We start from the raw sequence: 57,671 nt of genomic DNA on the forward strand, positions 1-57,671 counted from the left end.
TGTTCGCTCATCAAACAAATGTACTAATCTTTTTTACTTATGACCCCGAGGCAGAGCCTCGAGGAATTCTTTTGATTAAATTTAAGTTATTTACGAATTAATTAATTATAATGCAAAGATGAGTGGGATTATTAGATAGTAACTTACAGAATATTTCGTAAAAGTTATATAATTGCCACATATATTCAATAAGTAATTATAAAACTAAATTTACATTTTTTCAATTCTAGTCGAATCCAAAATTGTGACTTAAAAAATATTATACTATTGCATTTTATAGACTTTGGATCTTTGAACTCCTTTTTTTGTAAAAAAGACAAAAACATCATTTTTTTTACTAATTTGCAATAAATTAATAAATTTAAAAATGACCAAAATCACCAGATTATTTGATTTTCCGTATTTCCAATTAGAGCATTACAACATTCCTGATGCGTTGGTTACCAAGTATAACGGTGTTTGGGTAAAAACTTCGACCGAAGAATATATTGCAAAAGCTAATGCTATTTCGAGAGCTTTATTGCGATTGGGAATTCAAAAAGACGATAAAATTGCCGTTATTTCTACCAATAATAGAACCGAATGGAATATTATGGACATTGGAATTTTACAAGTTGGTGCACAAAATGTTCCAATATATCCCACAATTTCCGAAACAGATTATGAATACATATTAAATCATTCTGAATCTATCTACTGTTTTGTATCCGATGTCGAAGTCTTGAGAAAAGTAAATTTAATAAAACAAAATCTTCCTAATTTAAAGGAAATATTTTCTTTTGATACTATCGAAGGTTGCAAAAATTGGGAAGAATTGCTTGTTCTTGGTCAAGACCAAAACAATCAAGACGTAGTCGAAGTCCGAAAAAACAATGTCAAACCCGAAGATTTAGCTACTATAATATATACTTCTGGAACTACAGGAAAACCAAAAGGCGTAATGCTTTCACACAAAAATATCGTGTCAAATGTCTTGGATAGCGCTCCGAGAATCCCTTTCGAAAAGGGAAAAAGTCGCGCTATGAGCTTTTTGCCTATTTGTCACATTTTCGAACGAATGATTTTGTATTTGTATCAATATTATGGAGTTTCGGTATATTTTGGTGAATCGATTGAAAAAATAAGTGACAATATTAAAGAAGTTAGACCCACTGTAATGACAGCCGTTCCTAGGCTTATAGAAAAAGTATATGACAAAATATATTCAAAAGGACTAGAATTAAAAGGAATCAAAAGAAAATTATTCTTTTGGGCAGTAGATTTAGGATTAAAATACGAACCCTATGGTGCCAATGGATTTTGGTATGAATTGCAATTAAAAATTGCAAGAAAACTCATTTTTAGCAAATGGAAAGAAGGTTTGGGAGGTAATCTAGATTTATTGGTTTCAGGAAGTGCTGCTTTACAACCAAGACTTGCCAGAGTTTTCGCTGCAGCAGAAATGCCGGTTGTTGAAGGATATGGATTGACCGAAACTTCTCCTGTAATTGCGGTAAACGATATGCGGAATTTTGGTTTCAAAGTTGGAACAGTTGGAAAATTAATCGATAATGTAGAAGTTAAAATTGCCGAAGACGGCGAAATCCTTTGCAAAGGTCCCAATGTAATGATGGGCTATTTTAGAGATGAAGCCTTGACAAAAGAGGTTTTGGCAAATGGTTATTTTCACACAGGCGATATTGGCGATATTGATAAAGAAGGGTTTCTTAAAATTACCGATCGAAAGAAAGAAATGTTTAAAACCTCAGGAGGAAAATATATTTCACCACAATTACTTGAAAATGCCATGAAACAATCCCGTTTTATAGAGCAAATTATGGTTATTGGAGACGGTCAAAAAATGCCTGCAGCTTTCATTCAACCTAACTTTGAATTCGTAAAAACTTGGGAAAAATTACACGGAATTCAAGTGGGAACAACCAACAAAGAAATTATTTCGAACCCTAAAGTAATTGAACGCATTCAGGAAGAAATAGATATTCTAAACGAGAAATTTGGGAATTGGGAAAAAATCAAACGATTCGAATTAACTCCTGATATTTGGTCTATTAATGAGGGTCACCTCACTCCAACATTGAAACTCAGACGAAAAATTGTTATGGAAAAATACATTGATTTATTCCATAAAATTTATAATTAAACAGCCGATACATTTAAATTGCACATAAAGAATAATTTTTCTTATTTTACATAAATAAATTTAATCTATAAACTCTTCAAGTAATTGAAGAGTTTTTTATACAATATTAACAAATTTAAAATTATTTATCTATTTATTATGCGTGCATAGTATTTTTTTATTATCTTTGAAAAACCATAAAATAAATATGAAAGACAAAACTATAGATTTTATCCTCCGGGCAACCTGGCAAGCAGTGTCCAGAATGTACAACGAAGAAGCAACAAAATATGGCGCCACAATGGCTACGGGTTTCACTTTATTAAGTATCGATAAAGAAGAAGGCACGCCTTCGACCGCATTAGGGCCAAAGATGGGAATGGAAGCTTCAAGTTTGACAAGGACCTTAAAAAATATGGAAGAAAAAGGGCTAATTTACAAAAAACCAAACCCAGTAGATGGTCGTGGTGTTTTAATATACTTAACCGATTTTGGAAAAGAAAAAAGAGCACTTTCAAAAGAAACTGTCATAAAATTTAATGAAGTCATAAGACAAAATGTATCAGCCGAAAAATTAGAACATTTTATGGAGGTTTCTGAAATCATTAACGAGTTGATTGCAGAAAAGAAAATATTTTGATTCAAAAATTGTCTCTTACAAAAAGATATTACAAATCAAGTAAAGCTATAAACAAAAAAAACATAAACCGTTTAAAATGAAACGATCAATTAAAAAAGTTGCCGTTGTAGGATCTGGAATTATGGGTTCGGGAATTGCTTGTCATTTTGCCAATATTGGAGTTGAAGTTTTGCTTTTGGATATTATTCCAAAAGAACTTACTGAAGTCGAATCCAAAAAAGGACTGACTATTGACAGCAAAATTGTTCGCAACCGTATAGTAAACGAACATTTCCAAAATGCTTTAAAATCAAAGCCATCCCCTATTTACCATTCAAAATTTGCTAGCCGAATCACGACCGGAAATACAACCGATGATATGGCAAAAATCGCTAATGTCGATTGGATTATCGAGGTGGTCGTGGAGCGTTTGGATATCAAAAAAATGGTGTTTGAACAAATAGAAAAATACCGAAAACCGGGAACTTTGGTCACATCAAACACCTCTGGAATTCCAATTCATTTTATGAGCGAAGGACGAAGTGAAGATTTTCAGAAACATTTTTGTGGCACGCACTTTTTCAATCCAGCGCGTTACTTAAAATTATTCGAAATTATTCCTGGTCCACAAACTTCAACCGAGGTTTTAGAATTCCTAACTATATATGGAGAGAAATTCTTGGGTAAAACTTCGGTTGTAGCCAAAGATACTCCTGCATTTATTGGAAACAGAATTGGAATTTACGGAATCCAAAGTTTGTTTCATTTGGTTAAAGAACTGGGATTGACTATCGAAGAAGTTGATAAACTAACAGGACCTGTTATTGGAAGGCCAAAATCGGCTACTTTCAGAACAGTTGACGTGGTTGGATTGGATACTTTAGTACACGTAGCCAACGGAATTTACGAAAATTGTCCAAACGACGAACAACATGATTTGTTTAAACTTCCGGATTTTGTCAACAAAATGATGGAAAATAAATGGTTGGGAAGTAAAACAGGGCAAGGATTTTACAAAAAAGTAGAAAGAGATATTCTGTCTTTAGATTTGGACACTTTAGAATATCGTCCAGCCAAAAAAGCTTCGTTTGCTACTTTAGAATTAACCAAAACTATTGATAAACCTATTGATCGTTTCAAAGTTTTGATAAAAGGTAAAGATAAAGCCGGAGAATTCTACAGAAGAAGTTTTGCTGGAATGTTTGCTTACGTTTCCAGTAGAATTCCTGAAATCACAGACGAATTTTACAAAATTGACGATGCAATGAAAGCCGGTTTTGGTTGGGAAAATGGTCCTTTCGAAATTTGGGATGCCATAGGTGTGGCAAAAGGAATCGAAATGATTAAAGACGAAGGCTTAAGCTCACCAGCTTGGGTTAGTGATATGTTAGCTTCAGGAAGTTCCAGTTTTTATTCCATTAAAGAAGGAGCAACTTATTTCTATAATATACCGAATAAAACGCAGACCAAAGTTCCGGGGCAAGATGCTTTTATCATCCTGAACAACATTCGCGAAAGCAAAAAAGTATGGAGCAATAGCGGTGCTATTATCCAAGATTTAGGCGACGGGATTTTGAATTTAGAATTTCAATCCAAGATGAACACTATTGGTGGCGATGTTTTGCAGGCCATCAATAAAGCCATTGATTTATCCGAAAAGGAATACCAAGGGTTGGTTATTGGAAACCAAGGAGCAAATTTCTCAGTTGGTGCCAATATCGGAATGATCTTTATGATGGCGGTCGAGCAAGAATATGACGAATTGAATATGGCTATCAAAATGTTTCAAGATACGATGATGCGGGTTCGCTATTCTGGAATTCCAGTTGTGGTTGCTCCTCACGGAATGACGTTGGGTGGTGGCTGCGAAATGAGTATGCACGCTGATAAAGTAGTTGCTGCCGCAGAAACTTATATTGGTTTGGTCGAATTTGGAGTTGGAGTAATTCCTGGTGGTGGCGGATCGAAAGAAATGGCATTGCGAGCTTCGGATTTATTCCGTAAAAATGATGTGGAACTGAATGTATTACAAGAATATTTCTTGACTGTGGCTATGGCCAAAGTTTCGACTTCTGCTTATGAAGCCTTTGACTTGGGAATATTGCAACACGGAAAAGATGTTATAGTGGTCAACAGAGATCGTCAAATTGCCGAAGCCAAAAAACACGCTTTAATTATGGCGGAAGCTGGTTACACCCAACCTATTCGTAGAAACGACGTGAAAGTACTAGGAAAACAAGCTTTGGGAATGTTCTTAGTAGGAACTGACCAGATGGAAGCTGGAAAATACATCTCAGAACACGACAAGAAAATTGCCAACAAACTAGCCTATGTAATGGCTGGTGGCGATTTATCTGAACCAACATTAGTAAGTGAGCAATACTTATTGGATATTGAAAGAGAAGCATTTTTATCACTTTGCACGGAAAGAAAAACATTGGAACGTATCCAATTTATGTTAACCAAAGGGAAACCACTTCGTAATTAGAAAATAGATAAAAGACGGATAGATTATAGACAAAAACTGTAATCCGAAAAGTCTATCAATCTATTATCTATTCGTCTATCATCTTAAAAAATAAAAAATATGAAAACAGCCTATATAGTAAAAGCATACAGAACCGCCGTGGGAAAAGCACCAAAAGGTGTATTTCGTTTCAAACGTCCTGATGAATTGGCAGCTGAAACCATTCAATTTATGATGAATGAATTGCCTGATTTTGACAAAACCCGCATCGATGATGTGATGGTGGGAAATGCCATGCCCGAAGCCGAACAAGGACTTAATGTGGGACGATTAATTTCCTTGATGGGATTAAAAATCGAAGATGTTCCGGGTGTAACGGTCAATAGATATTGCGCTTCAGGATTAGAAACTATCGGGATGGCGACAGCCAAAATCCAGTCTGGAATGGCGGATTGCATCATTGCAGGTGGCGCCGAAAGTATGAGTTTTATTCCAATGGGAGGTTATAAACCAACACCGGATTATGCTGTTGCAGCAGCTGGACACGAAGATTATTATTGGGGAATGGGATTGACCGCCGAAGCCGTTGCCAAACAATACAACATTTCGAGAGCCGACCAAGATGAGTTTGCTTACCAATCGCATATGAAAGCTTTGAAAGCTCAAGCTGAAGGTAAATTTGACAAACAAATTGTTCCAATAACTATCGAACAAACGTTCATTAATGAAAATGGTAAAAAAGAAACCAAATCGTATATCGTCAATAAAGATGAAGGGCCAAGAGCGGGAACTTCGGTGGAAGCATTGGCAGGGTTAAGACCAGTTTTTGCTGCCGATGGAAGTGTAACAGCTGGAAATTCCTCCCAAATGAGTGATGGAGCCGCTTTCGTTTTGATTATGAGCGAAGAAATGGTCAAAGAGTTAAACCTCTCTCCTATTGCACGTTTAGTAAACTTTGCTTCAGCAGGAGTTGAACCAAGAATTATGGGAATTGGTCCCGTAAAAGCAATCCCAAAAGCATTGAAACAAGCTGGATTGCAGTTGAAAGATATTGATCTAATCGAATTGAACGAAGCTTTTGCATCACAATCATTAGCGGTAATTAGAGAATTGGGATTAAATCCAGATATTGTTAATGTCAATGGAGGAGCGATTGCATTAGGACATCCATTAGGTTGTACAGGTGCAAAATTATCGGTTCAACTATTCGACGAAATGAAACGCAGAGGTAACAAGTATGGAATTGTAAGTATGTGCGTGGGTACAGGACAAGGAAGTGCAGGAATTTATGAATTATTATAATCAGAAAAAAACATCAAAAAAAATAGCTATGTCAGATAAAACACGCGGTGGTCAATTCATCGTAAAAGAAACAAAATGCGAAGACGTCTTCACACCAGAAGATTTCAATGAAGAGCAATTAATGATGCGTGACTCGGTTAAAGAATTTGTAGACAAAGAAATTTGGCCCAACAAAGACCGTTTCGAAAAGAAAGATTATGCCTTAACCGAAGAAACGATGCGAAAAGCAGGAGACTTAGGCTTTCTAAGTGTAGCTGTTCCAGAAGCTTATGGCGGAATGGGAATGGGTTTCGTAAACACGGTTTTGGTATGCGATTATATTTCGGGAGCAACAGGATCTTTCTCTACAGCTTTTGGAGCGCATACTGGAATTGGAACAATGCCAATAACTTTGTATGGAACCGAAGAACAAAAGCAAAAATATGTACCCAAATTGGCTACTGGCGAATGGTTTGGTGCGTATTGTTTGACCGAGCCAGGCGCAGGGAGTGATGCCAATTCAGGAAAAACAAAAGCAATTTTATCTGAAGATGGAAAACAGTATTCCATAACTGGAGGAAAAATGTGGATTTCCAATGCTGGTTTTTGTTCCTTATTTATTGTTTTCGCACGTATTGGCGATGATAAAAATATTACAGGTTTCATTGTAGAAAATGACCCTAGTAATGGAATAACAATGGGCGAAGAAGAACACAAGTTAGGAATTCGGGCTTCGTCGACTCGTCAGGTTTTCTTTGCTGACACCAAAGTTCCTGTCGAAAATATGCTTTCTGAAAGAGGAAACGGTTTCAAAATTGCAATGAATGCCTTGAATGTTGGGCGGATAAAACTAGCTGCCGCTTGTCTTGACGCACAACGAAGAGTAACAACTGGAGCCGTTAAATATGCTAACGAAAGAGTGCAATTTAACACCCCAATTGCACAATTTGGGGCCATTCGATATAAATTGGCTGAAATGGCAACTTCTTGTTATGCTGGCGAAAGCGCAACATATAGAGCTGCAAAAGACATTGAAGATAGAATTTCTACTAGAGAATCTGAGGGAACTTTACACCAAGAAGCAGAATTGAAAGGGGTTGAAGAATTTGCAATTGAGTGTTCCATTTTGAAAGTAGCCGTGTCTGAAGACGTTCAAAACTGTGCTGATGAAGGAATCCAAATTTTTGGAGGTATGGGGTTTTCCGAAGATACTCCTATGGAAAGTGCTTGGCGTGATGCTAGAATTGCGCGTATTTATGAAGGTACCAACGAAATTAACAGAATGCTTTCGGTGGGAATGTTAATCAAAAAAGCATTCAAAGGTCATGTTGATTTATTAGGACCAGCCACAAAAGTTCAGGAAGAATTGATGGGAATTCCATCATTCGATACTCCAGATTATTCTGAATTGTTTGCAGAGGAAAAAGAAATGTTGGTTAAATTGAAAAAAGCATTCCTAATGGTTGCTGGTGGTGCGGTTCAAAAATACGGTCCCGATTTAGAAGGACACCAACAGTTATTAATTGCTGCCGCCGATATATTAATAGAAATCTATATGGCAGAATCAACCCTATTGAGAACCGAAAAATTAGCCAAAAAAATCGGCGAAGCACAAGTACAAGAGCAAATTGCAATGGCTAAATTATATTTATACAAAGCGGTTGATGTGGTTACCCAAAAAGGGAAAGAGAGTGTAATCTCTTTTGCCGAAGGAGATGAACAACGTATGATGTTGATGGGATTACGCCGTTTCACAAAATACACTAATATGCCAAATATCATTGGTTTAAGAGAATTGATTACCACTAAATTAGTCACAGAAAACGAGTATTGTTTCTAATTTTTGCAGCTAGTTTTAACTAGTTTAATTTGTTGTAAAAGAGAGGATAATTTAAAACTATCCTCTCTTTTTGTGTAAAATTATTGGCTGTTTTTAATCGTTAACTTCACTTTCACTTTGTTCTCCAGCAGCTGTATTTTGCTCGGGTCCTGTTACTGGAGTTGCGTTGGCTCTTATTTCTGTATGGCGAATTTCACCACCAGTAGTTCCTGTTTGTTGTGCTAAAAAGGTTGCGCCAATTGCCACGACAAGAACTATAAAAGAAACCAATTGTGCTTTAGCATGTTTCTTATAATTCAAGTACAATCCTGCAAGTGAAATAGCCCCCAAAACATATAAAATAATTGCTAATTTCTCGGCCATTTCCTCATGTTCGTGGATAATTTGTTTTCCTACCGAAGGCATGTCTTCAACCAATTCTTCTGCTCCTTCTCCTGTTCCCATGCTAAATACTGCAAAAATTGCTGCCACAATAAATAAAACATAAGCGGTGCTTTTTACCGAGTTGTTTTTTAAAATAATTCCTGTAATTAGAATTCCTAATCCAAGAATCGTCCCAATAATTGGAAAATGGTTTACTACCAAATGTAAATGTGCGTCGTTCATAATTTTGTTTTTAATGTTAAAATGTTAGTAATTAATTATCCAGCCAATGAAACTCCTATTAAAGTTCCTATTCCATAAGTAACTGCAGCTGCGACCAATCCAAAAGCAACTTGTCGCATTCCCGAAAATAGAATGCTTTTTCCTGTCAATAATGTGATGGCTGCGCCAATGCCAAAAAGCCCTACAACACTACTTCCAATACTCAATAAAATGGCATTTTTTCCATCCAAAATCATAAAAGGATACAACGGAATAATTGCTCCAATGGCAAACAAAATGAAGGATGCAATCGCAGCTTCCCAGGCAGAACCACCCAATTCTTCTTTGTCTATTCCCAATTCCTCTGTAATGATGGCATCTATCGCAGTTTCGGGGGTTTCAAAGGCTTTGTCGGCTAATTTTTGGGCTTCGACAGCATTCATACCTTTAGCTTGATACAGCAAAACCAATTCCTTCTTTTCTTCTTCTGGCGAAGCTTCTAGTTCTTCGGTTTCTAAATCGATTTGGCGTTGGTTTAATTCCCTGGAACTTTGTACCGAAAGCCATTCGCCCAAAGCCATCGAAATTGCTCCAGCCATTAAACCTGCAATTCCAGTCAATAAAATAGTGTCATTAGAAACTGCGGCTCCGGCAACACCCATCACCAAACTCATATTGGAAACTAGCCCATCATTCGAACCTAAAACAGCTGCACGCAACGCATTTCCGCCAACGGATTTGTGACGACTTTCGAATTTAGACAACAATCCGCCTGAAACATTCAAGGCTGAATTATTGTTTACGGCTTCAATGATATTAAGATGATTGTGTTCGAAACCATTAGGCTTCTCCCCTTTTTCAATTTTATTTTTAATGGAATTTAAAGCAAATTGTTTTTCAACATTCGACAAACTGCTGATTATCGAACTGTATCCAAAAAGTTTACCCAATTTCAATTGAAATTTGGCTCTCGAAGACGGTAAAGGCATCACCTGGTTGGGTTCAAACTCCCTAACTTTATCGAGCATATGTTTGGCGTGACCTTTTTCGATTTTGGACAAACTTTGCAAAACACGTGTTAGATTATCGTCAGATTGTACGGCAGCAATACTGTCATACAAAAATGCCGTGTCAACTTCGGTTTGTAATTGTCCTTTTAATTTGATTAAGTCCATAAGTGCATTTTTATTCTGCCAAATCAAAAACACCTTTTACCAGTATTTTTGAGGAAGCGTTAATTTGATTATTAGGAATAATTTCGACTTTTTTTCCGGACTTATCTCCTACAATGACAGCCACTTTTTTGAATGAAAAAATAGTATTCTTTTCGTTATCCAATAAAAGTACGAAATTTTTGTTGTTTTCAGAAATTAATGCATCGGCTGGAATCGCCAGTCCTTTTTTAGAATTGATTTTTATCTTAGCTTCCACAAACATTCCAGTGAGTAATTTTTGTTTGATATTGTCGTCTAAATGGCCGTGGACATTGATTGTTCTGTCGTTTCCTTCAATTGATTTTCCAACCAAATGCACTTCGGCATCGAAAACTTCTTTGGAAGCTTCCGGAACAATAAAATTTATTTTTTGACCCATTTTCACTTTCAAAATATCTTTTTCAAACACGGCTAATTCTAAGTGTAAATGATTGGTATCTACAATTTCTAAAATCACATCCGACGGAGCAACTGGCATTCCAACATTGGCATTCATAATAACAATATCACCCGTAATTGGAGCAAAAATGGCAACAACAGAGGTCAATTTCCCTTTTTCTACATTGCTTGGATTAATGTTTAACAATTGCAATTTAGCTCTTAAACTTTGATACATTCCCAATGTTTTTCGATAATCACTTTCTGCTTTTAGGTAATTTTTTTGGGAACTTATTTTCTCGTCGTAAAGCGTTTTCTGTCTTTCGAATTCCGATTTCAAATATTTAATCTGCTCGGCAACCTCGAGATAATCTTTTTGAATATCAAGGTATTCCGTGTTTTCCAATGTTAAAAGAGCTTGACCTTTAGTCACTTTATCACCAACCAAAAGTTTAGTCGATTTTACATATCCTCCAACAAACGAAGTCACTTGAGCCCGGTTTTGAGGTGGAACGTCAATTTTTCCGGAAGTATTTATGGTGACATCAAAATCCTGTTCTACAGGACTTGCGATTTCCATTCCCGAGGATTGAAATTGATCTTTGGTAACGGTAATTAATCCGTTATCTTTTTTATTCGATTCTTCGGTTTTAGCGTCTTTACAAGAAAGCAAAAGTGACGTTATAGCGAGGGTATATATGATTTTTTTCATTGATAACTTTTTAAAAATTAAGATATTGTAAGTCTAACTGGGTTTTGTTGAATTGCAAAACATTGTCTAAATAATCCACTTGAATGCCTGTAGCATTTTCTAAACTTTGAATATATTGAAAAAAGTCTATTTCTCCTTGTTTATAACTTCTATTTCCGACTTTGATGATTTCTTCCGACAATTTTTTTCCATATTGGTTGTAATAATTGATGGCTTCTTGGTATTTGGCCAATTCATTTATTTTTTGACTGATGTATTTGTCTATTTTTTGCTCTTCGTTTTGTTTTTGTTGTTCCCAAGATTGCAATTCCAATTGGGCTACTTTAGATTTTGCCTTGTTGCCAAAAAAGAATAACGGAATTCCCACTCCAACCTGAAAACCATATAAAGATTGTGATAATCCACTATTTTTTCCCTGGAAATAATCTACATTTATATCGGGCAACCAATGTTGTTTTTGCAATGTAATTTGGTTTTTATAATTTTTTGTAACACTTTCTAAATATTCAGCATACAACAACTTACTTATTTCATTAGCTATGTTACTAATAGGTTCGATTTGACTATTTATAATTACCAATTTTTCTTCGGATTGAACTAACGATTGCAAGATTTCATACTGTGCTTTTTTGTCGTTTTCAATCTGCGAAAGTGTGGTGCTTATCTTTCTGAATTTGGCTTGAGCCGTAATCTTTTCGAGATAATTGGTTTCTCCCAATTCAAATTTCCTATCACTGGCTTTAGAAAAATTTTGGTATAAACTGTCCAAATAGCGATATAATTTTTCTTGGTGTTGCAAATACACAATTTGATGGTAGGTATTGGAAACATTGAAAGTCAGCTTATTTTTTTGAATTTCAAAACTGGAATTTTCCTTCTCGTATTCAGCAGTATTGACGCTTTTTTGCGCACCATAAACCGTTGGGAACGCAAAACGTTGTTGTATACCGAAAACCTTCAAGGGTTCATTGTTTAAGGCCAAATTGTTTTGGTCATAGCTGTAATAAATATTGGTTTTATCAAAAGAATAGGCATTATTAATATTGGCTTTCATTTTATCGACTTGCAATTGAGCGGCTTTAATACTTTTACTATTTTCCAATGCCTTGTCAATCAACATATCCAGTTCATTTGTATTAGAAGCTGACTTTTGAGAAAAAATAACTGAGGTAAACAGCAACCCAAGAATAAGAAAGGTTTTATTTTTATGAATTTTGAATTTGGCTTTCTTGAATTCTTTTCCATCGAAAACTTTGTACAAAATAGGCAAAACCACCATTGTCAAAATCGTAGCTGTAAACAACCCGCCAATAACCACAGTTGCCAGCGGACGTTGCACTTCTGCCCCAGCCGATGAAGAAATCGCCATTGGCAAAAATCCCAATGCAGCTGCTGCAGCTGTCAATATCACAGGACGCAATCTATCGGTTGTTCCTTTTAAAATCAATTCATCCATATCTTCCATTCCGCTGTGTTTTAATTCTTTAAAATGTTCTATCAATACAATTCCGTTGAGTACTGCAATTCCAAAAAGGGCAATGAAACCAACACCTGCCGAGATACTAAAAGGCAAATCTCGCATCCATAAAAACAATACTCCTCCCACTGCCGAAAGCGGAATGGCCGAATACACCATCAAGGCTTCCTTAACACTGCTAAAAGCAAAATACAGCAAGATAAAAATCAAGAATAAAGCTATTGGAACCGCTATAGCCAAACGTGCTTTGGCACTTTGAAGGTTTTCAAATTGTCCTCCATAACTCACTGTGTAACCCACTGGCAATTTGATTTTATTTTCAACAATATTCTGAATATCTAGTACAACACTTTGCAAATCCCGATTTCTTACGTTGATTCCCACCACAATTCTGCGATTGGTATTGTCTCTAGAAATTTTTGCAGGACCTTCGGTATATTCAATATTTGCCAATTCACTTAACGGAATTTGTTCACCGTTTGAAACCGAAACATAAAAATTTCGCAAATCTTCAATGTCTCGACGATTGGTTTTGTCCAAACGAATGACCATATCAAATCGTTTTTCGCCTTCGAAAACATTTCCAACGGTTTTTCCGGCAAAACCAAGTGCGATGATTTCATTCAAATCGGCAATATTCAAGCCATAACGAGCAATTTTGGAACGGTCATAACTAACGGCCATTTGAGGTAGGCCTTCTGTTTTTTCGATAATTACATCCGATGCGCCTTCGACATTTTGAATGGCTTTTTTGATTTCAATGGCTTTTTTTGCCAATACTTCTAAATCCTCACCAAAAATCTTCACCGCCACATCCGAGCGAGTTCCCGAGATTAATTCGTTGAAGCGCATTTCGATAGGTTGCGTAAACTCGATATCCATATTGGGAATTTGTTTCTCGATGGCTGCTTTTATTTTGTCGGCCAATTCGTCTTTACTGGAAGCGGAAACCCATTCGGATTTTGGTTTCAACTTGACAATAACATCGCTTTCCTCCATACTCATTGGATCTGTTGGTACTTCCGCTGCACCAATTCTGCTCACCACTTGCACTACTTCGGGAAAGTTTTTGAGGATAATTTTTTCAATTTTAGTCGTTGTGGCAATCGTTTTTGAAAGCGAAGTTCCTGTTTTTAAAACGGGTTGAATGACAAAATCTCCTTCGTCCAATGTTGGAATAAACTCTCCTCCCATTGTTGCAAACAAACCCATAGCCATAAATAATAATCCAACCGCTCCATACATTACTTTTTTGGTATTGGCCAAAGCCCAAGTGATTACTGGCAAATACCAAGATTTCATCATTTGAATTAGTCGGTTGGAAATTGATTTTGGATTTTCTTCGGTTGGTTTTAAAAATAACGAGGAAACAACGGGAACATAAGTAAAACATAAAAGCATTGCACCTACCAAGGCAAAACTAAAAGTCATTCCCATTGGTTTAAACATTTTGCCTTCGATTCCTGTCAATGAAAGAATTGGAATAAAAACAATCAGGATAATCAATTGTCCAAAAATAGCCGAATTCATCATTTTCGACGCACTTTTATAAGTAATTTGGTCAATCTCTATTTGGCGATCTTCTTTGGATAAAAGTTCCAAACCTTTCGATTTATGTGCAATTTGGAACGCTATAAACTCGACAATAATTACGGCTCCGTCAATGATAATTCCAAAATCGATGGCACCCAAACTCATCAAGTTGGCATCGATTCCAAAAATATTCATCAGTGAAATGGCAAAAAGTAAACATAAGGGAATTACCGATGCGACCACCAATCCCGAACGCCAATTGCCTAGTAATAAAACCACCACAAAAATCACGATTAAACAGCCCAAAATCAAGTTTTCGGCAACGGTAAACGTGGTTTTTCCGACCAATTCGCTACGTTCCAAAAAGCCGTTGATGTAAACGCCTTTTGGCAATCGTTTTTGAATTTCGGCAACTCTGTCTTTAACATCCGAGATGACTTGTTTTGAGTTTCCGCCTTTGAGCATCATTACTTGCCCCAAGACTTTTTCGCCTTCGCCATTGCCAGTTATTGCTCCGAAACGATTGGCATTTCCGTAACGAACTTGGGCCACGTTTTTAACATAAATTGGCAATCCGTTTACATTTTTGACTACGATATTTTCAATGTCCTGAATGGATTTTACCTTTCCTTCGGCGCGAATAAAATAACTTTGATTTGTTTTTTCGATGTAAGCTCCACCAGCAATACTGTTGTTTTTTTCCAAGGCATTGAATACATCCAAAGTTGAGATGTTCATTGCTTTTAAACTAGCTGGAACAATAGCAATTTCATATTGTTTGAGATAGCCACCCCAAGTATTTATCTCGACAACACCTTTGATTCCAGACAATTGCCTTTTGACAACCCAATCCTGAATGGTTCTCAAATCGGTTACGGAGTATTGCGATTTAAATTCTGGTTTTACTTCTAAAGTGTATTGGTAAATTTCGCCCAAACCGGTGGTAATTGGTCCCATTTCCGGAGTTCCAAAGCCTTGCGGAATTTTCTCGGAAGCGGTTTTGATTTTCTCGGCAATGAGTTGGCGAGGAAGATAAGTTCCTAAATCATCATCAAAAACGATGGTTACCACTGATAATCCGAATTTTGATATGGAACGAATTTCTTGTACTCCAGGCAAATTTGCCATTTCAATTTCGACAGGATAGGTAATAAATTGCTCGATATCTTGGGTCGAAAGATTACGTGAAGTCGTAATCACCTGAACTTGATTGTTGGTTACATCTGGAACAGCACCAATGGAGATTTGGGTAATGGAAAAAAGTCCAAAACCAATCACCAAAAGGGTAAAAAGTAAAATAATTAGTTTGTTCCGTAAGCTAAATGCGATAATTTTCTCTAGCATATATTTTCATATTTGTATGGTACAAAAATATTAAGAACTATACAAAAAAGACTTAAGGACTTCTTAAGATATACTTACTGGAAACTTAAAAAAACGGTGGTTCCTATACTTTCTTTACTTGTAATTTTTATATCAATTTGAAGTAAAGTACATAGTCTTTTCACGATTGACAAACCGAGTCCGGTTCCTTTAATTCCAGAATGTTCGATAGATTTTGAACGATAAAATTGGTCGAATATTTTTTGCAAATCTTCAGCTGGAATCCCTACTCCCGAATCAATTATATGGCATTCAATTTTGTTGTTTTTATCGGTTATAACAATACTTAAATTTCCATTTTTATTGGAATATTTCAGGGCATTTGAAACTAAATTATTGATGATGATAGACAATAAATAGGCGTCGGAATGGACATAATATTCCTTTAAAAAGTGGGTTGAAATATGAATTTTATTCGTTTGAATTAAACTGGAATAGCGTGAAATGGCATCTAAAATTGTGGCATTCAAGCATACTTTTTCAATTTTTAAACTTTGATTGTGATTTTCAAATCGAGCCAACAAAAGCAGTTCATCAACCAAATGATTCAAGCGGTTGACTTCGGATACACAAAAATTGATTTTTTCGAGATATTCTTCTTGATTTCTTGGCTTTCTAATCAAAACTTCCAGTGTTCCTTTGATGACAGTTAAGGGAGTTCTCAATTCATGTGAAGCATCGGATGTGAATTGTTTTTCCCTTTCGATAGTGTTTTCAATTCTATCCAATAAATTATTTATAGTCTGAGAAAGCGTATAGAGTTCATCCTTGTTTTGAGGCAATGGAATTCGTGATTTCAAATTATCTTTGGTGATAATATTAGAAGTTTTTATTATGGAACTAATTGGTTTTATACTCCTTCCGGCGATTAATCTAGCAATAATAAAAAGTACTAATAGAATTAATGGATACGAAAAAAGTAAAATTTTCGCTAAATTTTGAAGCACCATTTTAGCGTCTTCCAATGACATTGCAACCAATAAATAGCCTTTTTTTATTGAATTTTGAAATATCGGAACTTGAATTTGCCGAATAGATTTGTTTACTAATTGGGTGTCAAAGAATTCATTGTCGTTAATATTTTGATTAAATATTAATGTATGTATTTTTAGATTTGGAGATTTTTCGGCAAGCTTTCCATTTTGATTATAGAATTGTATAAAAACAGGATTTACAGCGACCGAATTATGCTCGCGTTCTCTCCATTCGTCATTGTGAATTAGACCAATGTAACTGTCTTTAATTTCAATTTCAGTCAAATGTTTATTTACTTCACTCCTAATGTCATCATTAATATGGCTGTAAACACTGATTTTTACAATTGAATATATAGAAAAAAATACCACAAAAATCAATAATCCTGTAGTGATAATGTAGTTAAATGCAATTCTATTTTTGAATGAAAGTGGTTCCATATTTATATCTAATCATTGGCAATATAACCAACTCCTCTTATGGTTTTAATATAATCTTTGTCAATTTTTAAGTTGAGTTTTTTACGAATAGCATTCATAAAAACATCTATAACTCCAGTATCGTATTCGAAATGAATGTCCCAAACATCTTCTATTATTTGAGTTCGACTGCAAACTTTTCCTTTATTTCGAACCAAATAGCAAAGCAACTCAAATTCGCGTTGGGTCAAGTTTGCTTCATTCCCATCGACCATCACAACATGTTTGGCAAGATGAATTTCAATAGTTCCTAGTTTCAATATTTCTGGCTCAGTTTGATTTCTAAAATGTATTTTTATGCGTTCGACCAATTCGTCAAAACTGAATGGTTTTTTGATAAAATCATTGGCACCAGCCTTTAAACCTTCAATGGTTTCTTGAACGGTATCTTTGGCAGTTAAGAAAATTATGGGCGTACTTTTATCCATAATTCGTATGGATTTGCAAACGTCAATGCCGTTCATTTTAGGCAACATCCAATCCAAAAGAATCAAATCGAATCTTTCCTTTTGAGTCAATTCAAATGCCATTAGACCATCAGTAGCTGTCATAACTGCATAACCTTCTTCCTCCAATCCTTGCTGTAGAAATTGAACTATTCCTATTTCGTCTTCAACTATTAAAATTTTCATTTTTTATTGTTTTAAATGCTAAAACCAAGGCTTAGTTTAAAATAACTATCTCGAATATATCTAATAAAAAGCAAAAATATTACATAAATCACCTTTTTAAATGTCAACCAAAGTTATTTAAGTCAAAATTAAGTTTGATTTTTTATTTAGGGATTAAAAATTGAAAACATCCGATTATTAAGATTAATATTAAAGTTTAACCAAAAATAAAGTATTTTTACATAAGTTAAAGAAATAGATTCAGGCTCCGTTCACAACTTGAAACTGATAAATAAAAAACACTATGTTCCGCCACAAAGGTAAAAACAGGACTTTTGCTCACGATTTGAGATTGGCAATTTTGCTGTCATTTGTTGCGGGATTGGTCAATATTACTGGTGTTTTAGCTTTAAAAACTTTGACAACAAATGTAACAGGTCACTTTGCTTTTTTTGCTGAAGAGATAATGCGACACGATTATGCTACTGCAATAACCTTTTTCCTTTTTACTATTTTCTTTCTGTTAGGATCATTTCTATCCAGTTTATTGCAGGAATTAATATCATTAAAAAATCCAGATTGGTCACATATTTTTCCAATTACGCTAGAAATGGTAATTTTAATTGCCATAGGGTTTTTCGGAACTACCACTGGTTTATTTACTTTAGATGGAAAATTGACTGCTTTTTTTATGCTTCTTTCCATGGGAATCCAAAATTCTTTGGTAACCAATATTTCAAATGCTACTGTTAGAACTACCCATTTAACGGGGCTTTTCACAGATTTAGGAATCGAATTATCACAGCTGTTTTTTTACAAAAAACTCGAAGAAGTGAAAAAATTGAAGACCAGTATCTTTTTGCGATTATCCATCATTACCTTCTTTTTTCTGGGGTGTTTTTCTGGTGGAATTATCTATCAATTTCTCGAAATAAAAACACTTTTTGTCGCGGCATTTGTTCTTTTGATTGCACAATGGTATGATTTTTTGCGACTAAAATTTCATTTATTAAAAAGAAAAACGTTTCATAAATAGTCCTTACAACATCCCGTTATATTTCCTGACAAACCATTCCGAAGCTAGTGAGATGGCAATCAAAACTAGTAACCAAACCCAATCAATCAAAGGGTTTTTACTTACAATTTCTTTTTGAACGGCTTTGTAATTTTCGTTTTCCAAAAGTGATTGGATTAATGCTTCAACCTGATTTGGGTAATGTAATTTGCCTTGTGTTTGAACAGCCAATTGATTTAATTTTTCTACGTCAGGATTGACAAATTGTTTTTCGATGTCAAAATCTAGAATTTCAAAATGTCCAGAATGACTTGTTTTTGAATTCAATTCTTTAACTGAAAAATCATATCCTCCAGCCGAAAGTCCGTTAAGATTGACTTTGAAGGAATTATTCCCTTTCAATAAATCGTAGTTTTTAGTTTGCTTCGTTTTGGTATTAGTTACAGAAATGGTCAAACGTGCTTTCTCGTCAAATTCGTAGTTTTTATTGAAATACTGAGCCGAAATTTCAATAGATTCTCCCGAATTATAGAAACTTTCGTGGTTGACAACCAAAGATTTCTTGGAATCGTTGGAAGCCAAAAACTGAATGATTTTGTCCACAAAAACATCAAATTTATCGAAAGATTGTTGGTCAACGTGACTTTGCAAACGCCATTTCCAAAGGTTTTCTCCCAACAAAAAAGCAGATCGTTTGCCTTGATTTTCGGAAAAAGCCAATAAAGGAGCATTGGTATCAATATTCCTGATTTTGGAAGAAAGCAATTTCGAAACAGATACATTTGTAGTTACTGTTCCAAAAGGATTTTGCAAAGGAGGAAAATTTTCGAAACCAATATTTTCAATGGCAAAAAGATTGAATTGCGAATTGAATTCGGCTAAATAATCTTCTTTTTGACTGCTCATTTTAAAAACCAAATTGCTCTGTTGTTGGTTCAAAAAATTGAAATCGGTACTGTTTCCAGTAACAATAAAAGTGTTAATTCCTGCTAATTTATTTTTCTCAAAAACCAACTTGAATTCGTTCGTTGGCTGGTACAAAATTAAAACATTGTAATCTTGTAATGAATTGATTGAATTAGGTTTAACAATAGTTACTTTTCGTTGAGCATTAGATTCAATTGCACGCTTCATAGCACCAATATCAGGATGATTTATGGCAGAAACAATCGCGATATTTGTCTTTTGGTCAATGATTTCAACAGCAAAGTTCTTGGTGTTGTTATAGGTGTTTTTCTCTTTTTCTTTGGGAGAAATCGTGGCTTTAAAAACTTGCAATCCTACTTTCTCGGCAGGAAGTAACACACTCAAAACTATCGATTTTTTTGATGACGAAAAAGAAACTTTTTGCTTGCTCAAAACTGAATTTCCTTGCGAAATACTAAAATTTGCGGTTATGCTTTTGTTTCCAGAATAGTTCAAAAACACTTCTACAGGAAATTTATTCTTTTGAAAAGCGTATTTATTAACGTTCAATTGACTTACTTTTAAATCCAAAAATGTCGTTGTATCTCCTACAACCATTGGATAAACATTGTTATTCGCATCAAAAGAATAGACAAAATCATTCCCCGAAGTTTGGTTTCCGTCCGTAATCAAAACCGTTGGAAAAATGGTGTTTTTATAAATGCTTTTCAAGTTTTTGGCCACTTCATCCAAATTGGTTTGCGTTCCCTTGAAATCAAACTTTTCTGATTGTTCAAATTCATTACCAAATTGATAGGATTGAATGTCAAATTTGTCTTGCAGCTCCTTGTTTTGAGATAGCTTTTTATATAATTCTAACGCAGTTTCATTCGCTTTTAAACCTACAATTGAGCTCGAATTATCCACTACAATTGGCAAAGGAGTTTTAATGGTTTCCAATGTTTTTCGACTCATTATTGGATTAATCAACAACAATAATATTCCGAAAATGGATAAAAAACGCAAAAAAGCCAAAACCAAGTTTACTTTCGACTTGGTTTTGGCTTTATAAAAATATTGAAAAAACGACAAACTGCCTGCTATTAATAAAGAAAGCAATAATAATAGAATGGTGTTTGTTGTCATATTTTTTAGTGATCAGTGTTCAGTATTTAGTATTCAGCTGATTACTGAAAACTGAATACTGCCAACTTTTTAAGTAAGCATTCCTCCGCAAACATTCAAAACTTGCCCTGTAATATACCCACTCATATCCGAAGCCAAGAACAGACAGGCATTGGCTACATCATCAGTTGTTCCTCCGCGTTTCAACGGAATTCCTTCTCTCCAACCTTTTACAACTTCTTCACTTAATTTAGCCGTCATTTCCGTTTCGATAAATCCTGGAGCGATGGCGTTGCAACGAATATTTCGGGAACCTAATTCTAGCGCCACAGATTTTGTAAAGCCAATAACTCCGGCTTTCGAAGCAGCATAATTCGTTTGTCCAGCATTTCCCTTCACTCCTACCACCGAGCTCATATTGATAATGGAGCCCGCGCGTTGTTTCAGGAAAGTTCGTTGAATCGCTTTGGTCATATTGAAAACTGATTTCAAATTAACATCAATTACTTTATCAAAATCTTCTTCGGACATTCGCATCAACAAGTTGTCTTTTGTAATTCCGGCGTTGTTTATTAAAATATCAACGGTTCCAAATTCAGCTAAAACAGCATCAACAAAAGTTTGAGCTTCGTTGAAATCGGCCGCATTCGATTGATAACCTTTGGCTTTGACGCCCATTGCGTTCAATTCTTTTTCTAAAGTTTGTGCAGATTCTACAGAGGAACTGTATGTAAATGCCACGTTTGCACCGTGTTTAGCAAAAACTTCTGCGATTCCTTTTCCAATTCCACGACTTGCGCCAGTGATTATTGCTACTTTTCCTTCGAGTAATTTCATATAATAGATGTAAAAGTTTAATTTATTTATTTGAGATTCAAATATAAGTATAATGTAGTTCGTGCCAAAAAAAATGCCCAACGAATTGCGCGGGCATTTCAATTATTTTAGGATTAGTAGTTTAAAAAGCCACATTCCATCTTGGTAATTTTCCGTTTTCGTCCAAGAAATTTTGTAAAATTTGTCCTTCTACAAAAGTTGGAATTACTTTATTTTTCTCGTTGAAAGTTTCGTACCAATACACTTCCAGTCTTTCGATACTTTCTAATTTCATTTGTGCAGGCCATGAATATTTTCTTCCGGTTTTGGCAAATTGATGACCGTTTACGATTTTATCGAACAAACCACCGTTTTTACTTTTAAGTGTTCCATCGTTTTGGATGGTTCCTGTAGAACCTACCATAATCAATTCTTTCTCCTCACCATCAACTGCATATACAAGGAAAATTCCGCTTCCTACTTCTGGCGCATTGCAAACTTCTTCTAAACTATCGTCTATTGAAAAAGTGAACTGATTTTTGACTTTAATTTTTTTTAATTCTTTGTACATTTTATTTTCTATTATTAATATTAAATAAAATACCCCACGAAAACCGTGAGGTATATTATTTTATTGTGTGTTTAAGATTATCCTAAAACTTCTTTTACTTTTTTTCCAATTTCGGCAGGAGAATCTACAACGTGAATTCCACATTCTCTCATAATACGTTTTTTGGCTTCGGCTGTATCATCGTCACCACCAACAATTGCACCTGCATGACCCATTGTTCGGCCTTTTGGAGCAGTTTCACCAGCAATAAATCCAATTACTGGTTTGCGATTTCCATCAGCTTTAATCCATTTGGCAGCATCAGCTTCCAGTTGACCACCAATTTCACCAATCATTACTATACATTCCGTTTCTGGATCATTCATAAATAATTCAACAGCTTCTTTGGTTGTAGTTCCAATAATTGGATCTCCACCAATACCAATGGCAGTAGTAATTCCCAACCCTTGTTTTACAACTTGGTCGGCCGCTTCATAGGTTAAAGTTCCTGATTTTGAAACGATACCAACAGTTCCTTTTTTGAAAACAAAACCTGGCATAATCCCTACTTTGGCTTCACCTGGAGTGATAACACCCGGACAGTTTGGACCAATTAATCTACAATTTCTACTTTTTATATAGTTATTGGCTTTTATCATATCGGCCACAGGAATTCCTTCAGTGATGGCAATAATCACTTTGATACCTGCATCGGCAGCTTCCATAATGGCATCGGCAGCAAAAGCTGGTGGTACAAAAATAATAGTTGTATCTGCACCTGCTTGATCTACGGCGTCTTTAACTGTATTGAAAACTGGTCGATCTAGATGGACTGTTCCCCCTTTTCCTGGAGTTACACCACCAACAACGTTTGTACCATATTCAATCATTTGTGAAGCGTGGAATGTTCCTTCGCTTCCTGTAAATCCTTGAACAATTATTTTTGAATCTTTATTAACTAAAACACTCATGATATATTTTTTATGTGGTTTTTTTATTGATGTGCAAAAGTATGGTTTTGCGGTTAATATTTGAAAAAATAGTTAAGAAAAATGACTCATTTGATACCCTTTGAACAATTTATCGTCTTTGACTTCCCAAATTACGAAAAAATTACCCATTAGCATTTCCTCTCGTGGGTTTTCAATAGTTTTTACAAAGTGGGAAAATCGCAATGAAACAAGATTTTTTTCTTGAAGAATATGACTAATTCTAATTTTGGAACGAACGTAAGCCTTAGCCAATTCATCGGTTAGGGACAAAATATCATTGAAATCCATTTGGATAAAACCTTTGCTAGTATTCCAATCGATGGTGACTTCAGGATGAAGCAACTCGCTAACAGTTTTTCTATCTAAGAGGACATCAGATTTATAGAAATCGAGAACAATATCTTTTGGTTTCATATTACTTTAGTTTATTGAGTATTTCCGGAATCTTTTTAATATTGGCAAGTTGTTTTAATTTTTCTCTTGATTCTTCGATAGGTGTACCAAAATAGGTTTTGCCACCTTCAATTGATTTTGTAACTCCAGTTTGTCCTAAAATTACTGCTTTCTCTCCTATTGTTATACCACTTGTGGTTCCTACTTGTCCCCAAATAGTAACTTCGTCTTTTATGATTACACAACCTGCAATTCCTGTTTGGGAAGCAATTAAGCATTTTTTTCCTATAACGGTGTCGTGTCCAACGTGTACTTGATTGTCTAATTTTGTTCCTTCGCCAATAATTGTATCGCCGGTGACTCCTTTGTCAATAGTACAAAGTGCTCCAATACCAACATTGTCCTTGATAACTACTCTTCCACCTGAAATTAATTGGTCAAAACCATCAGGACGTTTTTTATAATAAAAAGCATCTGCTCCGAGAATGGATCCAGCGTGAATAATCACATTATCACCAATTACAGTATGATCATAAATGGAAACATTCGAATGAATCAAACAATTTTTTCCAATAACAACTTCGTTTCCAATGAAGGAATTAGGTTGGATTACAGTTCCTGCTCCAATTTTGGCGGAAGCTGAAATAGCAACATTCGAAAATTGAAAGGGTTTAAAATGTTTGGTTAAAGTATTGAAATCACGAAATGGGTCTTCCGAAATCAATAAGGCTTTACCTTCAGGACAATCTACATTTTTATTGATTAAAATGGTTGTTGCAGCAGAACTTAATGCTTTATCGTAATATTTGGGATGATCAACAAAAACAATATCACCTGATTCTACTACGTGAATTTCATTCATTCCATAAACTAGGAAATTTTCATCACCAACAAATTCGCTGTTGATAATAGCTGCAATTTCCTTTAAAGTATGTGTTGTATTGAATTTCATAATTTAGTGTTCAGTATTCGGTATTCATCTTATCTGCAAACTGCAATCTGAATACTGCCAACTATTCTTTTACTCTTTCCATATAATTTCCGGTAGTCGTATCGATTTTAATTTTGTCTCCTTCATTGATAAACAAGGGAACATTTACTGATGCTCCTGTTTCTACCGTAGCCGATTTTGTTGCATTTGTTGCAGTATTTCCTTTGATTCCAGGCTCTGCATAAGTCACTACTAAAACTACTGATGCTGGCATATCTACTGAAAGTGGTAAATCTGTTTCCGTATTGATACTTACCATAACATTTTCGCCCTCTTTTAACAAGTCTGGAGAATCCAAAATATTTTTGTTCAATGAAATTTGCTCGAAAGATTCTACGTTCATAAAGTGAAACAAATCGCCTTCTGGATATAAATATTGGAATTTATGATTCTCTACACGAACTTCTTCAATTTTGTGACCTGCCGAAAAGGTATTGTCTAATACTTTTCCGTTTGTTAAACTTCTAAGTTTTGTTCTCACAAAAGCGGGTCCTTTTCCAGGTTTAACGTGAAGAAATTCAATGATTTTATAAATATCATTGTTATATTTTATGCACAATCCGTTTCTAATATCTGATGTTGATGCCATTTTTATGTTTTTTGTTGTTTAAATTTGTTTAAAGTTGTTTGAAGTTTGACGCATTAATGGGGTCGAATTTCTTAAATCTGAAACTTGTAACCTCTTCCTGAATCCGCAACCTGAAATCTGAGCACTAGTAATTCCCCGAATAACCTTTCATTACACCTCTGGATGAATTTCTGATAAAATCAATAATTTCGTCACGCTCAGGAGTTGCTTCCATTTCAGCTTCAATAATTCCTAAAGCTTGTGTTACATTGTAATTTTTTTGGTACAATATTCTGTAAATTTCTTGAATTTCTTTTATTTTTTCAGATGAAAATCCACGTCTTCTCAATCCAACTGAATTTATTCCAACATAAGATAAAGGTTCTTTCGCCGCTTTTGTAAATGGCGGAACGTCTTTTCGTAGCAAAGAACCTCCAGAAATCATGGCATGATCACCCACGCTAATAAATTGATGTACAGCGGAAAGTCCTCCAATAATGGCATAATTCCCAATTGTAACGTGACCTCCCAAAAGTACTCCATTAACAATAATCGCATTGTTACCAATATGACAATCGTGGGCAATATGCGCCGCTGCCATTATCAAACAATTATCACCAATTACAGTTTGCCCAGAAGCAATCGTACCTCTATTGATCGTTACACATTCTCTAATTGTACAATTATCACCAATTATTGCCAAAGAATCTTCTCCACCAAACTTCAAATCTTGTGGAATGGCAGAAATTACTGCTCCTGGAAAAATATTACAATTTTTCCCTATTCTTGCACCTTCCATGATAGTTACATTTGAACCTATCCAAGTTCCATCGCCTATAATAACGTTATTATGAATAGTAGTAAAAGGTTCAATAACTACATTTTTGGCAATTTTGGCACCGGGATGAACATAAGCAAGCGGTTGATTCATATAGTTTTGTTTATGGTTTGGAGTTTATGGCTTGTGGTTGAGGATGTGTTTTTAACTATAAACCATCAACAACAAACTTTAAACATTTTAATTACTGTTTTTTGGCTATTTGAGCCATCAATTCTGCTTCGGCTACGAGTTTTCCATTAGCATAAGCGTTGGCTTGCATGTGGCATATTCCTCTTCTTATAGGCGTGATTAATTCACATTTAAATGTTAATGTATCACCCGGAAGCACTTTATGTTTGAATTTGACATTGTCGATTTTCATAAAATAAGTCAAATAATTTTCAGGATCTGGAACAGTACTCAATACTAAAATCCCTCCTGTTTGCGCCATAGCTTCTACAATAATAACGCCCGGCATTACTGGAGCTCCTGGAAAATGACCCACGAAAAAACTTTCGTTCATGGTTACATTTTTCAATCCAACGATATGACTTTCAGACATTTCTAAGATTCTATCGATAAACAAAAAGGGAGGTCTGTGTGGCAAAACCGACATAATTTTGTGTATATCCATCAATGGCTCTTGATTCAAATCATAAACAGGAACGTAGTTTCTTTGTTCGATTTTAATGATTTTTGCAATTTTTTTGGCAAACTGAGTGTTGACAAAATGTCCCGGTTTGTTTGCAATTACTTTTCCTTGGATTCTAGTTCCTATTAAGGATAAATCGCCAACCACATCCAACAATTTATGTCTTGCGGCTTCGTTTGGATAATGAAGGGTTAAATTATCTAAAATTCCATTGGGTTTGACAGTCAATTCCTCTTTTCCAAAAGCAATTTTTAGATTATTCATTGTCTTTTCGGAAATTTCTTTATCTACATAAACAATGGCATTATTCAAATCGCCACCTTTTATCAATCCTTCTTCTAACAAAAATTCTAATTCATGCAGAAAACTAAAGGTTCTTGAATCGGCGATTTCTGTTTTAAAATCAGCAATTGTTTTCATCGTGGCATTTTGAGTACCTAAAACTTTAGTTCCAAAATCGACCATTGCCGTAACGCTGTAGTTATCATTTGGCATAATCATAATTTCACTACCCGATTCTTCATCGGTAAACGAAATTATTTCTTTTACAACATACACATTCCTTTTGGCTTCCTGATCTTGAAAACCTGCTTTTTCTAAAGCTTCAACAAAATATTTCGAAGAACCATCCATAATAGGAAGTTCTGATGCGTCTAATTCTATGATAATATTATCTAAATCGCAACCCACTAATGCCGCCAAAACGTGTTCAGGAGTTTGAATTTTAACTCCTAATTTTTCTAAATTAGTTCCTCTTTGAGTATTTACAACATAATTGGCATCGGCTTCAATAACAGGTTGTCCCTCTAAATCCTTTCGAACGAAAGTAAAACCATTATTGATTGGAGCAGGTTTGAAAGTCATAGTCACTTCTTTCCCTGTGTGTAATCCAACTCCGGTTAGTGAAATTTCTGTTTTGATAGTCTTCTGTTTAACCATTGTTTACTTTTTTTGGTTTAATATTTCTTTTTTTAATTCTTCAATTTCTATAACAATTTTTGGTAAATTCTTGAAATGAACATACGATTTACTAAAATCATTGTATCCAAATGTGGGACTTCCTTGTAAAATTTCGTCATCTTTAACATTTCTTGCAACCCCTGATTGCGCTTGGATACGTACATTATTACCTATTGTGAGATGTCCTACAATCCCCACTTGCCCACCAATCATTCCGCTTTTTCCAATTTTTGTAGAACCCGCAATTCCTGTTTGAGCTGCAATAACGGTATTTTCGCCGATTTCTACATTATGTCCAATCTGGATTTGATTGTCGAGTTTCACTCCCTTTCGTATAATAGTAGAACCCATCGTGGCTTTATCAATCGTTGTGTTGGCTCCAATATCAACATTATCCTCAATAACAACATTTCCTATTTGAGGGATTTTAGTATAAGTTCCGTTTTCATTTGGTGCAAAACCAAAACCATCGGCTCCAATTACTGCCCCAGAATAAATAACACAATTGTTTCCTATTACCGTTTCCGAATGAATTTTTGCGCCGGCAAAAATAGTAACATTATTCCCAATTTTTACATTTTCGCCAATAAAACAATTGGGATAAATTTTGACATCATCACCCAAAACTACATTTTTTTCAATATAACTAAAGCTTCCAAAATATAAATTGATACCATATTTAACGCTTTCCGAAATAAATGAAGGTTGTTCAATACCTATTTTGTTCCCTTTTGTGGCTTGATCGTAAAATTCCAATAATTTAGTAAAAGACAAATACGCATCCTCCACTTTTATCAAGGTAGTTTTTAATTCGCCCTCAGGAATGAAGGAATTATTTACTATAGTAATAGTTGCCTGAGTCGAATAAATATAAGGTAAATATTTAGGATTTGCCAAAAAACTTATAGACCCATCAGAACCTTCTTCGATTTTTGATAATTTATAAACTTCGGCTTTTGGATTACCTACGATTTCTCCCCCCAATACGCCTGCTATTTGCTCTGCTGTAAACTTCATCTTATCGAAATGTGTTTTTTATAGGAATAAGATGAAACGCTCTGTTTGTCGTCCTACTTAAATTCAAAAAAAATGTGTTTTTTTGTTTCATCTCGACAAAAATATAAAAAATAGATTTTAAATATAGGTTTTTAAACAAGTTGTTTTGGATAACAAAGATAATATTTGGTCACAAATTTTGATAATGACTTCAAATTCAATTGGTCCGAAGCTTCGACAACATCTTCAATTGTTTTGTCTTTTTTCAGAATTCGGATGGGCTCGGCTTCTTTGCTGTAGGCTTGGTTTTTTATTTTACCTTTAAATATAAAATAATTGGTTTCGGCCAAAGTAATATTATTTGCTTCTGCAAACTGTTCTTTTAAATGATGTAAATCTTCTGCGGGAACTTTTTCGTCACTTAATTTAATTTTCAATAAATCCCTGTTGATAATCATTTTACTTAAGGAAGAAAGTATAAAATCATTTTGTTTTTGCCAGCCTTTCAAAGCACTAATAATATCAAAATCATCGAGTTGTGAAAATAAATCTAAAGTTTCGCTATCGAAAGTTTCCATTGTTATTTTGTGTTTCATAAAGAACATCAAAGGTTCGCTACAAGGCAAAACCACTCCTTTTTCGGTCAATTCTTTGGCTCGTTTTAGGACTTTCGTCAAAATCAATTCGGCTACCAAACTAGTTTTGTGTAAATAGGCTTGCCAATACATCAATCGTCTGGACATCAAGAATTTCTCGACCGAATAAATGCCTTTTTCTTCAATAACCAATACATCATCAACTACATTCATCATCTGAATTAAGCGTTCGGAATTGACATTTCCTTCGGCCACTCCGGAATAAAAACTGTCACGTTTCAGGTAATCCATTCGGTCCATATCGAGCTGACTCGAAATGAGTTGCAGCATAAATTTTCGGTGGTAATCGCCCTTAAAAACCTTGATAGCCAAACTCAACTGACCATCAAACTCTAGATTCAATTGCTGCATAAATAACAACGAAATGGCTTCGTGATGTACATCTTCGACAATGCTTCTTTCCATCGCATGCGAAAAAGGTCCGTGACCAATGTCGTGCAATAAAATGGCAATATACAAGGCGTTTTCTTCCTCTGGCGATATGGAAACCCCTTTGAAACGGAGTGTTTCAACGGCTTTTTGCATAATGTGCATACAGCCCAAGGCGTGATGAAAACGGGTGTGATTGGCGCCTGGATAAACTAAATAAGACAAACCCATTTGAGAAATGCGTCGCAATCGCTGGAAATAAGGATGCTGAATTAAATCGTAAATTAAGGCGTTAGGGATGGTAATAAACCCGTAAATGGGATCATTGAATATTTTTAGCTTGTTGATTTCGCTCACTGTATCGATTTGTTTTGTGCAACAAATATAAGGAAATCTAAGAGGGAATGAAAATTTAAGTTTTTCGTGTTTTTAAGATGCAATAGAAAGTAAAACTATATAAATCTATGTAGTTCTTTTACCCATTTTTCTCTTTGATACCAATCGTTATACACTAAATAACAACTATCCACTTTGAACTTTCCAAAATTGAAATTCCTATATTTTTCGACTATTGCCAAGAGTTTTTCTTTGTTGCTAATTGGTTTTCGGAATCGGGCTATGGTGGAATGTGCGGTTTGGATAGAATACCGTTTGTCGATGCTTTGTTCGAGTCCTGAATCTTTGAATTGGGTTCTGAGGTTGTTTCTTAAATCGTTTAGAGAATTTGTATTGGTAAAACCTTGCAGCATTATTGCCGAAGGAGAAGCCGTTATTCCTTGAAAATTGATTTCTATATCGCGAATATTTATTAGACTTTTTTCGATAATAGCCACATAATCTGGGATAGATATGGATGCTAAATCAAAGCCATCATAGCAAGAAATAATGGACATCACTGTGATATGAATATCTGAATTAGGATAATAATACTGGTCGGGATCTATAGCTTTGAGTTCGTTTAAAAAGTGCTGAATGGTAGTTTTGGTTTGAAGATCTGGGCGAATTATCAAAGTTAAGCCAAACCTACGGTCTGAAGGAGAGTCGATTTGGCTGTCGATATGGTAGTTATCGGCAACAATTTTTTCAATCGATTCTTTGTAAAGTGTATCGTAATGATTTTTTAAATCCATTGGTTTGATTAGTTTTTGTAGCTGCTCCCTAAAGTCTCCGACTTTGAGATTCTGAATTTCGGTTTTCAACCGATTTTGTTTAAAATGGTTTGATTTTTATGTCAGTCACAGACTGAGAAACACATCCTCAAAGTCGGAGACTTTGCGGAGCGAGGGTCGATTTGGCTTTCGATATGGTAGTTATCGGCAACAATTTTTTCCATCGATTCTTTGTAAAGGGTATCGTAATGCTTTTTTAAATCCATTGGTATGATTAGTTTCTGTAGCTGCTCCGCAAAGTCTCCGACTTTGAGGTAGTGATTTTCGGTTTTCAACCGATTTTGTTTTAAAGTCAGTCACAGACCGACAAACACATCCTCAAAGGCGCAGACTTTGCGGAGCTAGTTTTGCTTTCTATCTGCCTCGTCTTTTATTCGTTTGTTGATATCGACTTTTGCCCCACGAAGTACATAAATTGAAATTGTATCTTCCCTAGCAAATGCATTGATTCTTTGGCTTGCCAAATACACTTTGTCAAACAACGGAATTTCGGTTTTGCGGTTTTTGCCTTCGTCATTGCTTTCCTTGACCAGAACCACATCCACTATTTTTTTGTCGTAACGAAGCCAATTGATATAGTCGGCGTCAAAAGATTGAGCCACTACTTTTTTGTTTTTTGTATAATAATTTATGGCTCCTGCTTGCCCATAATTGTCGCACAAAATAAGGGTTTGATTCAGGTTTGGTAATTGAGCGCAAACACTATCCACTTTTATTGCCAATTCTTTCCAGCCCAGCATATCAGCGAAGTCTTGTGGCAAGGTGTGTTCTTTGCCATCTTCCCAACGAAGCATGCCTAATTTTCTATAGGGTTCTTGATGTTGCACAATGTATTCCGGACTTTTATTAGGAAATCCAATTTTGTAAAAAGGAATAAACAATAACAGTGGAATACTGATTAATACAGGCTTTACATACTTTTTCCAACCGTCCTGCAAAATAGATTCTAGATAAACGGCTCCAAACGAAATGTAAATGGGGTAAATTCCAATGGCGTAATAATCTTTGGCTTTGAAGTACATAAATACAACCAAAGTAAAAAGAATGCTCCAAAAAAAGCAACGATACAGCTTAAAGGGTTTGTAAAAAAGTAAGGCATAAAAAGCGGAAAAAATTACAAAAATGGAACCTATGTAAAACAGCAATTGGGCCTTCAAAAAATCAATTCTGTTTACATTCACCAATTTTGTTGCTGATAATTCCTTCATATGAGCAATTACCGGAAAATTATTGTTGTACTGCCACAACAAATTAGGCAAAATAAGCAACAACACAGTCAATAAAGCCAGATATAGTTTAGGTTGAAGCACTATTTTGCGCTGTTGTGTAAAGAGTACGGCAGGAAATAATCCAATAAGCAAAAACACAATATTGTATTTATTCAAGAATCCTAGCGCAAATACTATAGCGCCTATAAAAAGCCATTTTGTGTTTTCTGTTTTGAAATATTTGATGCCGATAAAATATATACTTGTCCAGCACAGCACATCAAAAGAGTTCGGTTGATAAAGAATATTTAAACGCAAAAGTGCTGAAAATAAGACACAGGTTGCTCCTAAAATTAACGCAAATGTATTTCCGTTCAGTGCTTCAATGGCTTTCCAAACCACATAAAGGGTCAATGCTCCAAAAAGTGCCGGAAAAAATTTTATCCAAAAAAATGAGTTTCCTAATAACAGAATGAGATACGAAACCCAAGAGGTAAATGGTGGCACCGACTGAAATCCCCAAGCTAAATGGTTGGCTTGATCAAGATGCAAATATTCATCCCGTTGTAAGTCGTAGGCTGGACTAATCAGAAAGTATTGCAGCACAAATTTGAGTGTAATAAAACCGATTAAAATTAGAGTGTTTTGTTTCATTTTTGGAACAATTTGGATTGGCTATTGACATATATTTTTTATTCGTTTTCTGCTAAATTGCAGATTTCTACAAAATCATTTTCAGATAAAATCCTAATGCTAATTCCTTTTTCAATTAATTCTTCTGCTTTTCTATGCTTAGAACTTTTTTCATATCCAGCTAGTTTTGTATCATCTTGTAAACCAACTACTAACATTGTTGTGGTTTTTGCAACTGAATTTGTTACTTTACAACCTATTTTTGAAGCAATTATTCCTGCTTCGCTTCTAGGAATTGATAATGCTCCCGTAAAAACAATATTTTCACCATAAAATTGTCCTTCTGGGTTTCCTTCTAAATAGATTCTTGATGAACCATTTTTGTAGTTAAAAATTGGTTGACCAACTCGTTTAAACCATTCTTCAATTGTCAAATTTGACATTTCACTTGCTTTAATAACCACAATTCCAGCTGTAATTGCGTCTTCCAAAGCATCGTGATGTTCAAAGGATATATTTAAATGTTTTGCAATATTTGAAAGACCGTAACCACTATGAGCAAAATCTGTCCAAGTTATTCTAACTATTTTGGCGCTATCTAACCATTTTGGACTAGTATGTTCCAAACTATAACAATCACAAGCTCTATTGATTGCAATTCTGTCGAAAGGCATATGATGAATAGTAATTTTGCCGTTCAAACGATTATTTAATTCTTCATAAACTTGTTTGAAAGTAGGAGCGTTCTTAACGTCTTTTTCACTGATTCCGTGAATTGAAACGTTAAATGGATCAAAATAATCTTCAGGATTTATTAAGACTTTCCATTTATCGATTATTTCTCCATTTTGAAATTCTGCAATTCCAATTTGACAAATGCTCGAATAATCAGCGTTAGCCGTTTCTAGATCAATTGCTAAAAAATTCATATTAAATCATTAATTAAGTTTAATGTAACTTGGTCATTTATTTCTAAACATCTTTGATGAATGTGTTCTATTAAAACCTTTTCAGTCAAGATTTTTAATTTAGTATGTTTTCTTCCTTTAGAATTATAGCTTTTTTCTAATTCTATAATTTTTTTAGCAACATTTCCCTTTATCAATTCTTCAAAATCAAAGTCAGAAATTATAAAAAAATCTGTGTCGCCAATAAATTCAGTTTGCGTTGGAAATCCACCTAAATTTCCAATTACTTGAAATTGATTAAATTTTGAACCACAAAGATTTTCTGTAAAAAATACATTCTTGTTATAAAATTGATTGCTTTTGCATTGCTCAATGAATATTTTAGAATATTCATTTATAGACTTTTCATTTATTTCTATTTTTTCAAATTCTTTCATTTCTATTTCGTTTATTTTAATATCTGACGAAAACCAGAAATTATTCTCTTTCAAATATATTAAATAATTCCTACAAAATATGAAAATAATTATTTATTTATTCTTACCTAAGAGCAACAAATGAGATTGCGTCGTTCCTCGCAATGACAAAGCAAAACCCAATACCTTAAAATAATATTAAATTATCACTTCATTGGAAACTTTCGATAATAAAAAAGCTAATTTGGCGTATTGAATGTTTACTTTTGAATTCTTTTTACTTACAATTATGGACAAGATAAAAATACTTTGGGTCGATGACGAAATTGACTACCTAAAACCACATATTTTATTTCTAGAAAAGAAAAATTACAGTGTCACCACCTGCAATAACGGCCGTGATGCGATTGATATTTTTGACGAAAACAATTTTGATATTGTTTTTCTGGACGAAAATATGCCCGGAATGAGCGGCTTGGAAACCCTTTCGGAAATGAAGGAAAAGAAATCCTCCATTCCGATGATTATGATTACCAAGAGTGAAGAAGAGTATATTATGGAGGAAGCCATTGGCTCTAAAATTGCCGATTATTTGATCAAACCAGTCAATCCGAACCAGATTTTGTTGAGTTTGAAGAAAAATTTGGATCATTCGAGATTGATTTCGCAAAAAACCACTTTGGATTATCAGAAAGAATTCCGCAAAATTTCGATGGAAATGGCGATGGTCAATTCCTATGAAGATTGGGTAGAATTGTACAAAAAATTAATCTTTTGGGAACTCGAACTCGAAAATATTGACGACCAAGGAATGATAGAAATTCTGGAATCGCAAAAAGCAGAAGCCAATTCGCAATTCGGGAAATTTATCGAACGCAACTACGAAGATTGGTTTGCTCCAAAAGCGGACAAACCCATACAATCGCACACTTTATTCCGAGAATTAGTGGTTCCTGAAATCGTCAAAAAAGACAAGCCTATTTTGTTTGTGGTCATCGACAATTTGCGTTATGACCAATGGAAAGTGTTTGAAAGTGTGATTGGCAACCATTACAAACTAGAAAAAGAAGTACCGTATTACGCTATTTTGCCCACGGCCACTCAATATGCTCGAAACGCTATTTTCTCAGGAATGACGCCACTCGAAATGGAAAAACAATTTCCACAATATTGGAAAAACGATCCCGAAGAAGGCGGAAAAAACTTGTATGAAGCCGATTTTTTGACTGCTCAATTAAAACGATTGGGATTGAATATCAAACAAGATTATTTCAAAATCACCAATCTGGCTGGAGGAAAAAAATTAGTTGAAAATTTCAAAGCTTATAAAAACAACGATTTGGTTACGGTAGTTTACAATTTTGTCGATATGCTTTCGCACGCCAAAACCGAAATGGATGTCGTAAAAGAACTCGCCTCCGACGATAAAGCGTATCGCTCGTTGACTTTGAGTTGGTTCAAGAACTCCCCTCTTTTAGAAATTATTCAGCAAGCTCAAAAATTAGGTTTCAAATTGATTTTGACCACCGATCACGGAACAATAAACGTAAAAAATCCTTCGAAAGTAATTGGTGACAAGAACACCAGCTTGAATTTGCGTTACAAAACAGGACGCAGTTTGACCTATGAACAAAAAGATGTTTATGCGGTGAAAGACCCAAAAAATATTGGTTTACCTACTATAAATATGAGTAGTTCTTATATTTTTGCAAAAAATGATTTATTTTTGGCCTATGTGAACAACTACAATCATTATGTTAGTTATTATAAAAATACGTATCAACACGGTGGCATTTCGTTAGAAGAAATGATTATTCCGTTTTTGATTTTCAATCCAAAATAAAATAGTATTCAGTCTCTGTTTTCAGTTTGCAGGGAAGAACCTTAAACTTTAAACTTTAAACAAATTTAAACAATGGAAATCACTTTTTCATTAGATGAAATCAATGATGTGGCGCAGCTAATTATAGCAGAAAATCCGAATAAAGTGATGCTATTTCACGGAGAAATGGGTGTTGGAAAAACTACTTTGATAAAGGCTTTGGCTAAAAAAATTGGTGTGAACGGAGCAACAAGTAGTCCAACTTTCTCTTTAGTTAATGAATATCAAACTAGTGACAATCAAATCGTTTATCATTTTGATTTTTATAGATTAAAAATTGAAACAGAAGCATTAGATATGGGCGCTGACGAATATTTATATTCTGGACATTGGTGTTTTATCGAATGGGCCGAAAAAATCCCAAACCTTATTCCGGATTCGCATTCGGTGATTACAATAAAATTGCTTTCGGATGGAAAACGCTCTTTAACGTTAATTTAAATCAATCGGAATTGTCCATTTTAAACTTTTTATGTAAATTGTCCCTCTAAATTTACCAAACAATGGCAATAATATCTCCATTTACAAAACAACAGTTATTACCTCAGGAAGAAAAGCTGGAAATAGCAAGACACAAAAGCGAACTCTTCATTGGAATTCCTAAGGAAACCAGTTATCAAGAGCGTCGCATTTGCCTCACTCCTGATGCTGTGAATTCGTTGACTTATCAAGGACATCGGGTAATGATTGAAGCTGGCGCAGGAGAAAGTTCGAGTTATTCGGATAAAGAATATGCCAATGCCGGAGCCGAAATTACAAGCGATACCAATAAGGTTTTTAGTTGTCCGATGCTATTAAAAGTCGAACCAGTCAGTTTAGCCGAAATTGAAATGATGAATCCAAATTCGATTATCATTTCTGCAATTCAAATCAAAACAAGGAAGAAAACGTATTTCGAAGCTTTGGCCAAGAAAAAAATAACCGCATTAGCACTTGAATATATCAAAGACGAAGACGGCTCCTATCCTGCCGTGAAATCTTTGAGCGAAATTGCAGGAACAGCTTCCGTTTTGATTGCTGCCGAATTGATGATTACCAATGAATTTGGAAAAGGATTGTTATTTGGCAATATTACAGGCGTTCCTCCTACCGATGTTGTTATTCTTGGCGCGGGAACGGTGGGCGAATTTGCTGCCAAAACCGCTATTGGATTGGGTGCAAATGTAAAAGTTTTTGACAATTCGATTCGAAAACTACGCCGTTTGCAGAACAATTTGAATCAACGAATTTTCACTTCTACCATTCAACCCAAATCTTTATTGAAAGCCTTGAGAAGATGCGATGTGGCTATTGGCGCTATGCGAGGTAAAGAAAGGTGTCCCGTTATTGTTACCGAAACTATGGTCGAACATATGAAAAGAGGAGCCGTAATTGTTGATGTAAGCATTGATACAGGAGGTTGCTTTGAAACTTCAGAAGTAACATCTCACGAGAAACCAACCTTTGTCAAAAATAACGTTTTACACTACTGTGTGCCCAATATTCCTTCCCGATACTCCAAAACAGCTTCTCTCTCAATTAGCAATATAATCACTCCCTATTTATTACAAATTGCCGAAGATGGAGGAATTGAAAGTGCTATTCGGTGTAATAATGGTTTGAAAAATGGAGTGTATTTATACCACGGAATCCTTACCAACAAAGCGATTGGCGATTGGTTTGACTTACCAAATAGCGATATAAATTTAATCGTGTTTTAATTAAACTTTCAGTTATATTTGCCAAAAATTAAAATATAAAATCGCCACTAAAAAAAGTTTGTTGCAAACAATTGTAAAATCATCGAACTCCGATGAAAATAATACATTGTGAGATAAACTCCAATTAAGAAAAGGCGATATTATATATGACCACTAAAAAATCAAAATTACATATATGAAATTCGCACATCGTTTCGCCTATTATTTAGTAGGATTAATTATGGGATTATTTGTTGTTGCTGCCATATTCAGCGGAAAAGATACCCGTTGCAATTATTTTCCAAATGCTCGTGTTTTGAATGATTTAAGAAATAAACCTTTTTATTATTCGGATGAAGCTTCGCAAGTATTAGCCGAAAAATGGATAGACACTATCGATATCAAAAACTGTTTGAAATATGGAGACATCGATTTTGATAAAAGCAACAAACCTGTCGGAAACGGAAAGCTCTATGTCATCGAAGGAAAGACGGTTAAAAACCAAGAAATTATTCTTAACGTGATCAACTATTCGGAAAAAGCAGTTTTAGATAAAATTATAAAGAAATAAAATTTCGACTTTTGAGAAGAAACTCCTTAATCAATTGAGGAGTTTTTTTTGTGTTTATTTATAAAAAACATCATAGGCAAACCGTATCAAGGTGCCTATAACTACAACTAAAAAGAAGATTCGGATAAATTTATTGCCCTTATTAATGGCTAATTTGGCACCCAACCAACCTCCAAAAGCATTACTAAAAGCCATAGGAATTGCAACTGCCCAAATGATTTTCCCTTTGAGCATAAACAAGCAAATCGAACCAAAATTAGTCGCTAAATTGACCATTTTGGCATTGGCAGAAGCGTGCAAAAAATCAAATCCCATTAAGGCTATAAATGCCAAAACCAAAAAACTTCCTGTTCCAGGCCCAATAAATCCATCATAAAAACCCACCACAAAACTGATTAACACTGCATAAAAAACTTGAGTTCGAGCCGAATGTGTTTTTACAATATGTTGTCCAAAATTTTTCTGAGCATACGTATAAACCACTAAAAGCGAAAGTACCACCAGCAATAAAGGTTTCATAAAATCATTGCTCACATACGTCAACAAAGTCGAACCCAAAAAAGCCGATGGAAATGCCAAAATCATCATTATAATTAATAGCTTCCAGTTCATATCGACCTTTTTCAAGTATTGATAAGCAGCAAAGGAGGTTCCACTAAAAGCGGGTACTTTAAGGCTTCCAATTACGGTAGAAACTGGAAGATTGGGCAACAAAATTAATCCAACTGGGGTTTGAATCAATCCGCCACCACCCACAATGGCATCTATAAATCCTGCCACAAAAGCGGCCAGACAAAGCAAAATTAGGATGTAGAATTCCATTTTTTTATAAAATTTCAGCAAATGTACTATAAGTTTATTGGTTTATTCGTTAATTTGTCTTTGGATAAAAAAATTAAAACCAAACTTAATTTAAAATGGATTCAACACGAATAATAGAATTAATAAGTTACAGTTTACCAACACTTATAATGGCATTTGTTGCCTATAGTTTTTTCGAACTTTACACCAAAAACGAAAATGCAAAACGAAACTATTTGTTGCAAAAAGAATCAAAACCAGACACTTTATCCTTGCGTTTACAAGCTTACGAGCGTATGACGTTATTTTTGGAACGCATCAATCCATCGCAATTATTGGTTCGGATTACCCCAATTTCAGAAGATAAAACAGATTATCAAAACTTTGTAATCGCCCAAATTGAGCAAGAATACGAACATAATTTAGCACAACAAATTTATGTTTCAGAAGAATGTTGGTCAACCATTACCACTTCCAAAAATGCCACCATTCAAATGATTCTTTTGGCTGCAAAAAACGAAAAAATTAGTGATGCTCATCAGTTACGAGAAAGTATTCTAAACGATTTAATGACAAAACCATCGCCAAGCAGCGTCGCATTGGCTTTCCTTAAAAACGAAGTGAACCAGTTGTGGTAGATTTTTAGCCACAGATTACACGGATTGAACGTATTTTTACAGATTTTTATGGTCTCATTTTGGAATTATCTTTCCTCATACATTTTTAACAATTGCGTTACTGTATTCCAATTCCGAATCGTTGCCGTTACGCTCAATTTTTTCTCGATATACTTTTGGTCAAATCGAGTTTTTCCTGCACCAACATCGTATTTTATATAAATTCGACTTGAATCTATACTGGCTTCATCGGGTTTTACCTGACTCATTTTTAAATCATTCAGACTATCGCTTCGCAAAGTGGTAGATATAAAAGCGACATATAATTTTTTAATATCTAAATTAGCTTCTTTCAAAAAAGGATTGTTCTTGAAACAAGCTTCTAAATCGGTTTTGCCAATAACCACTACAGGAACTTCGTGACCAAAAGCCTTAAAAATTTCCTGCTTAATTTTGAAACCAACTGCAGCAGCATTTTCTTTCTCGGTATCGACAAAAACATTTCCCGATTGGATATATGTTTGTACGTTTTGAAAACCAACGGCTTCTAATGCCGATTTCAAAACCTCCATTTTTATCATATTATGTCCAGAAACATTGATGCCACGAAGCAGTGCGAGATGAGTTGTCATTTTATTTTATGAATTTGATTGTTCAAAGATATTGTGTTTAGTAGAGATTTCACAAATTTACTTTTGAGGGTACTCTTTTTTTAAACTATTATTTGAATTGCCGTCGGTTTTAACCGACGGAATATATTAACAATTCATCTATTGGCTTTAGCCAAAATAAACCAATTTATTTTGCTAAAGCCAAACCCAACAAAATTCATAATCCGTTGGTTAAAACCAACGTCAATTCAATAAAATCTCATTTCCTATTTTCCAAACAAAAAACTATCTTCGCAGTATGCAGCAAAACCTCCTAGAAACCCCAATCGAATACCTCAAAGGCGTCGGTCCCAACCGCGGCACTTTGCTGCGCAAGGAATTGGGAATTCACAAATACAGTCATTTACTCAATTTTTTTCCCAATCGCTATATTGACCGAACACGTTATTACAAGATTAACGAATTGCAAAACAATATTGCAGAGGTGCAAATAATCGGTAAAATCATCAACGTAAAAACTGTTGAATTTGGCAAAAACCAAAAACGATTGGTGGCCACATTCGTGGATGACACAGGGCAAATGGAACTCGTTTGGTTTCAAGGCCATAAATGGATTCGCGAGAGTTTGAAATTGAATGAAATGTGTGTGATTTTCGGGAAATGCACTTCTTTCGGGAATGTTTTCAATATGGCGCATCCCGAAATAGAATTGATGACAGAACATGAACAAAGTCTTCGATCTGCAATGCAACCGGTTTATCCATCAACCGAAACCTTGGCCAATCGTGGGATTTCGAATCGGGTAATCAATAAAATGATGCAGCAATTGTTCTTGGAAACCCAAGCAAAATTCACAGAAACCTTACCTGATTATCTGACAGCCGAATTGAAACTGATTCCGAAAAATGCGGCTTTATTCTACATTCATTTTCCCAAAAGTGCCGAAGCTTTGGCGAAAGCCCAATACCGATTGAAATTTGAGGAATTGTTTTATATCCAATTGCAATTAATCACCAAAAACCTCATTCGGAAACATAAAATAAAAGGACATCCGTTTACGAAAGTGGGCGCATATTTCAATGATTTCTACCAAAATCACCTGCCTTTTGAACTGACCAATGCGCAAAAAAGAGTCATCAAGGAAATCCGAATAGATATGGGAAGCAACGCCCAAATGAATCGATTGTTACAAGGCGACGTAGGTTCTGGGAAAACAATCGTGGCCTTGATGAGTATGCTGATTGCTTTGGACAACGGCTTTCAAGCTTGTTTGATGGCGCCTACAGAAATTTTGGCGAACCAACATTTCAATGGCTTGACAGAATTAGCCAAAGAACTAAATATCAACATAAAACTACTTACTGGTTCAACTAAAATTGTAACTCGACGAATCATTCACGAAGAACTCGAAAACGGTAGTTTACACATTCTGATTGGTACGCACGCATTATTAGAAGATAAGGTGAAATTTCAAAATTTAGGTTTGGCAGTGATTGACGAGCAGCATCGTTTTGGGGTGGAACAACGTTCGAAATTGTGGAAAAAAAACGAAATTCCGCCACACGTTTTGGTGATGACCGCCACACCTATTCCGCGAACCTTGGCGATGAGTTTGTATGGCGATTTGGATATTTCGGTTATTGACGAATTGCCTCCGGGGCGAAAACCCATCCAAACCGTACATCGATTTGACAGCAATCGCTTGAAAGTTTGGAAATTTATTCGGGATGAAATAGCCCTTGGTAGACAAATTTATATCGTTTACCCATTGATTGAAGAGTCGAAATCGATGGATTTCAAGGATTTGATGGACGGTTACGAAAGCATTTCCCGCGATTTTCCGTTGCCACAATATGCCATTTCCATCCTTCACGGCAAAATGAAACCAGCCGATAAAGAGGCCGAAATGAAACGCTTTCACGATGGAAAAACCAATATTATGGTCGCCACGACCGTGATTGAAGTGGGTGTGAATATTCCAAATGCCAGCGTAATGATCATTGAAAGTGCGGAACGTTTTGGATTGTCGCAACTCCACCAACTTCGAGGTCGTGTAGGTCGTGGAGCCGAACAAAGTTATTGCATCCTGATGACGAGCCACAAATTGAGTGCCGACAGCAAAACCCGAATGGAAACCATGGTCGGCACGAATGACGGTTTTGAAATTGCCGAAGTCGATCTCAAGCTTCGTGGTCCAGGCGATTTGATGGGAACCCAACAAAGTGGAGTTCTCAATCTTCAAATTGCTGATATTGTTCGAGATCGAGATATTTTGATATTAGCACGAAATTATGCCCTAAAAATATTGAAAGACGATGCACCGATGCAAAATACTGAAAATGCTATATTAAGGGCTACTTATATTGAGTTGACTAAGAAGAAAAACATCTGGAATTATATTAGTTAATATTTTCAAATCACTTAAAATCATTTTGTTATAGTATTTTTTGTATTTTTACTAGTACTAACTTTAAATGTTTGTACAGATGTTTAAAAAACCAACTTTTATAAAATCTACGGAAGAGGATCAAAATTTTATTCTGCTAAAAGAGAAAGTTAAGGAGCGCTTGAGTTTAGAAGAGAAAAATTATGAAAACCAGATTAAAGCCTTTGTGTTGCCTTTTATTTATTTTCTTTTTTGGTGTTTGGCGATACAATACAAATTAACACCAGCACTGTATTTTCTATTTTTTGGTTTCATGGGAATTATGACCACTTTAATTTTTGTTAATCTTATTCATGAAGCCTGCCACAACACTTTATTCGAAAAGAAATGGAAAAATAAAGTTATGATGTACTTTTTTGATTGTATGGGAGCCAATAGTTTTATTTGGATGAACAGACACATCAGCATGCATCATAATTATCCAAATACTATAGGATGGGATAGTGATATTGAACAAGGAAACCCTCTCAAACTCTTTCCAAGTGAAACTTTTTCGCCCATTCAAAAATACCAACATTATTGGATTTTTTTGCTTTACCCATTATTCTTGCTAAATTGGTTATTAGTAAGAGATTTTAGAGATTTTTACTCCTCCAAACGATACATTCGAAAATTTGTAAAAATCCCTTTAACTGAACATTTTAAATTGTGGTTTTTCAAATTGTTGTTTTTTAGTTACGCAATTATAATCCCTGTTCTTGTTTTTAATATTGAACTAAGTCAAGCTATAGTTGGTTTTTTGGTGCAAATGATTTGCGGAAGTTTATTGGGAATGGTCATTTTACTTACCCCACACGTCAATGTTGGCAACGAATTTCCTATTACTAATGAAGATTTCAAACTTCAAACCTCTTGGATAAGGCATCAATTTAACACGACTAACGATCTTAATGGTGAAAATTTTATTTCAAAACACTTGATGAATAATTTTAATTACCATTTGGCACATCATTTATTTCCCAATATAAATTCAGCCTATTTGCCGAAAGTCACTGAAATAATCAAAGAATTTGCACTGGAACATCAGTTCCCATATAAAAGCTATTCTTTAATAAAGGCGTTTAGACTTCATCATCAATTGATTAAAAAAAACGCAATACAAACACCTTTTATTTTTGAAGAAACAATGTAGTCAATATGGAAAAACAATTCAAATTTGCAGATTTTCATTGTCATCCCTCATTAAAAACTTATGGACATTCTTTTGAAGATACCCCTTATGGCAGGAGAAGAAGAAATATTTGGTTTCAACAAAAGAATAGTTATTTCCGAAAACTAGTCTGTCGAAAACTTAGTATTGCAAAATTTTCGCAAGCCGATTTTTCGTCATTAAAAGAGGGAAATGTAAAATTAGTTACTGCTTCGCTATACCCTTTTGAGAAAGGTTTTTTTATCAATCTTCTCGGAAAAGGAAGTCTTTCTGCATTCTTGGCGAATGCTATAATTGGAATTAGTTATTACCGAATTAGAAACATACAGCAACATCTAAATTATTTTGAAGATCTTGAAAAAGAGTACAATTTCTTGTTGGAAGCAATCAAAGAGAACAATGAAATCGAATTGTATTTTCCCCAAAAAAAGGATGATTTTAAATTATTAGAAAACGATAATAAAACGGCAATTGTATTTTCTATTGAAGGAGCGCACGTCTTTAATTCGGGATTAGAAAAATACGGAAGAAAAACAAATGAAAAGGAAGTTATTGACAATATTTACAAAGTTAAAAATTGGGAAATTGCACCTATGACCATAACTTTTGCTCATAATTTCATTAATGATTTTTGTGGTCATGCAAAAAGTTTAGATCCTCTAGGTAAATTGGTCAATCAAAATGAAATGTTAAACCATGGTTTTACCAACTTAGGCTTTAAAGCTTTAAACGCATTATTGGACAATAAAAATGGCAAAGTAATTTATCCCGATTTAAAACACATGAGCCTGTCCTCTCGAAAAGAATATTATCAATATTTAGATGAATACTTTAAGGAAGAAAAAATTCCTGTTTTAATTAGTCACGGAGCTGTAACTGGAACTTCTTGGACAACTATTGAAACCTTGGATTCTGAATCACTATTTAGCGAATCGGACATTAATTTTTATGATGAAGAGCTCGTGAAAATTTCAAAAAGCAATGGTCTTTTTGCTATTCAAATGGACAGCAGAAGATTAGCAAAGAAAAATATTATAAAAAAACTACATTCTAAAAAAAACATTGCATTCGCATCTGCCGAAATCATTTGGAATCATATCAAGCATATAGCAATAGTACTCGATGATAATGATTTAAATTCTTGGAATATAGCATGTATTGGGAGTGATTTTGACGGATCGATTGAACCATTACCTGGAATTTATAGTGCTACAGATTTTCCTCAACTAGCCAGAAATTTAATGGATTTATCAGCACTTTTTTTATCAAATTATAATTTCAAAAATGATTTTAACAAAGATATTACCCCTGAAACAATAGTGGAACAATTTTGTTATGAAAATTTGTATTGTTTTTATCACAATAGAATTTAACCTAATGATTTAAAACTCTGAAAATGCAGATTTGAGAGCTACTTATATTGAGTTGACTAAGAAGAAAAACATCTGGAATTGTAGTAGTTAATGAATGTTGTAGTACCCTGAACAATGGGATTTACTTCATAAAAACGCAGATAAAACGGATTTTCTTTAAATTTAAATTAAACCATTTTATTATTTTTCAGTCTTACCAAATCGTACTTTTTATAGTATTAAAATTCATTGTTAATCAGTTGTTAAATAATTGACAAAACTCCCATTATTCCAAATTCTAAACCCTAAATTTGTCTTCTTTACATTGATAAGTATAGTTTAATCTCACCTTTTTTACATTTATATGAAAATAAAACATATTGTTTACACCCTCCTAATTATTGGTTTCGGGGGATTTATAGCTTATAGAATTACTTCAAACAATAACAAAAATGGCGAATCCAAAGGAAAAGACGGAAAAAATAAATCAATAACCGTTAACGGAATTGTTGTAAAAGCCGAAACATTCGACAATAATCTTTCTCTATCCGGGTCAATTGAAGCCAATGAACAAGTAGAAATTCGCTCTGAAGTTTCTGGAATTGTTGAAAGTATTAATTTTCAAGAAGGAAGCAATATAAGTAAAGGACAGCTCCTTTTTAAAGTAAATGATATCGAATTAAGAGCACAATTGGCTCAAGCCAAAACCAAACAAGGATTGGCATCCGAAAACGAAAGAAGAGCGAAACTATTATTGGCAAAAGAAGCCATCAGTCAAGAAGAGTATGATGTGGCCAGAGCCAACTTCAAATTGGCACAATCCCAAGTAAAATTAATTGATGCACAAATTGCAAAAACTTCAGTTAGAGCACCCTTTTCGGGAAAGATTGGATTGCGCTCCATTTCGCCCGGAACCTACATCACTCCTAGCCTTTTGGTAGCCAAATTAGTTAACATCAGCAAATTAAAAATCACTTTTTCTATTCCTGAAAAATATGCCAATCAGGTAAAATCCAATTCCAATTTAAGTTTCACGGTATCTGGATCAACCGAAAAATATCAGGCCAAAGTGTATGCCATAGAACCCGAAGTGGCCGTTGCCACCAGAACTTTACAAGTGCGTGCCCTTGCCGAAAATAAAGATGGAAAATTATTGCCCGGAACTTTTGCCAATGTTCAATTGCCTTTGGATATCATTAAAGATGCCATAGTTATTCCAACTGAAGCTATTGTTCCAGTACAAGACGGGAAAAAAGTTTTTATTTCGAATATGGGAAAAGCCAAAGAAGTTATGGTCGAAACTACTACCAGAACTGATGCTTCCATCTTGGTGCTTTCTGGTCTAAAAGTGGGAGATACAGTTTTAACCAGCGGCGTTATGTCGTTAAAAGAAGACAGTCCCGTAAAAGTGAAAGTCAAATAATTTAGAATTTAGATTCCAATTCTTAAATCGTATATCCAATATCATAAATCGCATATCCTAAATGAGTTTATCAACAACAAGCATAAGAAGACCCGTATTTACCATTGTCATCAATTTATTAATTGTGTTATTTGGAATTATAGGCTACACCTTTCTTGGTGTCAGGGAATTTCCATCAATTGATCCCGCGCAAGTTTCCATTCGTACCAATTACACGGGAGCCAATTCTGATATTATTGAGTCCCAAATTACGGAACCGCTGGAAAAAGCCATCAATTCGATCGATGGAATTCGGAATGTAACTTCTTCAAGTACTCAGGGAAGTAGCAACATAACCATCGAATTCAACCTGAATAAAAACTTGGAAGAAGCGGCAAATGATGTACGCGACAAGGTTTCCCAAGCCATCCGAAGTTTACCCCAAGATATTGATGCGCCGCCAGTAGTTTCAAAGGCTGATGCCAATGGAGATGCCATTATTTCGATGACAGTCCAAAGCGATTCCAGAAACCCATTGGAATTGAGCGATTATGCCGAAAATGTGATTTCACAACGACTGGAAACCATTCCCGGCGTAAGTGGCGTGCAAATTTGGGGGCAAAAAAGATATGCAATGCGTTTGTGGATTGACCCTGTAAAATTAGCTTCATACGGCTGTACCGTTGCAGAAGTCAGGAATGCTTTAAACAAACAAAATGTAGAGTTACCTTCAGGTAAAATTACTGGAGCCAATACGGAACTTACCGTAAAAACAGTTGGAAACCTCTCTACTCCTGAAGAATTCAACAACATAATCATACGTACTGATGGAGAAAAAATAGTCCGTTTTAGCGATATTGGTTCCGCCATTTTAGGGCCTGAAAATCTGGAAACTAAAATGACGCAGTCTGGAATGCCATTGGTAGGTGTTGCCATTGTACCACTTCCTGGAGCCAATTATTTGGATATTGCAAATGAATTTTATAAAGAATTTGAAAAATTAAAAAGGGATTTACCCAAAGATATTAATATAAATATTGCATTAGACACCACCTATTTTGTTAAAAAATCAGTTATTGAAGTTGCCGAAACACTAGGGATTTCAATCCTTCTGGTAATTTTGATAATCTTCTTGTTTTTTAGGGATTGGGCCATAGCTTTTAGACCATTAATTGACATTCCTGTTTCGTTGATTGCCACCTTCTTTATTATGTGGCTGTTCGGCTTTTCTATAAACGTATTGACATTACTCGCCATTGTTCTGGCGACTGGTCTGGTAGTCGACGATGGAATTGTGGTTACCGAAAATATTTTTAAGAAAGTCGAAGAAGGAATGACGCCTATTGAAGCCGCCATCAAAGGCTCAAACGAAATATTTTTTGCCGTAATATCCATTTCCATAACCTTGGCAGCGGTATTTCTTCCGGTGATATTCCTCGATGGATTTGTTGGTAGATTGTTTAGGGAATTTGGCGTCGTCATTGGGGCAGCGGTATTAATTTCGGCATTTGTTTCGCTTACGCTTACGCCAATGTTGAATGCTTATTTGATGAAAAGTGGCGAACAGAAAAAATCAAAATTCTACATCCAAACAGAACCATATTTTGTAAAATTAAACAAAGGTTACGCCAGTTCATTGGAACGTTTTATGAAGAAAAAATGGTTGAGCTTCCCTATACTAATTGTATGTTTTGGCTTGATTTATGTCTTTTTTAATCTATTGCAAAAAGAAACTGCACCTTATGACGACAGAAGTGCTTTAACATTAAGAATGAATACTGCCGAAGGCTCGACTTACGAATACACGGAGCGATTTATGCAGGAAATTTCAAAATTGGTCGATGATTCTATTCCAGAGAAGAAAGTGGCGTTGGTGATTACGGCTCCCGGATTTTCGGCTTCTTCGGTAAACAATGGATTCATCAGAATTGCTTTAAAAGAACCAGAAGAAAGAAAACTTTCCCAAAAAGAGATAGCCGAAAAACTAACCAAATTGACAAACCAATATTCAGAAGCCAAAATATCGGTGATGGAGCAACCAACGATTGCAGTAAACAGACGTGGCGGTTTACCCATTCAGTATATTATTCAAGCTCCAAACTTTGAAAAATTGCGAGAAAAAATTCCACTCTTTATGGATGAAGCATCGAAAAATGAAACTTTTTCGACAACTGATGTCAACCTGAAATTCAACAAGCCGGAAATAAATGTAACCATCGATCGCGAAAAAGCGGAGAGCTTGGGAATCTCCGTAATTGACATTGCCCAAACCCTTCAGCTTTCCTTGAGCGGGCAGCGCTTTGGTTATTTTATGAGAAACGGAAAACAATACCAAGTCATTGGACAATTCGAACAAAAAGACCGTTCAAAACCAATGGATTTAACGGCGATGTTTGTCAAAAACAACAAAGGCGAATTAATCCAAATGGATAATGTGGTGACCATTGAAGAAAAAAGCAATCCGCCACAATTGTATCACAACAACCGCTATATGTCGGCAACCGTCTCGGCTGGTCTTGCTCCGGGCAAAAGTATCAACGACGGAATTGACGCAATGAACGAAATAAAAGCCAAAGTCTTAGACGATACTTTTACTACTGATTTGGGTGGAGAATCTAGAGATTTTGTAGAAAGTAGTTCGAATACTTCCTTTGCTTTTGGATTGGCTTTGCTATTGATATTTTTGATTTTGGCGGCACAATTCGAAAGTTTTATCGATCCATTTATCATCATTTTGACAGTGCCAATGGCGGTTGCAGGAGCTTTGTTTTCCCTGTGGTTGTTTGACCAAACTTGGAATATTTTTAGCCAAATTGGAACCGTAATGCTTATTGGTTTGGTAACCAAAAACGGTATTTTGATTGTGGAATTTGCCAATCAATTGCGAGAGCAAGGAAAACCAAAATTAGAAGCCATTCTGGAAGCCTCAGAAGCACGACTTCGACCAATATTAATGACAAGTTTGGCGATTTCGTTGGGTGCATTACCCATTGCAATGTCACTTGGAGCAGCTTCAACCAGCAGAATGGGGATGGGAGTTGTCATCGTTGGAGGAACAATTTTCTCTTTAGTTTTAACCCTTTTTGTAATTCCTGCCTTGTATCTTTTATGGTCGAAAGCTAGAAAACATTATCCCGAATTTGATCATATCAAGGAATATGAAAAAGATATAGATTAATTTATTAGCCAAGATTCACGAATTTGATTTTCTATAATTCGTGAAAGTTTGACAAAAGAAAAACAAAATATGAATACTAAAATTCTATTCCGCAGTGTACTACTTTTCTTCTTTTGCATTGTAAAAATGAATGCTCAAGAAGTTTTGACTATCGAAAATGCCTTAAAAATAGCCTTGGAAAATAATTTTGAAATAAAATTGGCTTCTAATAACTTGGCAATCAACAAAACCAATGTAACTGTCGGTAATGCCGGAATGTTACCCAAATTAACGGCCACCTTGGTCGATGCTAACAGCATTCAAAACAGTTCTCAAACCAGACAGGACGGAACGATTACGGCCTTGGATAATGCAAAAAACAACAGTTTGAACTATGGTGTTGGACTGAATTGGACGGTTTTTGATGGTTTCAAAATGTTTGCAAAATTAGATCAATTAAAAGAATTGCAAAAATTTGGTGAAGCCCAATTAAAACATACCATAATTCTTAAAATAAGTACTGTGAATGCGGTATATTTTGATTTGGTTCAACAACAACAGCAATTGGCCGCATTGGATACCACTATTGTGATTTCGACCCAACGTTTGACATTGGCACAAAATCGGTTTAACATTGGTAAAGCTTCCAAACTGGAAGTCTTGAATGCCCAAGTAGATTTAAATACCGACAAAGTAACGCTGTTGCGACAAAAAGAATCCTACGCCAACCGAAAAATTGCCCTAAACCAAATTCTAGCAAGAGACCCCAAAGTCGATTTTAAGGTAGTCGATGAAGTTACGGTTGATGATAAATTAGTATTGGCAGAACTGATGGCTTTGGCAGAAAAGCAAAACCCACAATTGGAATCCGAAATCATCAATAAGAGAGTTTCCGAATTGCAATTAAAACAAATTAAAGGCGAACGTTATCCCACTTTAAATTTGACTTCAGGTTATAATTTTTTCGAAAGCCAATCTAGTTTGGGTTTTACCTCAGAATCTTCGGCTCGCGGACTGAATTATGGGTTTAGAGCTTCTTTGAATGTTTTTGATGGTTTCGCCCAAAATCGTAATGAGAAAATTGCCAAAATTCAAATAGAAAATTCTAAAATTGCTATCGAACAACAAAGCCTTTTACTGAATTCTGAATTATCCACTGCTTTTCAAACCTATTTAACCAATTTGGAACTAATAGATTTAGAACAAATTAATGAAACCATAGCCAAACAAAATCTTAGAATCACGGTGGACAAATTCCGAATTGGAACCATTACTACATTAGAATTTAGAACAGCACAATTGAATTATATCAATGCCAAAGTGCGTTATAGCAATGCCCAATTTCAGGCAAAATTATCTGAAATTGCCTTAAAAGAATTAGCTGGTAATATGAGTTTTTAGTTTATTTTTGTCCAAAAAAAATAGCCTATGACCTCTTATAACCCAAAAGAATGGTTTAGTTTTATATTTCAGGTTAGCAAAGCTGATACAATTCGAAAGTTATTTCCAATGATGATTTTTATTGGAATATATTCTGGAGCAATTGGTTATTTAGAAATCGTTTATTGGGATTTACCCAAAGACAGCTACGTCAAAAATATCTCTGTAATGCACAGTATGTTGGGATTCGTGATTTCATTATTATTGGCCTACCGAACCAATACAGCTTATGATCGCTGGTGGGAAGGACGAAGACTATGGGGAGGATTGGTCAACAGCAGCCGGAATTTAGCCATTAAATTATCCGTTATTTTAAAAGACGAAAGTGATCGTACCTATTTTAGGAAGATAATTCCAGGTTATGCCTCCATCTTGCAGAAACATTTGACTGATAGCGATACAGCTAAACAATTGTTTGACGATGTAGATTTGGAAATCGACCACCACAAACACAGGCCGAACCAAGTGGCCAAAATGCTCTTTCACAAAGTGAATGATTTGTATGTTTCCAAAAAAATTACCGGCGACCAACTTATCATTATCAATGCCGAATTACAATCCTTTACTGATATTTGTGGTGCTTGCGAACGAATCAAAAACACACCTATTCCCTACTCTTACAGTGCTTTTATTAAAAAATTTATTTTTATTTATGTACTGACTTTACCTTTTGCCTATGTGTTTATTTTGGGCTATTTCGTGATCCCAGTAGTTGTTTTTATCTTCTATGTATTGGCTAGTTTAGAATTAATTGCCGAGGAAATCGAAGACCCATTTGGTACAGATGACAACGATTTGCCAACCAAAAAAATCGCAGAAAACATCAAAAAACACATTGAGGAATTGATTTAATTTTTCTTGTCGCAATTATGCTTGAAATTGAACAAATTCTTATTTTGAATAAGCAAATTCTATTCAAAAAACCAAATAAATTGTTTTCTACTCCAAACTGCAATCCTTATATTTGCATTCTCATTAAAATTCTCAAATGAAAATATCTTACAACTGGTTAAAACAATTCATCAAAATAGATTGGAAGTCCGAAGAAATTGCCGCTTTATTGACTGATTTAGGTCTTGAAGTAGAAATGGTCGATAAATATGAATCGGTTAAAGGCGGTTTAGAAGGCATTGTTGTTGGCCATGTTCTTACTTGTGTTCAACATCCTGATGCTGATAGATTGAAAGTTACGACAGTGGACTTAGGCGATGGCGTTCCTGTCCAAATTGTTTGTGGCGCTCCCAATGTTGCTGTGGGGCAAAAAGTGCCCGTTGCCACTATTGGAACCACATTATACGACAAAGAAGGCGTTTCTTTTCAAATCAAAAAAGGAAAAATTCGCGGACAAGAAAGTCACGGAATGATTTGTGCCGAAGACGAATTAGGACTTGGAGAAGGTCACGATGGAATTATGATTCTGGACGAAGCATTAAAACCTGGAACATCGGCTGCTAGTGTTTTCAAGATTGAAAGTGACGAAGTTTTCGAAATTGGACTCACACCTAATCGTGCAGACGCAATGAGTCACTTGGGAACAGCACGTGATTTAAGAGCTGGATTATCCCAAACTGGTGTTAATGTCAAATTCATTACACCGTCGGTGAGTAATTTTAGAGTCGACAAAAGAATCCTGAAAATTGATGTCAGCGTCGAAAAACCATTGTTGGCTCCAAGATACTGCGGAGTTACTATTTCTGGAATAACTATAAAACCATCACCAGCTTGGTTGCAAAACCGTTTAAAAGCCATTGGAATCAATCCAAAAAACAATATTGTCGATGTTACCAATTACGTTTTACACGAATTAGGTCAACCGCTTCACGCTTTTGACGCTTCAAAAATCAATGGAAAAATAATTGTAAAAACGCTGGCTTCGGGAACAAAATTTACAACGCTTGATGATGTAGAAAGAAGTTTGCACGAAGAAGATTTAATGATTTGTGACGAAAGCGGTCCTTTGTGTATCGCTGGAGTTTTTGGCGGAAAAAGTTCGGGCGTTTCTGAAACTACCACTGCCATCTTCCTCGAAAGTGCCTATTTTAATCCAATAAGCATTCGGAAAAGTGCCAAAAGACATCAATTAAATACAGATGCTTCCTTTAGATTTGAAAGAGGAATTGATCCAACTATTACGGAATACGCTTTGAAACGCGCGGCTTTGTTGATTCAGGAAGTGGCTGGTGGCGAAATCACCTCCGATATTGTCGATGTGTATCCAAAGAAAATTGAAGACTTTCCTGTGGTTTTGAATTTCAATAATGTGAAGAAAATTATTGGTCAGGAATTGCCAAAGGAAATCATTAAAAATATTTTGGCTTCCTTAGAAATCAAAATTAACAGTGTTTCTGATGCAGGATTAGGATTGGTTATTCCGGCCTATCGCGTCGATGTACAAAGAGAAATTGATGTTATCGAAGAAATCCTCAGAGTGTATGGATACAACAACATCAAATTTTCAGAAAAACTGAATGCCACGGTTTCTATTGCGCCAAGAACCGAAGATTATAAAGTGCAAAATGTAATAGCCAATCAATTGAATTCACAAGGGTTCAATGAAATGATGGCCAATTCATTGACAACCGCTTCTTACGTTCAATTGTCGGAAATGTTGAAAGAAGAACACAATGTAACCATTTTGAATCCATTAAGCAGTGATTTGGCAGCAATGCGTCAATCCTTGTTATTCTCGGGGCTCGAAGCTTTATCGTATAATATCAACCGTAGAAATTCGGATTTGAAATTCTTTGAATTCGGAAAATCCTATCATAAATTCGAATCCGGTTACGAAGAACACAAACATTTGACGATGTTCATCACCGGAAATAGAAATCAAGAAAGTTGGACGAATACACAAAAACCAACCGATTTTTTCTTATTCAAAGGCTATGTGAATGCCGTTTTGGAACGATTGGGAATTAAAAAAACACAAAATCTACCAATGACTTCGGATGTTTTTTCAGAAGGAATTGCTATCGGATTCGGAAATGATGTTTTGGTAGAATATGGTGTGGTAAAAAAATCAATCCTGAAACATTTTGATATCAAACAAGAAGTTTTATTTGCCGATTTCAATTGGGCTTTGATTTTGAAACTACTTTCGAATAAAATTAAGTACACCGAAATTCCTAAATATCCCGAAGTTCGCAGAGATTTGTCTTTGTTATTAGATGAAAACGTTTCTTTCGACACTATTTACAATCTGGCCAGACAAACGGAAAAATCATTGTTGAAAGACATCAATTTATTTGATGTGTACCAAGGCAAAAATCTTCCGGAAGGCAAGAAATCGTACGCGGTAAGTTTCACCATTCAAGACAATACAAAAACCCTGACCGATGTTCAAATTGACAAAATTATGAACAAATTACAAAAGAATTTCGAAACCGAATTGGGTGCTAGTTTGAGGTAACTTTTATGTAAACATATAAGGCAAATAAAGTCATTTAAGTCCGACTATTAAATCTCTATAAAATGTAAATTGCCAATCCTGATTATAGGGTTGGCATTTTTATTTAAAAATATATCTTCTCTTTTTTTCTACTAAATTATGAATTGGATTCCTAATGTGGATATAATAATCAACCCTAGAGATAAACTAAAGAAGTATTGATTCTTTAAAAAAAAATTTCCACAATCAAAAAATCTGTAAAAATCTGAGGCAAAAAAAAAGTCCCGAAGAATCGGGACTTTCTTATTCTAATAATTAAATTATTATTTACAAATCATCTCTCATACCAAATTTCTGAATTTCTTGACGTATGATACACTCCTTTTACTACAATACGATTTGTGTTTTCTTGAATTTCAAAATGAATGCCAAATGGAAATCGCTTGGTATAGGCAATTCTTGTATTTTTATATTTAATTTCAAAAAGTAAAGTATTCTGTAAAATAGTTTTAAACTCGTGTTTTACAGAAGCTACAAATTCTTTTCCAAGTCCTTTTACTCTTGAATTGTAAAAGTCGTTTGTTTCCTTTATGTCTTCATAAACTAAAGGCAAATAAATAATTTCATACTTCATTACAAAGCATCCAGTTTCTTCATAAAATCCTCATTCAAAATCGCAATTTCAGGATTTTGCAAATAGTCGTTGTAACGACGTTCTGATTCTTCTTGTTGCCATTGCGGAATATCATCCTCTGGATCAGAAGGCAAAATGATGACTTCTACTCTTTTTGCAGTAAAATCTTTTGGAAGCACAACGGTAAACGTATGATTTTCAATATCAATAATTTGTTTTATAGCTTTCATATTATCTGATTTTAAACAAAAGTACAAAAACAAATAGAAATAATAACAACAAAAACTAAAGGTAAAACTATCAAAATAAAATCCGTGACCCGAGCGCAGCGAACTGGCGAAGTGAAATCTGTGGCCAAAAAAAAAGTCCCACGCTTTAGCGTGGGACTCTCTATATCAAAACAATTAAAAGATTATTTCTTTTTCTCGTTTTTTTCCATTTTGGCTTTCAAACCAGCAAGAATATCATTGTTATCTCCAAGAGTCGAAGCTGGTGAATTAGTGTTAGAAGAAACTGTTTCTTGAACCGCTTTCACTGCTTTTTCTTCTTCTTCACGGAAAATAGCCGTGTGAGATGCTACTACTCTTTTGAATTCTTTGTTGAATTCGATTACTTTGAATTCAGCTGTTTCGCCTTTTTTCAATTTCTTTCCGTCTTCTTTTTCAAGGTGACGTGTAGGAATGAAAGCAACGATATCTTCGCCAAATTCTACAGTAGCTCCTTTGTCAACAATTTCAGAGATTTCACCTGAGTGGATAGTTCCCACTGCGAATGAATCTTCGTATTGATCCCAAGGATTAGCAGTAGTTTGTTTGTGACCTAAAGATAATTTACGTCCGTCAACATCTAATTCTAATACAACTACGTCTAATTTCTCACCAACATTTACAAATTCAGATGGGTGTTTGATTTTCTTAGTCCAAGATAGGTCAGAGATATAAATCAATCCGTCGATACCTTCTTCTAATTCTACGAAAATTCCAAAGTTTGTAAAGTTTCTAACGATACCTGAATGTTTAGAACCTACAGGATATTTAGAGGTGATATCAGTCCAAGGATCTTGAGACAATTGTTTGATACCCAATGACATTTTACGATCGTCTCTATCTAAAGTTAAGATTTGAGCTTCAACAATATCACCTACTTTTACGAAATCTTGAGCAGAACGTAAATGAGTTGACCATGACATTTCAGAAACGTGGATCAAACCTTCAACACCTTCAGCCACTTCGATAAATGCACCGTAATCAGCGATAACGACAACTTTACCTTTTACTTTGTCACCTATTTTAAGTTCAGCGTTCAAAGCATCCCAAGGGTGAGCGTTCAATTGTTTCAATCCTAATTGGATTCTTGTTTTCTCGTCATCAAAATCAAGGATAACCACATTAAGAACTTGATCTAACTCAAGAACTTCAGATGGATGGTTGATTCTTGACCAAGAAAGGTCAGTAATGTGGATCAATCCATCAACACCACCAAGGTCAATAAACACACCATAAGAAGTAATGTTTTTAACAACACCTTCTAATACTTGTCCTTTTTGTAATTTTCCAATGATTTCTTTTTTCTGTACTTCAATATCCGCTTCGATAAGCGCTTTGTGAGATACAACAACATTTTTGAATTCGTGGTTGATTTTTACCACTTTGAATTCCATGTTTTTATTTACATATACATCGTAGTCTCTAATTGGCTTAACATCAATTTGAGAACCTGGAAGGAAAGCTTCAATTCCGAAAACGTCCACGATCATACCACCTTTAGTTCTGCATTTCACAAAACCAGTAACGATTTCTCCTGTTTCGTTAGCCGAAATAACTCTATCCCATGATTTGATAGTACGTGCTTTTCTGTGCGATAATACCAACTGACCTGTTTTATCCTCACGGATGTCAATCAATACTTCTACTTTGTCACCTACTTTTAAAGCTGGATTGTAACGGAATTCGTTCAATGAAATAACACCTTCCGATTTTGCGTTGATATCAACGATAACGTCTCTATCTGTAATTCTAACAACGATACCTTCTACTACTTCTTCTTGATCTGTCGCGATAAAAGTTTTTGAAACTAGGTCTTCGAATTCTAATAAGTTTTTCTCATCTACGGCATCAATACCTTCTTCAAAGTTGTGCCAGTTAAAATTTGCTAAAAACTCTTCTTGTGATTTTAATTGTTCAGACATGCTGATTAAAAATTTGTATTCTGCATTTTCTCGAGTTTCATAACGTGCTAGAAAACAACAGAAGTTGTTTGTATAATTAGTTTTTACCCAAAGGAAACTCTTATTCACCAAAAGGTGTGCAAAAGTAATTCTTTTATTTTGAACTGCAAAACAATTCTCCGGAGATAATCTATTGATTTTTAGGAGCAGGACTTTTTGGGGGGTTTATGGGCTCTGCTCCCGCTTTTCGTTGCAATCTTGTCATTGCGAGCTTGCGCGGCAATCTCACAATATCAAGGATTTCCGCTTCAAACGAAGTTCACTGAACTCCGATGAAAATAAAAGTCAAGTGAAGTAATCAGGGCTATTTATGACTTTTGGGATTTCAACACCTTTGTCAAAGTTTAAAACTTTGACAAAGGTTCAATTTATCAAACCCCATCATTTTTAAGAAGAAAAAAAATCACTAAAAATCACATTATTTGCTAAAATAAAAAATAAATATTTTATTATTTTGCTAGAAAAAATGTATTTTTGAATTTAATTAAACACTAGTAT

General features: G+C 35.0%; 45 protein-coding genes. 19 read left to right on the forward strand and 26 right to left on the reverse strand.

The features are described 5' to 3' along the window. Window positions 1–367: 367 nt before the first annotated feature. The 5 genes from FNW17_RS12915 (at window position 368) to FNW17_RS12935 (ending at window position 8,326) form a co-directional block, all read left to right on the forward strand. On the forward strand, window positions 368–2,140 hold the full coding sequence (locus tag FNW17_RS12915) for an AMP-dependent synthetase/ligase (protein ID WP_143391441.1): 1,773 nt from the start codon (window positions 368–370) through the stop codon (window positions 2,138–2,140). 187 nt (window positions 2,141–2,327) lie between these two features. Then, complete coding sequence (locus tag FNW17_RS12920; RefSeq protein WP_143391442.1) at window positions 2,328–2,759, forward strand: MarR family winged helix-turn-helix transcriptional regulator; 432 nt, start codon at window positions 2,328–2,330, stop codon at window positions 2,757–2,759. 76 nt (window positions 2,760–2,835) lie between these two features. Then, window positions 2,836–5,226, forward strand: coding sequence for a 3-hydroxyacyl-CoA dehydrogenase/enoyl-CoA hydratase family protein (locus tag FNW17_RS12925; protein WP_143391443.1), 2,391 nt, complete (start codon window positions 2,836–2,838; stop codon window positions 5,224–5,226). Between the two features lie 99 nt (window positions 5,227–5,325). Continuing rightward, a complete protein-coding gene (locus FNW17_RS12930) occupies window positions 5,326–6,507 on the forward strand; it encodes an acetyl-CoA C-acyltransferase (RefSeq protein ID WP_143391444.1) in 1,182 nt (393 codons plus the stop codon). Window positions 6,508–6,535: 28 nt separating this feature from the next. Continuing rightward, entirely contained in the window at window positions 6,536–8,326 is a 1,791-nt protein-coding gene (locus tag FNW17_RS12935) for an acyl-CoA dehydrogenase family protein (protein ID WP_144071846.1), read from the forward strand. Window positions 8,327–8,419: 93 nt separating this feature from the next. Here the strand turns inward: FNW17_RS12935 and FNW17_RS12940 are convergent, their stop codons facing one another. From FNW17_RS12940 to FNW17_RS12965, 6 genes are all read right to left on the reverse strand, one after another. After that, window positions 8,420–8,932, reverse strand: coding sequence for a hypothetical protein (locus tag FNW17_RS12940; RefSeq protein ID WP_144071847.1), 513 nt, complete (start codon window positions 8,930–8,932; stop codon window positions 8,420–8,422). A gap of 35 nt (window positions 8,933–8,967) precedes the next feature. Then, window positions 8,968–10,086, reverse strand: a complete 1,119-nt coding sequence (locus tag FNW17_RS12945) for a VIT1/CCC1 transporter family protein (RefSeq protein WP_144071848.1) — start codon at window positions 10,084–10,086, stop codon at window positions 8,968–8,970. Window positions 10,087–10,096: 10 nt separating this feature from the next. Further along, entirely contained in the window at window positions 10,097–11,215 is a 1,119-nt protein-coding gene (locus tag FNW17_RS12950; RefSeq protein ID WP_144071849.1) for an efflux RND transporter periplasmic adaptor subunit, read from the reverse strand. A 10-nt stretch (window positions 11,216–11,225) separates the two neighbouring features. Then, on the reverse strand, window positions 11,226–15,569 hold the full coding sequence (locus tag FNW17_RS12955; RefSeq protein ID WP_144071850.1) for a CusA/CzcA family heavy metal efflux RND transporter: 4,344 nt from the start codon (window positions 15,567–15,569) through the stop codon (window positions 11,226–11,228). A gap of 74 nt (window positions 15,570–15,643) precedes the next feature. Continuing rightward, complete coding sequence (locus FNW17_RS12960; protein WP_144071851.1) at window positions 15,644–17,023, reverse strand: sensor histidine kinase; 1,380 nt, start codon at window positions 17,021–17,023, stop codon at window positions 15,644–15,646. An 8-nt stretch (window positions 17,024–17,031) separates the two neighbouring features. After that, the gene (locus FNW17_RS12965) at window positions 17,032–17,694 is read right to left on the reverse strand and encodes a response regulator transcription factor (RefSeq protein ID WP_143391451.1); all 663 of its coding nucleotides are present in this window, start codon (window positions 17,692–17,694) and stop codon (window positions 17,032–17,034) included. Window positions 17,695–17,977: 283 nt separating this feature from the next. Here FNW17_RS12965 and FNW17_RS12970 point away from each other — a divergent pair, with 283 nt between their 5' ends. Further along, a complete protein-coding gene (locus FNW17_RS12970) occupies window positions 17,978–18,709 on the forward strand; it encodes a YoaK family protein (protein WP_144071852.1) in 732 nt (243 codons plus the stop codon). 3 nt (window positions 18,710–18,712) lie between these two features. Here FNW17_RS12970 and FNW17_RS12975 read toward each other — a convergent pair whose 3' ends face one another. From FNW17_RS12975 to FNW17_RS13045, 15 genes are all read right to left on the reverse strand, one after another. Continuing rightward, the gene (locus tag FNW17_RS12975) at window positions 18,713–20,740 is read right to left on the reverse strand and encodes a hypothetical protein (RefSeq protein WP_144071853.1); all 2,028 of its coding nucleotides are present in this window, start codon (window positions 20,738–20,740) and stop codon (window positions 18,713–18,715) included. 69 nt (window positions 20,741–20,809) lie between these two features. Next, a complete protein-coding gene (fabG, locus tag FNW17_RS12980) occupies window positions 20,810–21,556 on the reverse strand; it encodes a 3-oxoacyl-[acyl-carrier-protein] reductase (RefSeq protein WP_143391454.1) in 747 nt (248 codons plus the stop codon). 121 nt (window positions 21,557–21,677) lie between these two features. Then, a complete protein-coding gene (locus FNW17_RS12985; RefSeq protein WP_143392035.1) occupies window positions 21,678–22,106 on the reverse strand; it encodes a hypothetical protein in 429 nt (142 codons plus the stop codon). A gap of 77 nt (window positions 22,107–22,183) precedes the next feature. Continuing rightward, window positions 22,184–23,056 (reverse strand): succinate--CoA ligase subunit alpha, encoded by an 873-nt coding sequence (sucD, locus tag FNW17_RS12990; RefSeq protein WP_143392036.1) that lies wholly within the window; start codon window positions 23,054–23,056, stop codon window positions 22,184–22,186. Window positions 23,057–23,128: 72 nt separating this feature from the next. Further along, window positions 23,129–23,491 (reverse strand): nuclear transport factor 2 family protein, encoded by a 363-nt coding sequence (locus FNW17_RS12995; RefSeq protein ID WP_143392037.1) that lies wholly within the window; start codon window positions 23,489–23,491, stop codon window positions 23,129–23,131. Window position 23,492: 1 nt separating this feature from the next. After that, window positions 23,493–24,422 (reverse strand): UDP-3-O-(3-hydroxymyristoyl)glucosamine N-acyltransferase, encoded by a 930-nt coding sequence (locus FNW17_RS13000; protein WP_144071854.1) that lies wholly within the window; start codon window positions 24,420–24,422, stop codon window positions 23,493–23,495. A 61-nt stretch (window positions 24,423–24,483) separates the two neighbouring features. After that, window positions 24,484–25,050 carry an elongation factor P gene (gene efp, locus FNW17_RS13005; protein ID WP_143392039.1) on the reverse strand — a complete coding sequence of 189 codons (567 nt, stop codon included), beginning with the start codon at window positions 25,048–25,050 and terminating at the stop codon, window positions 24,484–24,486. A gap of 124 nt (window positions 25,051–25,174) precedes the next feature. Then, the gene (gene lpxA, locus FNW17_RS13010; protein ID WP_144071855.1) at window positions 25,175–25,960 is read right to left on the reverse strand and encodes an acyl-ACP--UDP-N-acetylglucosamine O-acyltransferase; all 786 of its coding nucleotides are present in this window, start codon (window positions 25,958–25,960) and stop codon (window positions 25,175–25,177) included. A gap of 91 nt (window positions 25,961–26,051) precedes the next feature. Next, window positions 26,052–27,440 carry a bifunctional UDP-3-O-[3-hydroxymyristoyl] N-acetylglucosamine deacetylase/3-hydroxyacyl-ACP dehydratase gene (locus FNW17_RS13015; protein ID WP_143392041.1) on the reverse strand — a complete coding sequence of 463 codons (1,389 nt, stop codon included), beginning with the start codon at window positions 27,438–27,440 and terminating at the stop codon, window positions 26,052–26,054. A gap of 3 nt (window positions 27,441–27,443) precedes the next feature. Next, a complete protein-coding gene (gene lpxD, locus FNW17_RS13020; RefSeq protein ID WP_143392042.1) occupies window positions 27,444–28,478 on the reverse strand; it encodes a UDP-3-O-(3-hydroxymyristoyl)glucosamine N-acyltransferase in 1,035 nt (344 codons plus the stop codon). A gap of 131 nt (window positions 28,479–28,609) precedes the next feature. Then, a complete protein-coding gene (locus FNW17_RS13025) occupies window positions 28,610–29,839 on the reverse strand; it encodes an HD domain-containing protein (protein ID WP_143392043.1) in 1,230 nt (409 codons plus the stop codon). Window positions 29,840–29,934: 95 nt separating this feature from the next. Continuing rightward, entirely contained in the window at window positions 29,935–30,612 is a 678-nt protein-coding gene (locus FNW17_RS13030) for a 2'-5' RNA ligase family protein (RefSeq protein WP_144071856.1), read from the reverse strand. Between the two features lie 380 nt (window positions 30,613–30,992). Continuing rightward, a complete protein-coding gene (locus FNW17_RS13035) occupies window positions 30,993–32,513 on the reverse strand; it encodes an ArnT family glycosyltransferase (RefSeq protein ID WP_144071857.1) in 1,521 nt (506 codons plus the stop codon). A gap of 38 nt (window positions 32,514–32,551) precedes the next feature. After that, window positions 32,552–33,421 carry an exonuclease domain-containing protein gene (locus FNW17_RS13040; RefSeq protein ID WP_144071858.1) on the reverse strand — a complete coding sequence of 290 codons (870 nt, stop codon included), beginning with the start codon at window positions 33,419–33,421 and terminating at the stop codon, window positions 32,552–32,554. Next, window positions 33,418–33,837, reverse strand: a complete 420-nt coding sequence (locus FNW17_RS13045; RefSeq protein ID WP_144071859.1) for a hypothetical protein — start codon at window positions 33,835–33,837, stop codon at window positions 33,418–33,420. Before FNW17_RS13045 ends, FNW17_RS13040 begins: the two co-directional genes overlap by 4 nt. Before the next feature lie 268 nt (window positions 33,838–34,105). Here FNW17_RS13045 and porX point away from each other — a divergent pair, with 268 nt between their 5' ends. From porX to FNW17_RS13065, 4 genes are all read left to right on the forward strand, one after another. After that, on the forward strand, window positions 34,106–35,659 hold the full coding sequence (gene porX / locus FNW17_RS13050) for a T9SS response regulator signal transducer PorX (protein WP_143392081.1): 1,554 nt from the start codon (window positions 34,106–34,108) through the stop codon (window positions 35,657–35,659). 72 nt (window positions 35,660–35,731) lie between these two features. Then, window positions 35,732–36,139 carry a tRNA (adenosine(37)-N6)-threonylcarbamoyltransferase complex ATPase subunit type 1 TsaE gene (tsaE, locus tag FNW17_RS13055; RefSeq protein ID WP_144071860.1) on the forward strand — a complete coding sequence of 136 codons (408 nt, stop codon included), beginning with the start codon at window positions 35,732–35,734 and terminating at the stop codon, window positions 36,137–36,139. Window positions 36,140–36,201: 62 nt separating this feature from the next. Next, window positions 36,202–37,398 carry an alanine dehydrogenase gene (locus tag FNW17_RS13060; RefSeq protein WP_143392079.1) on the forward strand — a complete coding sequence of 399 codons (1,197 nt, stop codon included), beginning with the start codon at window positions 36,202–36,204 and terminating at the stop codon, window positions 37,396–37,398. Window positions 37,399–37,573: 175 nt separating this feature from the next. Beyond that, on the forward strand, window positions 37,574–37,948 hold the full coding sequence (locus FNW17_RS13065) for a DUF4258 domain-containing protein (protein WP_143392078.1): 375 nt from the start codon (window positions 37,574–37,576) through the stop codon (window positions 37,946–37,948). A gap of 54 nt (window positions 37,949–38,002) precedes the next feature. On the opposite strand, the gene FNW17_RS13070 is transcribed toward FNW17_RS13065, so the two are convergent. Beyond that, window positions 38,003–38,770, reverse strand: coding sequence for a sulfite exporter TauE/SafE family protein (locus tag FNW17_RS13070; protein WP_144071861.1), 768 nt, complete (start codon window positions 38,768–38,770; stop codon window positions 38,003–38,005). Window positions 38,771–38,865: 95 nt separating this feature from the next. Here FNW17_RS13070 and FNW17_RS13075 point away from each other — a divergent pair, with 95 nt between their 5' ends. Then, on the forward strand, window positions 38,866–39,387 hold the full coding sequence (locus FNW17_RS13075; protein WP_143391946.1) for a DUF7935 family protein: 522 nt from the start codon (window positions 38,866–38,868) through the stop codon (window positions 39,385–39,387). A gap of 65 nt (window positions 39,388–39,452) precedes the next feature. On the opposite strand, the gene FNW17_RS13080 is transcribed toward FNW17_RS13075, so the two are convergent. Further along, a complete protein-coding gene (locus FNW17_RS13080; protein WP_143391947.1) occupies window positions 39,453–39,998 on the reverse strand; it encodes a DUF1697 domain-containing protein in 546 nt (181 codons plus the stop codon). Between the two features lie 277 nt (window positions 39,999–40,275). Between FNW17_RS13080 and recG the strand changes: the two genes are divergently transcribed. The 8 genes from recG (at window position 40,276) to pheT (ending at window position 54,333) form a co-directional block, all read left to right on the forward strand. Further along, window positions 40,276–42,384: an ATP-dependent DNA helicase RecG gene (gene recG, locus FNW17_RS13085; protein ID WP_144071862.1), complete on the forward strand. Its 2,109-nt coding sequence runs from the start codon at window positions 40,276–40,278 to the stop codon at window positions 42,382–42,384. Window positions 42,385–42,463: 79 nt separating this feature from the next. Further along, entirely contained in the window at window positions 42,464–43,555 is a 1,092-nt protein-coding gene (locus FNW17_RS13090) for a fatty acid desaturase family protein (protein WP_185964858.1), read from the forward strand. A gap of 5 nt (window positions 43,556–43,560) precedes the next feature. Then, the gene (locus tag FNW17_RS13095) at window positions 43,561–44,946 is read left to right on the forward strand and encodes a membrane dipeptidase (protein WP_143391950.1); all 1,386 of its coding nucleotides are present in this window, start codon (window positions 43,561–43,563) and stop codon (window positions 44,944–44,946) included. A 343-nt stretch (window positions 44,947–45,289) separates the two neighbouring features. Continuing rightward, window positions 45,290–46,348 (forward strand): efflux RND transporter periplasmic adaptor subunit, encoded by a 1,059-nt coding sequence (locus tag FNW17_RS13100; protein ID WP_144071863.1) that lies wholly within the window; start codon window positions 45,290–45,292, stop codon window positions 46,346–46,348. Window positions 46,349–46,409: 61 nt separating this feature from the next. Continuing rightward, window positions 46,410–49,505 (forward strand): efflux RND transporter permease subunit, encoded by a 3,096-nt coding sequence (locus FNW17_RS13105; RefSeq protein WP_144071864.1) that lies wholly within the window; start codon window positions 46,410–46,412, stop codon window positions 49,503–49,505. A gap of 69 nt (window positions 49,506–49,574) precedes the next feature. Continuing rightward, window positions 49,575–50,885, forward strand: a complete 1,311-nt coding sequence (locus tag FNW17_RS13110; protein WP_144071865.1) for a TolC family protein — start codon at window positions 49,575–49,577, stop codon at window positions 50,883–50,885. Window positions 50,886–50,912: 27 nt separating this feature from the next. Continuing rightward, entirely contained in the window at window positions 50,913–51,776 is an 864-nt protein-coding gene (locus tag FNW17_RS13115; protein WP_144071866.1) for a bestrophin family protein, read from the forward strand. 136 nt (window positions 51,777–51,912) lie between these two features. Beyond that, entirely contained in the window at window positions 51,913–54,333 is a 2,421-nt protein-coding gene (pheT, locus tag FNW17_RS13120; RefSeq protein WP_144071867.1) for a phenylalanine--tRNA ligase subunit beta, read from the forward strand. A gap of 313 nt (window positions 54,334–54,646) precedes the next feature. On the opposite strand, the gene FNW17_RS13125 is transcribed toward pheT, so the two are convergent. From FNW17_RS13125 to rpsA, 3 genes are all read right to left on the reverse strand, one after another. Continuing rightward, window positions 54,647–54,946 carry a hypothetical protein gene (locus FNW17_RS13125; protein WP_143391956.1) on the reverse strand — a complete coding sequence of 100 codons (300 nt, stop codon included), beginning with the start codon at window positions 54,944–54,946 and terminating at the stop codon, window positions 54,647–54,649. Next, complete coding sequence (locus FNW17_RS13130) at window positions 54,946–55,176, reverse strand: addiction module protein (RefSeq protein ID WP_143391957.1); 231 nt, start codon at window positions 55,174–55,176, stop codon at window positions 54,946–54,948. Before FNW17_RS13130 ends, FNW17_RS13125 begins: the two co-directional genes overlap by 1 nt. A 182-nt stretch (window positions 55,177–55,358) precedes the next feature. Further along, window positions 55,359–57,134, reverse strand: coding sequence for a 30S ribosomal protein S1 (gene rpsA / locus FNW17_RS13135; RefSeq protein WP_143391958.1), 1,776 nt, complete (start codon window positions 57,132–57,134; stop codon window positions 55,359–55,361). Between the last annotated feature and the right edge of the window lie 537 nt (window positions 57,135–57,671).

The organism is Flavobacterium franklandianum (genome assembly GCF_007097365.1).
GTDB classification, from domain to species: domain Bacteria; phylum Bacteroidota; class Bacteroidia; order Flavobacteriales; family Flavobacteriaceae; genus Flavobacterium; species Flavobacterium franklandianum.

Bases quoted from the DNA above. Each gene is read 5' to 3' on its own strand.
- FNW17_RS12935 (WP_144071846.1), top strand. From the start codon at position 6,536: ATGTCAGATAAAACACGCGGTGGTCAATTCATCGTAAAAGAAACAAAA.
- FNW17_RS12995 (WP_143392037.1), bottom strand. From the start codon at position 23,491: ATGAAACCAAAAGATATTGTTCTCGATTTCTATAAATCTGATGTCCTC.
- FNW17_RS13065 (WP_143392078.1), top strand. From the start codon at position 37,574: ATGAAATTCGCACATCGTTTCGCCTATTATTTAGTAGGATTAATTATG.
- tsaE (WP_144071860.1), top strand. From the start codon at position 35,732: ATGGAAATCACTTTTTCATTAGATGAAATCAATGATGTGGCGCAGCTA.
- FNW17_RS12950 (WP_144071849.1), bottom strand. From the start codon at position 11,215: ATGAAAAAAATCATATATACCCTCGCTATAACGTCACTTTTGCTTTCT.
- efp (WP_143392039.1), bottom strand. From the start codon at position 25,050: ATGGCATCAACATCAGATATTAGAAACGGATTGTGCATAAAATATAAC.
- FNW17_RS12970 (WP_144071852.1), top strand. From the start codon at position 17,978: ATGTTCCGCCACAAAGGTAAAAACAGGACTTTTGCTCACGATTTGAGA.
- FNW17_RS12920 (WP_143391442.1), top strand. From the start codon at position 2,328: ATGAAAGACAAAACTATAGATTTTATCCTCCGGGCAACCTGGCAAGCA.
- FNW17_RS13030 (WP_144071856.1), bottom strand. From the start codon at position 30,612: ATGGATTTAAAAAATCATTACGATACACTTTACAAAGAATCGATTGAA.
- FNW17_RS13075 (WP_143391946.1), top strand. From the start codon at position 38,866: ATGGATTCAACACGAATAATAGAATTAATAAGTTACAGTTTACCAACA.
- FNW17_RS13130 (WP_143391957.1), bottom strand. From the start codon at position 55,176: ATGAAAGCTATAAAACAAATTATTGATATTGAAAATCATACGTTTACC.
- FNW17_RS12945 (WP_144071848.1), bottom strand. From the start codon at position 10,086: ATGGACTTAATCAAATTAAAAGGACAATTACAAACCGAAGTTGACACG.
- FNW17_RS12985 (WP_143392035.1), bottom strand. From the start codon at position 22,106: ATGTACAAAGAATTAAAAAAAATTAAAGTCAAAAATCAGTTCACTTTT.
- fabG (WP_143391454.1), bottom strand. From the start codon at position 21,556: ATGAAATTACTCGAAGGAAAAGTAGCAATAATCACTGGCGCAAGTCGT.
- FNW17_RS13070 (WP_144071861.1), bottom strand. From the start codon at position 38,770: ATGGAATTCTACATCCTAATTTTGCTTTGTCTGGCCGCTTTTGTGGCA.
- FNW17_RS13105 (WP_144071864.1), top strand. From the start codon at position 46,410: ATGAGTTTATCAACAACAAGCATAAGAAGACCCGTATTTACCATTGTC.
- FNW17_RS12960 (WP_144071851.1), bottom strand. From the start codon at position 17,023: ATGGAACCACTTTCATTCAAAAATAGAATTGCATTTAACTACATTATC.
- FNW17_RS13125 (WP_143391956.1), bottom strand. From the start codon at position 54,946: ATGAAGTATGAAATTATTTATTTGCCTTTAGTTTATGAAGACATAAAG.
- porX (WP_143392081.1), top strand. From the start codon at position 34,106: ATGGACAAGATAAAAATACTTTGGGTCGATGACGAAATTGACTACCTA.
- FNW17_RS13060 (WP_143392079.1), top strand. From the start codon at position 36,202: ATGGCAATAATATCTCCATTTACAAAACAACAGTTATTACCTCAGGAA.
- FNW17_RS12940 (WP_144071847.1), bottom strand. From the start codon at position 8,932: ATGAACGACGCACATTTACATTTGGTAGTAAACCATTTTCCAATTATT.
- recG (WP_144071862.1), top strand. From the start codon at position 40,276: ATGCAGCAAAACCTCCTAGAAACCCCAATCGAATACCTCAAAGGCGTC.
- FNW17_RS13000 (WP_144071854.1), bottom strand. From the start codon at position 24,422: ATGAAATTCAATACAACACATACTTTAAAGGAAATTGCAGCTATTATC.
- FNW17_RS12930 (WP_143391444.1), top strand. From the start codon at position 5,326: ATGAAAACAGCCTATATAGTAAAAGCATACAGAACCGCCGTGGGAAAA.
- lpxD (WP_143392042.1), bottom strand. From the start codon at position 28,478: ATGAAGTTTACAGCAGAGCAAATAGCAGGCGTATTGGGGGGAGAAATC.
- FNW17_RS13035 (WP_144071857.1), bottom strand. From the start codon at position 32,513: ATGAAACAAAACACTCTAATTTTAATCGGTTTTATTACACTCAAATTT.
- FNW17_RS13080 (WP_143391947.1), bottom strand. From the start codon at position 39,998: ATGACAACTCATCTCGCACTGCTTCGTGGCATCAATGTTTCTGGACAT.
- FNW17_RS13095 (WP_143391950.1), top strand. From the start codon at position 43,561: ATGGAAAAACAATTCAAATTTGCAGATTTTCATTGTCATCCCTCATTA.
- FNW17_RS13100 (WP_144071863.1), top strand. From the start codon at position 45,290: ATGAAAATAAAACATATTGTTTACACCCTCCTAATTATTGGTTTCGGG.
- FNW17_RS13110 (WP_144071865.1), top strand. From the start codon at position 49,575: ATGAATACTAAAATTCTATTCCGCAGTGTACTACTTTTCTTCTTTTGC.
- FNW17_RS13045 (WP_144071859.1), bottom strand. From the start codon at position 33,837: ATGAAAGAATTTGAAAAAATAGAAATAAATGAAAAGTCTATAAATGAA.
- FNW17_RS13015 (WP_143392041.1), bottom strand. From the start codon at position 27,440: ATGGTTAAACAGAAGACTATCAAAACAGAAATTTCACTAACCGGAGTT.
- FNW17_RS13115 (WP_144071866.1), top strand. From the start codon at position 50,913: ATGACCTCTTATAACCCAAAAGAATGGTTTAGTTTTATATTTCAGGTT.
- rpsA (WP_143391958.1), bottom strand. From the start codon at position 57,134: ATGTCTGAACAATTAAAATCACAAGAAGAGTTTTTAGCAAATTTTAAC.
- FNW17_RS12915 (WP_143391441.1), top strand. From the start codon at position 368: ATGACCAAAATCACCAGATTATTTGATTTTCCGTATTTCCAATTAGAG.
- FNW17_RS12965 (WP_143391451.1), bottom strand. From the start codon at position 17,694: ATGAAAATTTTAATAGTTGAAGACGAAATAGGAATAGTTCAATTTCTA.
- FNW17_RS12955 (WP_144071850.1), bottom strand. From the start codon at position 15,569: ATGCTAGAGAAAATTATCGCATTTAGCTTACGGAACAAACTAATTATT.
- FNW17_RS13040 (WP_144071858.1), bottom strand. From the start codon at position 33,421: ATGAATTTTTTAGCAATTGATCTAGAAACGGCTAACGCTGATTATTCG.
- lpxA (WP_144071855.1), bottom strand. From the start codon at position 25,960: ATGAATCAACCGCTTGCTTATGTTCATCCCGGTGCCAAAATTGCCAAA.
- FNW17_RS12925 (WP_143391443.1), top strand. From the start codon at position 2,836: ATGAAACGATCAATTAAAAAAGTTGCCGTTGTAGGATCTGGAATTATG.
- FNW17_RS12975 (WP_144071853.1), bottom strand. From the start codon at position 20,740: ATGACAACAAACACCATTCTATTATTATTGCTTTCTTTATTAATAGCA.
- pheT (WP_144071867.1), top strand. From the start codon at position 51,913: ATGAAAATATCTTACAACTGGTTAAAACAATTCATCAAAATAGATTGG.
- sucD (WP_143392036.1), bottom strand. From the start codon at position 23,056: ATGAGTGTTTTAGTTAATAAAGATTCAAAAATAATTGTTCAAGGATTT.
- FNW17_RS13090 (WP_185964858.1), top strand. From the start codon at position 42,464: ATGTTTAAAAAACCAACTTTTATAAAATCTACGGAAGAGGATCAAAAT.